This window comes from Pseudomonas sp. Y5-11 (assembly GCF_022368695.1).
Taxonomy (GTDB): Bacteria; Pseudomonadota; Gammaproteobacteria; order Pseudomonadales; family Pseudomonadaceae; genus Aquipseudomonas; species Aquipseudomonas parakoreensis.
In genome coordinates, this window is sequence record NZ_CP058974.1 from 1817402 (window position 1) to 1875072 (window position 57671).

At 59.0% G+C, this 57671-nt stretch carries 44 protein-coding genes (1 of these 44 cut by a window edge); 20 read left to right on the forward strand and 24 right to left on the reverse strand.

Annotated features, from left to right (window positions below; genetic code table 11):
- On the forward strand, positions 1-1985 hold a 1985-nt coding region (locus HXW87_RS07955), incomplete at its 5' end, for a methyl-accepting chemotaxis protein (RefSeq protein ID WP_239778717.1).
- Positions 1986-2277: 292 nt separating this feature from the next.
- Positions 2278-2673 carry a hypothetical protein gene (locus HXW87_RS07960; protein WP_047291192.1) on the forward strand — a complete coding sequence of 132 codons (396 nt, stop codon included), beginning with the start codon at positions 2278-2280 and terminating at the stop codon, positions 2671-2673.
- 96 nt (positions 2674-2769) lie between these two features.
- On the opposite strand, the gene HXW87_RS07965 is transcribed toward HXW87_RS07960, so the two are convergent.
- Positions 2770-3546, reverse strand: coding sequence for a TatD family hydrolase (locus HXW87_RS07965; RefSeq protein ID WP_239778718.1), 777 nt, complete (start codon positions 3544-3546; stop codon positions 2770-2772).
- A gap of 3 nt (positions 3547-3549) precedes the next feature.
- Positions 3550-4545 carry a catabolite repressor/activator gene (gene cra, locus HXW87_RS07970; RefSeq protein WP_239778719.1) on the reverse strand — a complete coding sequence of 332 codons (996 nt, stop codon included), beginning with the start codon at positions 4543-4545 and terminating at the stop codon, positions 3550-3552.
- 306 nt (positions 4546-4851) lie between these two features.
- Between cra and ptsP the strand changes: the two genes are divergently transcribed.
- The 4 genes from ptsP (at position 4852) to HXW87_RS07990 (ending at position 12118) form a co-directional block, all read left to right on the forward strand.
- Positions 4852-7713 carry a phosphoenolpyruvate--protein phosphotransferase gene (ptsP, locus tag HXW87_RS07975; protein WP_239778720.1) on the forward strand — a complete coding sequence of 954 codons (2862 nt, stop codon included), beginning with the start codon at positions 4852-4854 and terminating at the stop codon, positions 7711-7713.
- Complete coding sequence (gene pfkB / locus HXW87_RS07980) at positions 7713-8654, forward strand: 1-phosphofructokinase (protein ID WP_239778721.1); 942 nt, start codon at positions 7713-7715, stop codon at positions 8652-8654. Before ptsP ends, pfkB begins: the two co-directional genes overlap by 1 nt.
- An 11-nt stretch (positions 8655-8665) precedes the next feature.
- Positions 8666-10399: a PTS fructose-like transporter subunit IIB gene (locus HXW87_RS07985; RefSeq protein WP_239778722.1), complete on the forward strand. Its 1734-nt coding sequence runs from the start codon at positions 8666-8668 to the stop codon at positions 10397-10399.
- Positions 10400-10576: 177 nt separating this feature from the next.
- Positions 10577-12118, forward strand: a complete 1542-nt coding sequence (locus HXW87_RS07990) for an alkaline phosphatase D family protein (RefSeq protein WP_182403836.1) — start codon at positions 10577-10579, stop codon at positions 12116-12118.
- A gap of 16 nt (positions 12119-12134) precedes the next feature.
- On the opposite strand, the gene HXW87_RS07995 is transcribed toward HXW87_RS07990, so the two are convergent.
- The 3 genes from HXW87_RS07995 to HXW87_RS08005 all read right to left on the reverse strand — a co-directional run bounded on the left by HXW87_RS07995 (position 12135) and on the right by HXW87_RS08005 (position 17857).
- On the reverse strand, positions 12135-12536 hold the full coding sequence (locus HXW87_RS07995) for an endonuclease domain-containing protein (RefSeq protein WP_003221578.1): 402 nt from the start codon (positions 12534-12536) through the stop codon (positions 12135-12137).
- Positions 12537-12771: 235 nt separating this feature from the next.
- Positions 12772-15300, reverse strand: a complete 2529-nt coding sequence (locus tag HXW87_RS08000; protein WP_239778723.1) for a sulfite reductase flavoprotein subunit alpha — start codon at positions 15298-15300, stop codon at positions 12772-12774.
- 235 nt (positions 15301-15535) lie between these two features.
- Entirely contained in the window at positions 15536-17857 is a 2322-nt protein-coding gene (locus HXW87_RS08005) for a TonB-dependent siderophore receptor (RefSeq protein ID WP_239778724.1), read from the reverse strand.
- A gap of 207 nt (positions 17858-18064) precedes the next feature.
- Between HXW87_RS08005 and HXW87_RS08010 the strand changes: the two genes are divergently transcribed.
- Together HXW87_RS08010 and HXW87_RS08015 are read left to right on the forward strand one after the other, a co-directional pair.
- On the forward strand, positions 18065-18745 hold the full coding sequence (locus HXW87_RS08010) for a Fe2+-dependent dioxygenase (RefSeq protein ID WP_047291212.1): 681 nt from the start codon (positions 18065-18067) through the stop codon (positions 18743-18745).
- Positions 18742-19515: a tetratricopeptide repeat protein gene (locus tag HXW87_RS08015; RefSeq protein WP_131671437.1), complete on the forward strand. Its 774-nt coding sequence runs from the start codon at positions 18742-18744 to the stop codon at positions 19513-19515. Before HXW87_RS08010 ends, HXW87_RS08015 begins: the two co-directional genes overlap by 4 nt.
- A gap of 20 nt (positions 19516-19535) precedes the next feature.
- On the opposite strand, the gene HXW87_RS08020 is transcribed toward HXW87_RS08015, so the two are convergent.
- From HXW87_RS08020 to HXW87_RS08050, 7 genes are all read right to left on the reverse strand, one after another.
- The gene (locus tag HXW87_RS08020) at positions 19536-20537 is read right to left on the reverse strand and encodes an alpha-xenorhabdolysin family binary toxin subunit B (protein WP_095667507.1); all 1002 of its coding nucleotides are present in this window, start codon (positions 20535-20537) and stop codon (positions 19536-19538) included.
- Between the two features lie 30 nt (positions 20538-20567).
- Positions 20568-21641, reverse strand: coding sequence for an alpha-xenorhabdolysin family binary toxin subunit A (locus tag HXW87_RS08025; RefSeq protein ID WP_239778725.1), 1074 nt, complete (start codon positions 21639-21641; stop codon positions 20568-20570).
- Between the two features lie 428 nt (positions 21642-22069).
- Positions 22070-23233: a type III PLP-dependent enzyme gene (locus HXW87_RS08030; protein WP_047291221.1), complete on the reverse strand. Its 1164-nt coding sequence runs from the start codon at positions 23231-23233 to the stop codon at positions 22070-22072.
- A 650-nt stretch (positions 23234-23883) separates the two neighbouring features.
- Positions 23884-25041: an ABC transporter ATP-binding protein gene (locus tag HXW87_RS08035; protein WP_047291222.1), complete on the reverse strand. Its 1158-nt coding sequence runs from the start codon at positions 25039-25041 to the stop codon at positions 23884-23886.
- The gene (locus HXW87_RS08040; RefSeq protein WP_239778726.1) at positions 25038-25691 is read right to left on the reverse strand and encodes an ABC transporter permease; all 654 of its coding nucleotides are present in this window, start codon (positions 25689-25691) and stop codon (positions 25038-25040) included. Before HXW87_RS08040 ends, HXW87_RS08035 begins: the two co-directional genes overlap by 4 nt.
- A 12-nt stretch (positions 25692-25703) precedes the next feature.
- A complete protein-coding gene (locus tag HXW87_RS08045; RefSeq protein WP_239778727.1) occupies positions 25704-26597 on the reverse strand; it encodes a glycine betaine ABC transporter substrate-binding protein in 894 nt (297 codons plus the stop codon).
- A gap of 21 nt (positions 26598-26618) precedes the next feature.
- A complete protein-coding gene (locus HXW87_RS08050) occupies positions 26619-27308 on the reverse strand; it encodes an ABC transporter permease (protein WP_177327907.1) in 690 nt (229 codons plus the stop codon).
- Positions 27309-27756: 448 nt separating this feature from the next.
- Between HXW87_RS08050 and HXW87_RS08055 the strand changes: the two genes are divergently transcribed.
- The 6 genes from HXW87_RS08055 to HXW87_RS08080 all read left to right on the forward strand — a co-directional run bounded on the left by HXW87_RS08055 (position 27757) and on the right by HXW87_RS08080 (position 35249).
- Complete coding sequence (locus tag HXW87_RS08055) at positions 27757-29340, forward strand: peptide chain release factor 3 (RefSeq protein ID WP_007965665.1); 1584 nt, start codon at positions 27757-27759, stop codon at positions 29338-29340.
- A gap of 487 nt (positions 29341-29827) precedes the next feature.
- Complete coding sequence (locus tag HXW87_RS08060) at positions 29828-30964, forward strand: hypothetical protein (protein ID WP_239778728.1); 1137 nt, start codon at positions 29828-29830, stop codon at positions 30962-30964.
- Between the two features lie 178 nt (positions 30965-31142).
- Positions 31143-32219 (forward strand): hypothetical protein, encoded by a 1077-nt coding sequence (locus tag HXW87_RS08065; protein WP_239778729.1) that lies wholly within the window; start codon positions 31143-31145, stop codon positions 32217-32219.
- Between the two features lie 22 nt (positions 32220-32241).
- Positions 32242-33294: an alpha-xenorhabdolysin family binary toxin subunit B gene (locus HXW87_RS08070; protein ID WP_239778730.1), complete on the forward strand. Its 1053-nt coding sequence runs from the start codon at positions 32242-32244 to the stop codon at positions 33292-33294.
- A 313-nt stretch (positions 33295-33607) separates the two neighbouring features.
- Entirely contained in the window at positions 33608-34837 is a 1230-nt protein-coding gene (locus HXW87_RS08075; RefSeq protein ID WP_239778731.1) for an MFS transporter, read from the forward strand.
- 157 nt (positions 34838-34994) lie between these two features.
- Positions 34995-35249 carry a hypothetical protein gene (locus HXW87_RS08080; protein ID WP_041072765.1) on the forward strand — a complete coding sequence of 85 codons (255 nt, stop codon included), beginning with the start codon at positions 34995-34997 and terminating at the stop codon, positions 35247-35249.
- 210 nt (positions 35250-35459) lie between these two features.
- Here the strand turns inward: HXW87_RS08080 and HXW87_RS08085 are convergent, their stop codons facing one another.
- From HXW87_RS08085 to HXW87_RS08125, 9 genes are all read right to left on the reverse strand, one after another.
- The gene (locus HXW87_RS08085) at positions 35460-36440 is read right to left on the reverse strand and encodes a peptide ABC transporter ATP-binding protein (RefSeq protein ID WP_103485765.1); all 981 of its coding nucleotides are present in this window, start codon (positions 36438-36440) and stop codon (positions 35460-35462) included.
- Positions 36440-37408 (reverse strand): ABC transporter ATP-binding protein, encoded by a 969-nt coding sequence (locus HXW87_RS08090; RefSeq protein WP_041072769.1) that lies wholly within the window; start codon positions 37406-37408, stop codon positions 36440-36442. The genes HXW87_RS08085 and HXW87_RS08090 overlap by 1 nt, the downstream gene beginning before the upstream one ends.
- A gap of 10 nt (positions 37409-37418) precedes the next feature.
- Entirely contained in the window at positions 37419-38345 is a 927-nt protein-coding gene (locus HXW87_RS08095) for an ABC transporter permease subunit (protein ID WP_041072771.1), read from the reverse strand.
- A 10-nt stretch (positions 38346-38355) separates the two neighbouring features.
- On the reverse strand, positions 38356-39366 hold the full coding sequence (locus HXW87_RS08100; RefSeq protein ID WP_047291242.1) for an ABC transporter permease subunit: 1011 nt from the start codon (positions 39364-39366) through the stop codon (positions 38356-38358).
- 73 nt (positions 39367-39439) lie between these two features.
- Positions 39440-41035, reverse strand: a complete 1596-nt coding sequence (locus tag HXW87_RS08105) for an ABC transporter substrate-binding protein (RefSeq protein ID WP_047291244.1) — start codon at positions 41033-41035, stop codon at positions 39440-39442.
- A gap of 78 nt (positions 41036-41113) precedes the next feature.
- A complete protein-coding gene (locus tag HXW87_RS08110) occupies positions 41114-42526 on the reverse strand; it encodes an OprD family porin (protein ID WP_121183690.1) in 1413 nt (470 codons plus the stop codon).
- A gap of 177 nt (positions 42527-42703) precedes the next feature.
- Positions 42704-44302, reverse strand: coding sequence for an ABC transporter substrate-binding protein (locus HXW87_RS08115; RefSeq protein ID WP_047291247.1), 1599 nt, complete (start codon positions 44300-44302; stop codon positions 42704-42706).
- A gap of 300 nt (positions 44303-44602) precedes the next feature.
- Entirely contained in the window at positions 44603-46228 is a 1626-nt protein-coding gene (locus HXW87_RS08120) for an ABC transporter substrate-binding protein (RefSeq protein WP_041072781.1), read from the reverse strand.
- A 260-nt stretch (positions 46229-46488) separates the two neighbouring features.
- A complete protein-coding gene (locus HXW87_RS08125; protein WP_239778732.1) occupies positions 46489-48090 on the reverse strand; it encodes an ABC transporter substrate-binding protein in 1602 nt (533 codons plus the stop codon).
- Between the two features lie 952 nt (positions 48091-49042).
- On the opposite strand from HXW87_RS08125, the gene HXW87_RS08130 reads away from it, so the two are divergent.
- Positions 49043-49405 (forward strand): DUF6124 family protein, encoded by a 363-nt coding sequence (locus HXW87_RS08130; protein WP_047291251.1) that lies wholly within the window; start codon positions 49043-49045, stop codon positions 49403-49405.
- Between the two features lie 169 nt (positions 49406-49574).
- Here the strand turns inward: HXW87_RS08130 and HXW87_RS08135 are convergent, their stop codons facing one another.
- The gene (locus HXW87_RS08135; protein WP_047291253.1) at positions 49575-50294 is read right to left on the reverse strand and encodes an SIMPL domain-containing protein; all 720 of its coding nucleotides are present in this window, start codon (positions 50292-50294) and stop codon (positions 49575-49577) included.
- 413 nt (positions 50295-50707) lie between these two features.
- Between HXW87_RS08135 and HXW87_RS08140 the strand changes: the two genes are divergently transcribed.
- The 4 genes from HXW87_RS08140 (at position 50708) to HXW87_RS08155 (ending at position 55276) form a co-directional block, all read left to right on the forward strand.
- Positions 50708-51970, forward strand: coding sequence for an ATP-binding protein (locus HXW87_RS08140; protein WP_027610820.1), 1263 nt, complete (start codon positions 50708-50710; stop codon positions 51968-51970).
- Entirely contained in the window at positions 51963-52523 is a 561-nt protein-coding gene (locus tag HXW87_RS08145; protein WP_003221630.1) for a response regulator transcription factor, read from the forward strand. The genes HXW87_RS08140 and HXW87_RS08145 overlap by 8 nt, the downstream gene beginning before the upstream one ends.
- A gap of 96 nt (positions 52524-52619) precedes the next feature.
- Positions 52620-54347 carry an ABC transporter ATP-binding protein/permease gene (locus HXW87_RS08150; RefSeq protein ID WP_131671444.1) on the forward strand — a complete coding sequence of 576 codons (1728 nt, stop codon included), beginning with the start codon at positions 52620-52622 and terminating at the stop codon, positions 54345-54347.
- A 179-nt stretch (positions 54348-54526) separates the two neighbouring features.
- Positions 54527-55276 (forward strand): FadR/GntR family transcriptional regulator, encoded by a 750-nt coding sequence (locus tag HXW87_RS08155; RefSeq protein ID WP_236170351.1) that lies wholly within the window; start codon positions 54527-54529, stop codon positions 55274-55276.
- Positions 55277-55414: 138 nt separating this feature from the next.
- On the opposite strand, the gene HXW87_RS08160 is transcribed toward HXW87_RS08155, so the two are convergent.
- Together HXW87_RS08160 and HXW87_RS08165 are read right to left on the reverse strand one after the other, a co-directional pair.
- Positions 55415-55603 (reverse strand): hypothetical protein, encoded by a 189-nt coding sequence (locus HXW87_RS08160; protein ID WP_239778733.1) that lies wholly within the window; start codon positions 55601-55603, stop codon positions 55415-55417.
- Positions 55604-55606: 3 nt separating this feature from the next.
- The gene (locus tag HXW87_RS08165; protein WP_239778734.1) at positions 55607-56920 is read right to left on the reverse strand and encodes a phospholipase; all 1314 of its coding nucleotides are present in this window, start codon (positions 56918-56920) and stop codon (positions 55607-55609) included.
- Positions 56921-57157: 237 nt separating this feature from the next.
- On the opposite strand from HXW87_RS08165, the gene kdgD reads away from it, so the two are divergent.
- Positions 57158-57671: the 5' portion of a 5-dehydro-4-deoxyglucarate dehydratase gene (kdgD, locus tag HXW87_RS08170; RefSeq protein ID WP_047291262.1), read on the forward strand. 398 nt of this gene lie beyond the right edge of the window; only the first 514 of its 912 coding nucleotides appear in the window; it begins with the start codon at positions 57158-57160; its stop codon lies beyond the right edge, outside the window.

The window sequence follows — 57671 nt, forward strand, 5'->3', positions numbered from 1 at the left end:
GCTTCGGCATGAAGTTCAGCCTGATCAGCGTGCTGTTTCTGGTGCCGATGCTGGTGACCAATTTCTATCTGGTGCGCGATTCCTACCGCGAATTCCAGGGCACCCGGGTCGAATTGCAGAGCCTCGATCTGCTGGGCAGCAGCCTGAGCCTGCGCCGGGATCTGGAAACCCTGAACAATCTGGTACAGATCAACGTCGTCCTCGGGCAGTCCGGCAAGGCCGACAACCTCGAGGCGCAGATCAGCAGCCTGGAGCAAGCTGTGCTGGCGCGCTTGCAAGGTCTGCAGGCGATGACCGACGATCCCGAGCAGGTCAAACTGTTCGACGGCAAACGCGACGAAATGATCAGCGCGTTCAAGGCGCAACAGGCGGAAAGCTCCCTGCAAAGCAAAAGCGCGATGATCGGCAAATTGCTTGGTAATGCGCAGATATTCAGCCAGATCATCGCCAGTCAGGCCGGGCTGAGCCGCGACAATCAGAGCGACATCCGCCAGCTCAGCGAGTTGCTCACCAACATTACCCCGGGCGTCACCCAAACCCTCGGCGAAGGCCGGGCCATCGGCTCGTATTCGTTGGGGCAGGGCTTTCTCAACAGCTCGTCGAGTACCCGTTTCGACGAGTTGCTGGCGCAGATCGAAAAGCTTCAGGCCGAATACGCACTGAAATTGCAGGATGCCCTCGATTCCAGCAAAGCCGCGCGCGCCAGCCTCAGCGCGCCGTCCGACAGCAGCAAGACCTCGCTCAAACAGGCCAGTGAACTGTTTGAAGCGAAAGTCGTGGTGGCCGAGACCCTCGATACTCCGTGGCAGGCGTTTTACGACCAAGTCACCGGGCTGATGGCGCAGACCTACCAGCTCAATGACGCGACCTTGAAATTTCTCGATACCCAACTGCAACAGCGCCTGGCGCAAAACCGCACGCACATGGTGTTGCAGGCGGTGGCGTTGTCGGTGGTGTTCGTGCTGATTTTCTATCTCTACGCGGGTTTCTACGCCTCGACCCGCACTACGCTCAAGCGTTTGGGCGCGATGATGGACAAGGTCGCGGCCGGTGACATGACGGTCAATTTCAAGGCCAGCAGCCGCGATGAACTCGGCGAGCTGGGCGAGGTGTTCAACGGCACCGTAAGGAAGATCCACGACCTGATCGAACGGGTCGGCCAAACCGTGGCCGAGGTCGAGCGCCAGGCCGGGCAGGTGGAAAACGTCTCCGCGCAAAGCAATCAGGCGGTGGCCGGGCAGCGCACGCAGATCGAGCAAGTGGCGACCGCGATGAATCAGATGTCGGCGACCTCGCTGGAAGTTGCACGCAGCGCAGCGGCAGCGGTGAGCAGTGCGCACAGCGTCAACGATGAAACCGTCAGCGGCCGCACACTGGTGGAGTCGCAGCAGGGCAGCATTGCCGCGCTGGCCAGCGAGATCGACCAATCGGTGCTGGTGATCAATCAGTTGGCCAGCGACAGCCAGTCGATCAGCCGCGTGCTGGAAGTGATCAAGAGCATTGCCGAGCAGACCAATCTGCTGGCGCTTAACGCGGCCATCGAAGCCGCCCGCGCCGGCGAGCAGGGCCGAGGATTTGCGGTGGTGGCGGATGAAGTGCGTACGTTGGCCAAGCGCACTCAGCAATCGACCGAAGAAATCGAACAGATGATCGCCAAGCTGCATGGCGGCGTCGGCGCGGCGGTGAAAGCCATGGGCGTCAGCCATCAGATGGCCAACGGCACGGTCGGGCAGTCGGAAAAGGTCCAGCAGGCATTGGAAAACATCCTGGGGGCGGTAGGCATGATCGTCGATCAGAATCAGCAGATCGCCGCTGCCGTGGAGCAGCAGACCGCCGTCGCGCATGACATCGACCAGAACATCGTCGAGATCAACCGCGCCGGTGAACGCACGGCCCAAGGTGCGCATCAGACCGAGGACGCCAGCCGGGCACTGTCGGCGCAGGTGGTGGAACTCAAGCAGCTGATCAGCGCGTTCCGCGTCTGAATCCTGCCGCGCCCCTTGGCAGAAAACCTGTAGGGAGGGGATTCATCCCCGATGGGACGCGCAGCGTCCCCCCATGCCTGCAAGTGATCAGGGACTGCTGCGCAGTCCATCGGGGATGAATTCCCTCACTACATGCTCATTCCAACAGGGGGAGCAGGGCAGATGTCAGAACATTTTGTAATGCATTGATACTTACGTGTGTAAGCCAATTCCTGTTTTCTTCCGACGGCTGGCTTTTCGTCATTAATGAGCCAGTATCCGTGTTCCGCTGATTGCGTCGAGGAGGCCGCTCATGTCCGTTGCAACCCTGGGAGTCCAGGGCCGTTGTGCTCATTGCCAGACCACGCAGTTACTCAAGCCATGGCAGCTTAACGCCATCGCAATCAACGAACCGTTCACTTGCGCGCACTGCCAGAAAACGCTGGAGTTGCGTTGCCCGAAACAGATCAAACGCTTCAAGTCCCTCGATTCGCTGGGATTGCTGCGCTTCAGCGCCTCGGTAACCGTGTGTACCGCGCTGCTGGTGGCGCTGGTCATGGAATGGATCGGGCTGCTCAGCGTGACTGAACAGTTGAATGCGTCACTGATCGTGCTTTTCGCGTACTTCGCGCTTCTGCGTTTTTTTCACCACCGTCAGCACATGACCCTGATCCTCGACGCAGCCAGAGCGCATGCAAACCGACTGTAGGAGCTGCCGAGTGAAACGAGGCTGCGATCTTTTGATCTTGTTTTGAGGGCGAGGAGCAAAAGATCGCAGCGTGCCGCAGCTCCTGCAGAAGGCGTGTTACCAACCGAATACTTCGCAGCTGTTGGCGGTGCTGGCGACAGCCAGTTGTTCCGGGCTGATGTTCATCAACTCGGCGAGCGCCGCACAGATCGCCGGCAAGTGAGCGGGGCTGTTGCGCTGGCCGGGGAACATCGCCGGCGCCATATCCGGTGAGTCGGTTTCCAGCACGATCGACGCCAGCGGCAGATCCGCCAGCACCCGATGCATGCGCAACGCCTGCGGCCAGGTTGGCGCGCCGCCCAGACCCAGTTTGAACCCGAGTTTGATGTATTCGCGTGCCTCTTCGCGGCTGCCGGCGAAGGCGTGGATGATCCCGGCGCGTTTGAGCTTGAAGCGCTTGAGCGTGGCGATTACGGCTGCGTGGCTGCGGCGGACGTGGATCAGCGCCGGCAAATCGAAGTCTGCCGCCAGTTGCAGTTGCGCGTCGAACAGCGCTTGCTGGCGTTCGCGGTCGAGGGTTTCGATGAAATAATCCAGACCGATCTCGCCCACCGCACACAGTTGCCGGTGGCCGCGCAGCCGCGTCAGCCAGTCGCCGAGTGCGCGCAGGTCTGCGGGTCGATGCTGATCGAGGTACACCGGATGCAGACCAAACGCTGCATACAAGTCGGCATCGCTCTGCACCAGATCCCACAGCCGTTGCCAATTGCCCTGATGAACCCCCAGCACCACCATCCGCCGCACGCCGAGAGCGCGGCTTTCGGCGAGCAACGCCGCGCGATCGGCGTCGAAGTCGGGGAAGTCGAGGTGGGTGTGGCTGTCGATCAGCTCCACGGCTCAGTCCCGGTGGATACGCTGCTTGAAGGTCCGCGCGATGGCCTGCACGCCAGGCTTGTATTCGGCTTGCTCAACCGCAGCCAACGCCAGCTCCAGCGCCTTGTCGGCGATCAACTGGTGCTGCTGGGCCATGGCGTTGACCGGCAATGGCAGGAAGTCCAGCAACTGCGTGTCACCGAACGTGCCCAAGCGCAGCGGACGGGATTTGAGCGGGAAGTCATGCAGCGCATCGAACACGCCCTGCAGCAGCACGTAGGAGGTGGTCACCAGTGCATCCGGCAAATGCCCCAGCCGTTGCAGGAGTTCTTCCATCAGTTGCTTGCCGCATTCGCGGCTGAAGGACTCGGCGTGCTCGATCAGCACTTCGCCTTTGAAGTCGAGCAGTGCCTGCTTGAAGCCGGCCGCACGTTCCTGACTGATGCTCAGCTCCGGACGCGCGCCGAGCAGCACGATCTGTTTCGGCTGCGGGGCGAGCAGGCTCTGGGTCAGATGCAGGCTGGCTTCGCGGTCGTCACTGATCACCGAGCAGAAGTGCTCGGGTTCCATGACCCGGTCGATGGCGATGATCGGCAGACCCTTGGCCTGCAACTGGCGATAGCTGTCGTCACCGGCCGGCAGGCAACTGGCGACAATCAGCGCATCGCAGCGGCGCGCCTTGAACAGTTGCAGCAACTGGCGCTCGCTGTCCGGCGCGTCGTCGGAGCTGGCGATCAGCAACTGATAACCCCGAGCCCGTGCGCCTTGCTCCAGCAGCTTGGCGATCCGCGCATAACTGGGGTTTTCCAGATCCGGCAGAATAAAGCCCAACGTGCGCGTGTGCCGACTGCGCAACCCGGCCGCTTGTGGATTGGGGGTGAAGCCGTGCTGTTCGACGACCGTACGCACCCGCTCGACCGTGGCGTTGCTGATGCGTTGCTGTTCGGCCTTGCCGTTGATGACGTAGCTGGCGGTGGTCACGGACACTCCGGCCAACCGCGCGATATCACTGAGTTTCAACCCGGTATTTCCTTGTTTTTTCGAGCTTGCCGCGACATTTTCGCCAATCCTACCCGATTCAGGCAGACGACTATTGTCGCAGCGCATCCGACAAGTTGGACTTCAAGGATGAGACATTATCGAGTAACGTGCCGATCAATCTAGATTAAACGTTTCAGCAAGCGTATTTTCTACGTTTTAGACGCCTTTGGCCGGTTCTGCCGTGAAACCGCCAAAACGGCCGCTGAAAAGCAGGCTGACCAGCGCCTAAGCTGTGACCATTCAAAACAATATCCTGGCGCATCCATGTGCCAAAAAGGAGATCGCATGCTCGAGCTCACTATAGAGCAGATATCCATGGGCCAATCGGCTGTGGATAAACCCGCCGCCCTGCAACTACTCGCCAATCATCTGGTGGCCGATGGCCTGGTCGCCGATGGCTACCTCGCCGGCTTGCAGGCCCGGGAAGCCCAGGGCTCGACCTTTCTCGGCCAGGGTATCGCCATCCCCCACGGTACGCCCGAGACCCGCGATCAGGTGTTCGCCACTGGCGTGCGGCTGATGCAGTTTCCCGAGGGCGTGGATTGGGGCGACGGCCAGATCGTTTATCTGGCGATCGGCATCGCGGCCAAATCCGACGAACACCTGCGTCTGCTGCAACTGCTGACCCGCGCCCTCGGCGAGACCGATCTGGGCCAGGCCCTGCGTCGCGCCAGCTCGCCGGAAGCGCTGCTGAAACTGCTGCAAGGTGCGCCGCAGGAATTGGCGCTGGATGCGCAGATGATCGGCCTCGGCGTGTCGGCTGACGATTTCGAAGAATTGGTCTGGCGTGGCGCGCGTCTGCTGCGGCAGGCCGATTGTGTGAGCAACGGGTTTGCCGGTGTGTTGCAGCAAGTCGAAGCGCTGCCGCTGGGCGATGGCCTGTGGTGGCTGCACAGCGAGCAAACCGTGAAGCGCCCGGGCCTGGCCTTCGTCACCCCGGACAAACCGATGCGTTACCTCGGCCAGCCGCTCAGTGGTCTGTTCTGTCTGGCCAGTCTGGGTGAGGCGCATCAGGCGCTGCTCGAACGTCTGTGTGCGTTGTTGATTGAAGGTCGCGGCCATGAGCTGGGCCGCGCCACCAGCAGCCGCAAAGTCCTCGAAGTGCTCGGCGGCGAACTGCCCGCCGATTGGCCGAGCGCGCGTATTGCCCTGGCCAATGCCCACGGTCTGCATGCACGTCCGGCGAAGATCCTTGCGCAACTGGCGAAGAGTTTTGACGGTGAAATCCGTGTGCGCATCGTCGACAGCGCGGACAGCGCCGTGTCGGTGAAAAGCCTGAGCAAACTGCTGAGCCTTGGCGCGCGGCGTGGTCAGGTGCTGGAGTTGATCGCCGAGCCGAGCATCGCCGCCGATGCCTTGCCTGCGTTGCTGGCCGCTATCGAAGAAGGCCTCGGTGAAGAAGTCGAACCGCTGCCGGCCGTGAGCCAGCAACGCGAAGTCATCACCGATATTGCCGAGGTGCTGATCGCCCCGGCGTCCGGCGCGCAATTGCAGGCGATCCCGGCGGCACCGGGCATCGCCATTGGACCTGCGCACATTCAGGTGCAGCAAGCCATTGATTACCCGTTGCGCGGCGAGTCCGCCGCGATCGAGCGCGAACGCCTCAAGCAAGCTCTGAGCGACGTGCGCCGTGACATTCAGGGCCTGATCGAACGCAGCAAGGCCAAGGCCATCCGCGAGATTTTCATCACTCACCAGGAAATGCTCGACGACCCGGAACTGACCGACGAAGTCGACACTCGCCTCAAGCAAGGCGAAAGCGCCGAAGCGGCGTGGATGGCGGTGATCGAAGCGGCAGCCAGGCAACAGGAATCGCTGCAGGACGCGTTGCTCGCCGAGCGGGCGGCGGACCTGCGGGACATCGGTCGCCGGGTGCTGGCGCAACTTTGCGGTGTACAAACGCCGAACGAGCCGGAGCAGCCGTACATTCTGGTGATGGATGAGGTCGGCCCGTCGGACGTGGCGCGACTCGATCCGGCCCGCGTGGCTGGGATTCTCACCGCGCGTGGTGGCGCCACGGCGCACAGTGCAATCGTCGCCCGTGCATTGGGGATTCCGGCGCTGGTCGGTGCGGGCGCAGCAGTGTTATTGCTGGAACCCGGCACGCCGCTGCTGCTCGACGGCCAGCGCGGTCGCCTGCACGTCGATGCCGATGCCGCGACCCTGCAACGTGCCGCCGAGGAACGCGACACCCGCGAGCAGCGTCTCAAGGCTGCCGCCGAACAACGGCATCAGCCGGCGCACACCACTGACGGTCACGCCGTGGAAGTGTTCGCCAACATCGGTGAAAGCGCCGGAGTTACCGCTGCGGTCGAGCAGGGCGCCGAAGGCATCGGCCTGCTGCGCACCGAACTGATTTTCATGGCCCACCCGCAGGCACCGGACGAAGCCACTCAAGAAGCCGAATACCGCCGCGTTCTCGATGGCCTCGCCGGTCGGCCGCTGGTGGTGCGCACCCTTGATGTCGGTGGCGACAAACCGCTGCCGTATTGGCCGATCGCCAAGGAAGAAAACCCCTTCCTCGGCGTGCGTGGCATTCGCCTGACGTTGCAGCGTCCGCAGGTCATGGAAGCGCAGTTGCGCGCCTTGCTGCGTTCGGCGGACAACCGGCCGTTGCGGATCATGTTCCCGATGGTCGGCAGCGTTGAAGAGTGGCGTCAGGCCCGCGACATGACCGAACGCCTGCGCCTGGAAATCCCGGTCGCGGACTTGCAACTGGGGATCATGATCGAGGTGCCGTCCGCTGCGTTGCTGGCGCCGGTGCTGGCCAAGGAAGTCGACTTTTTCAGCGTCGGCACCAACGACCTCACGCAATACACCCTGGCCATCGACCGTGGTCATCCGACGCTTTCGGCCCAGGCTGACGGCCTGCACCCGGCGGTGCTGCAACTGATCGACATCACCGTGCGCGCCGCGCATGCCCATGGCAAATGGGTCGGTGTCTGCGGCGAGCTGGCGGCGGATCCGCTGGCGGTGCCGGTGCTGGTCGGCCTCGGCGTCGATGAGCTGAGCGTGTCCGGGCGCAGCATCGCCGAGGTCAAGGCGCGCATCCGCGAACTCAGCCTGACCCAGGCGCAAACCCTTGCTCAACAAGCCCTCATCGTGGGCAGCGCGAACGAAGTGCGTGCATTAGTGGAGGCCCTGTAATGGCCAAGATTCTCACTCTGACCCTCAATCCGGCGCTGGACCTCACGGTCGAGCTGTCACGCCTGGAGGCCGGTCAGGTCAACCGCAGCGACGAGATGCACACCCACGCCGCCGGCAAAGGCGTGAACGTCGCGCAAGTGCTGGCGGATCTCGGGCATCAACTGACGGTCAGCGGCTTTCTCGGCGAAGACAATCTGCAGGCCTTCGAAACCCTGTTTGCCAAGCGCGGTTTTGTCGACGCCTTCATCCGCGTGCCGGGGGAGACGCGCAGCAACATCAAGGTCGCCGAGCACGACGGGCGCATCACCGACATCAACGGTCCGGGACCGGTGGTCGACGCCGCGGCGCAGCAAGCGTTGCTTGAGCGTCTGCTGCAGATTGCTCCGGGGCATGACGCGGTGGTGGTCGCCGGCAGTCTGCCGCGTGGCGTCAGCGCGCAGTGGTTGCGCGAGCTGATCGAACGCCTGAACGGCCTCGGCCTGAAAGTCGCCCTCGACAGCAGCGGCGAAGCCTTGCGCGCGGCCATTGAAGCGCGCCCGTGGCTGATCAAGCCGAACACCGAAGAACTCGCCGATGCGCTCGATTGCGATGTGGTTTCGCACGCGGCCGAAGCCCAGGCAGCGGCGTGCCTGCATGCCAAAGGCATCGAGCACGTGGTGATCTCCCACGGTGCCGACGGCGTGAACTGGTTCAGTGTCGGCTCGGCGCTGCATGCCACGCCGCCGAAGGTTACGGTCGCCAGCACGGTAGGGGCCGGCGATTCGCTGCTGGCCGGCATGCTCCACGGTCTGCTCAGTGCCGACACGCCCGAGCAGACCCTGCGTACGGCCACGGCGATTGCCGCGATGGCGGTGACGCAAATCGGCTTCGGCATCAACGACGCGGCGCAACTGGCGCGGCTCGAACAGGGCGTGCGCGTGCGTCCCCTGACAGAACAATAAGAGGGTTTGTCATGAAATTAGCCATTGTCACGGCCTGCCCGAACGGCATGGTCACCAGTGTGCTGTGCGCCCGTCTGCTCGACGCGGCGGCCCAGCGTCAGGGCTGGAGCACCAGCGTTGAAGTGGTCGATGCGGCGCATCCGGAACGTGAGTTGTCGGCCGCCACCATTGAGGCGGCGGAGTGGGTGTTGCTGGTCGCCACCGGTGACATCGACATGACGCGTTTTGTCGGCAAGCGCATGTTCCGCATTGCCCCGGCGCAGGCGCTGCAAGATGTCGAAGCGGTGCTGCGTCGCGGTGCGCAAGAGGCTGAAGTTTATGTCGCCAGCGAAGCCGCCCCGGTTGCCGCTGCGCCACGTGCGCCACGCATCGTCGCCATTACTGCGTGCCCGACCGGTGTTGCCCACACCTTCATGGCGGCCGAGGCGTTGCAGCAGACGGCCAAGCGTCTGGGCTATGAACTGCACGTCGAAACCCAGGGTTCGGTCGGCGCGAAAACCCCGCTCAGCGCGACGGCGATTGCCGAGGCTGATGTGGTGTTGCTGGCGGCGGACATCGAAGTCGCCACCGAGCGTTTTGCCGGCAAGAAAATCTACCGCTGCGGCACCGGCATTGCCTTGAAGCAATCCGAAGCCACACTGAAAAAAGCCCTCGCCGACGCTCAGGTGGAGAGCGCTGCGAGCGGCGGCAAGGCGCCAACCAAACAAGAGAAAACCGGCGTTTACAAACACCTGCTGACCGGTGTCTCGTTCATGCTGCCGATGGTGGTGGCCGGTGGTCTGATGATCGCGCTGTCGTTCGTCTTCGGCATCACCGCGTTCAAGGAAGAAGGCACGCTGGCGGCAGCGCTGATGCAGATCGGCGGCGAGACCGCGTTCAAGCTGATGGTGCCGCTGCTCGCCGGTTACATTGCCTACTCGATCGCCGACCGTCCGGGCCTGGCACCGGGGATGATTGGTGGCTTGCTCGCCAGCACGTTGGGCGCCGGGTTTATTGGCGGGATCGTCGCCGGTTTCATCGCCGGTTATGCGGCCAAGCTGATCAGTCGTTATGTGGCGTTGCCGCAGAGTCTGGAAGCGCTGAAACCGATTCTGATCATCCCGTTGTTCGCCAGCCTGTTCACCGGTCTGGTGATGATCTACGTGGTGGGTAAACCGGTCGCCGGGATGCTCGCGGCGCTGACGCATTTTCTCGACAGCATGGGCACCACCAACGCGATCCTGCTCGGGGTGTTGCTCGGCGGCATGATGTGCGTCGACCTCGGCGGACCGATCAACAAAGCCGCGTATGCGTTCTCGGTGGGGCTGCTGGCTTCGCAGAGTTATGCGCCGATGGCCGCGACCATGGCTGCCGGTATGGTGCCGCCCATCGGGCTGGGCATTGCCACGTTCATCGCTCGCCGCAAGTTCGCCCAGACCGAGCGCGAGGCCGGTAAAGCGGCGCTGGTGCTGGGGCTGTGCTTTATCTCTGAAGGGGCAATTCCGTTTGCTGCCAAAGACCCGCTGCGGGTGATCCCGGCGAGCATCGCCGGCGGTGCATTGACCGGCGCGTTGTCGATGTACTTCGGCTGCAAACTGATGGCGCCGCATGGTGGCTTGTTTGTGCTGGCGATCCCCAATGCGATCAATCATGCGTTGTTGTATCTGCTGGCGATTGTTGCGGGGAGTTTGTTGACGGCTGTTGTCTATGCGACGGTCAAGCGTCCGGAAGCCGTTGAGTTGGCGCTGGAACCGGCGAAGGCCTGACGGGCAACGCAAATCCCCCTGTGGGAGCGAGCCTGCTCGCGAATGCAATCTGCCAGCGACATGTATGTTGACTGGCACACCGCTTTCGCGAGCAGGCTCGCTCCCACAATGGTTAGTGGTGTCATGGCGAGTTCATATAGGCGTGCTTAAGTTTTCCTTTTTTCAGGGAGAACACGCATGAGCGATTTCAACGTTGGTCGCCGACGGGTCATGCAGGTTGTCGGTGCCGGGCTGCTGATGCCGGGGCTGGCGCCGGCAGTGATCGCGTCGGTCAAGGATCGGCCGCAACTCACCGACGGCGTGCAGTCCGGCGACCTGCAAGGCGACCGCGCGATGATCTGGAGCCGCAGCGACCGTCCGGCGCGGATGGTGGTCGAGTGGGACACGCGCAGCCAGTTTCGCCACCCGCGCCGTGTCGTCTCGCCACTGGCCGATGCGCGCACCGACTTCACCGCCCGGGTTGAGCTGACCGGGCTGCCCGCCGATCAGGCGATTTTCTATCGGGTGTATTTCAAGGACGCGCAATCCGGCGTCGCCAGCGAACCGTGGCTCGGCCATTTGCGCAGCGCACCGAAGGCGCGACGCAACATCCGTTTCGTCTGGAGCGGTGACACGGTCGGCCAGGGCTTTGGCATCAACCCGGACATCGGTGGCATGCGCATCTACGAATCCATGCGCCTGCGCCTGCCGGACTTCTTTATCCACAGCGGCGACACCATCTACGCCGACGGCCCGGTGCCGGCGCAAGTGACCACCGAAGGCGGGCGGATCTGGCGCAACCTCACCACCGAAGCCAAGAGCAAAGTGGCGCAGACCCTCGACGACTATCGCGGCAATTACCGCTACAACCTGATGGATGAAAACATCCGCCGCTTCAATGCCGAAGTACCGCAGATCTGGCAGTGGGACGACCACGAAGTGGTCAACAACTGGTCGCCGGGCAAGCAGCTCGACGAGCGTTATCAAGAGAAAGATATCCACACCCTGGTCGGCCGTGCGCGCAAGGCCTGGCTGGAATATTCGCCGATGCGTTTGCAGGCGGCCGATGGCGGCGGGCGGATTTATCGCAAGCTCAGCTACGGGCCGATGCTCGACGTGTTCGTGCTCGACATGCGCAGCTATCGCGGGGCCAACGACGACAACCTTGGCGCGGCCAAACCGTTTTTGGGACGTGAACAACTGGACTGGCTCAAGCGCGGCTTGAAGCACTCCAAGGCACAGTGGAAGGTGATCGCCGCCGACATGCCGATCGGCCTCGGCGTGCCCGACGGCGAAGTCAGCCCCGGCGTCGCACGCTGGGAGGCGGTGGCCAACGGTGATCCCGGCCCGGCGCAAGGGCGTGAACTGGAAGTCGCCGAACTGCTCGGTTTTCTGCGGGCGCAGCACGTGCGCAATTTCGTGTTTCTGACCGCGGACGTGCATTACTGCGCGGCGCATCATTACCACCCGGATCGCGCGGCGTTTCAGGATTTCGAACCGTTCTGGGAGTTTGTCGCCGGGCCGCTGAATGCCGGCAGTTTCGGGCCCAATCCGCTGGACAAGACCTTCGGCCCGGAGGTGGTGTTCCAGAAAGCACCACCGACGCAGAACGCTTCACCGTTTGCCGGGTTTCAGTTTTTTGGCGAGGTGAATATCGAAGGGCAGAGCGGGAAGATGAGTGTGGTGTTGCGGGATTTGAATGGGGTGGCGGTTTTCGAGCAGAAGTTGCAGCCAGTTTGAAGATCAAAAACAACCCTCACCCCGGCCCTCCCGAAATGTCGGACCGCTTGGAGGGTGAGGGTGTTTTTCGATTCGCGGCAATTCTTGTGATTTGCTCCAGTACATCATCCATCTGCTGCATTACTTCGAGATTACTGAATCGCACAACTTCAATGCCCTGACGTTCCAGGAAAAGCGTCCGACGTTGATCGTGGATCAAGCCCGCTATTTCATAGTGTTGACCCCCATCCAGCTCAATCGCCAGTTTCAGCTCTACGCAGTAAAAATCCAGGACATAGGGCGGACATGGAAACTGCCTGCGGAATTTCAGATTGGCGACTTGGCGTGAACGAAGTTTTTGCCAGAGTAATTGTTCGCAATCGGTTTGGCTGCTGCGTAACTGGCGGGCGAACTGAGCGAGAGTGAGGCGATTTTGCATGCTTCACAATCCTTGTGAAGTGGCTGGAAATCTCACTGTAGACGAGGACCCTCACCCCAGCCCTCTCCCGGAGGGAGAGGGAGCCTACGGAGTTGTATCGAGTTGTACATCGACCTGAAAGACCGAGTCGATTACGGATTCGGTACATCACCTTCAGGTCGGCGCATTTATCCGGCATCCCCCAATCAGTCCCCTCTCCCTCCGGGAGAGGGTTAGGGTGAGGGGCTCTTCTGAGTCAGTACACGTCGCGGCGGTAGCGGCCCTGTTCAATCAGGCGTTCGACTTCGGCGCTGCCGAGGATGTCGTTGAGTGCCTGATCGACGCCGGCGGCCATGCCCTGAAGGCTGCCGCAGATGTAGATCACCGCACCGTCGGCCAGCCACTTCTTCAGCTCATCAGCGGATTCGCGCAGGCGATCCTGCACGTAAATCTTCTGCGCCTGATCCCGTGAAAACGCCAGATCGAGTCGCGCCAGATCGCCATTGATCAACCACTCTTCCAGCTCCGCGCGGCAGAGGAAATCATGCTCGCGATTGCGCTCGCCGAACAGCAGCCAGTGACGCTGCTGACCGTCGGCGATGCGTGCCTTGAGCAGGCTGCGCAGCCCGGCGAGGCCGGTGCCGTTGCCCAGCAGAATCATCGGCACCGGTTCGTTTGGCAGGTGGAAGCCACTGTTGCGACGTACACGCAGGCTGATGCTGCCGCCGACCGGAGCATGCTCGGTCAGCCAACCGGAACCGATGCCCAGGCTGCCATCGCTGTGCTGCTCCTGGCGCACGATCAACTCCAGCACACCGTCAGCGGCAATCGAGGCAATCGAGTACTCGCGCATCGCCAGCGGCACCATTGCGTCCACCAGCGCTTGCGCATGCAGGCCGACCAGATGCGCGCGATGCTCGGGCAATTGGCGCGAGGCGAGGGCGACTTCCAGCGGCTCTTCCAGGCCGTTGATCGTCACGCGGGTTTCGCCGCGAATGCCGAGGCCGTCGAGGAAATGTTCGACCGCCCACGCGCAATTGCGTGGCAGCACCTCTACCAGATCCCCGGCCAGCCAGCTGCTGGCACTCGGTGCCTTCAGGCCCAACAGGTAAACCGGCGCGCCGCTGCTGTCGGGGTTCATCAGTTCGCGGCTGACCAGCGTCCAGTTGTCGTAGCTCGGCGCTTGCCAGGTGTCGACCGGCGCTTGCCCGGTGATCAGGCCGAGCTGCGTCTGCCAGTGACGCAGGGCGTACGGGTCGCCGCTGTCGACTTCCACCGGAGCGAACAGGGTCTTGCCGCCGTGATCGTCAAGCCACTGATGCAGGCGTCGGGCGAAGCCGCAGAATTGTGGGTACTGGCGATCGCCGAGGCCCAGCACCGCATAGTTCAGGCCGTCGAAGCTGGCAGCGGTGCGCAGCACTTTGCGTTCGAAACCGCGCGCGCTGTCCGGTGCTTCGCCGTCGCCGAACGTGCTGACTACGAACAACGCATTGCTCGATTCGCGCAGATCCTCGGCGCTGACGTCCGCCAGCGGCTGCACCTTCACCGGCAGCCCGGCGGCCTGTAATTGCCCGGCGGTCTGCCACGCCAGTTGTTCGGCAAAACCGCTTTGGCTGGCGAAACCCACCAGCCATGCCGGTGCATCGCCGGCCGGAGTCTGAAGACCTTTGCGTGCGTCCTGAATCTGTTTTTTCTTGCGCCGGCGGTCCAGATACAGCAGCCATCCGGTGATGAAAAACAGCGGCATGCACACCGCCGCGAGGGTGACGATGATCCGTCCGGCCAGACCGAAATAGCTGCCGACGTGCAGCGCGTAAATGCTGGTCAACAGCTGCGCCTTGAAGCTCTTGTCGGCGTAGCGGTCGACACGTTTGACGATGCCGGTGGCCGGGTCGAGGGTGATCTGGTTCAGCGCGCGATCATGCGGCGAGCTGTCGAGCAGGTAGAACACGGTCGCCGGTTGCCCGGCCACTGGCGGCATGCGGATGTTATACGCCGACAAGCCCGGGCCGGCAGCGCTGTAGATGCTGCTCCACATCGCCGCGTAGTCAGCCGTCGGTGCCGGGCCTTCCGGCGCCGGGCCACGACCGCCGCGCATGCGTTCGTTTTGCGGCGCGTCGGAAAGCAGTCTGGTCAGGCCTTTGTTGTACCACTCGTACGACCAGGACAGCCCGGTCAACGCCAGCAGCAGGTACACCAGCAGGCACCAGGTGCCGGTCACCGAGTGCAGATCCCAGTTGAAGCTGCGGCCCTTTTTCTGCCAGTCGAGGGTCAGCCACACGCGCCAGCTGTTCCACTGGCGCGGCCAGCGCAGGTACAGCCCGGAGAGGCAGAAGAACACCAGGATCAGGGTGCAGGCGCCGGTGATGTTGCGCCCGGTATCGCCCATGGCGAGGAAGCGGTGCAGTTGCAGCATCAGGCCGAAGAAGTCCTGGCCCACCGCGTCGCCCATGAACTCGCCGGTGTACGGATCGAAGTAGCGCATCTCGCCGCGACGTTCGCCTTTGGGCGGGGTGAAGTAGACACGTGCGGCGTTGCCGCTGTCGGTTTCGACCCAGAGCATCGCGACTTTCTTGCCGGCGCTTGCTTCGATGTGTTCCACCAGCTCGACGGGGGGGAGGACGCCAGCGACCTGTTTTTCCACCTGCAACACCGACGGGTTCAGTGCCCGCAGGATTTCGTCCTGGAACGAGTAGGCGGCACCGGTAATGCCCATCAGGGCCAGCACCAGCCCGGCAGTGATGCCGAAAAACCAGTGCAACTGGAACAGGGTTTTCTTCAACACGTCGCTCGCCTTGTACGTTCGAAAATTGTCATCACGGCGCGCATTATGCCGTGGGTTGTCGAGAGCTTCTTTGATTACGCACAAAGGCCCCGTTCAGTCGATGAACGGGGCCAAGCCTTGCGGCGCATACCTTGTGGGAGCGAGCCTGCTCGCGAAGGCGTCGTGTCAGTCAGCTTCTACTTGACTGACCCACCGCTTTCGCGAGCAGGCTCGCTCCCACAGGTTTCCACATCGGTCAGAAGTGGAAGTTGGTGCTCAACAATGCAGTACGGCCCGCCGCCTGGTTGGCGAAGTGGGTCGAGAAGGCTTTGTCGTAGTAGACCTCGTTGGTCAGGTTCTGCACGTTGAGTTGCAGGTCGACGTTCTTGCTCAGCTTGTAGGCGGCCATCGCGTCGTAACGGACATAGGAATCGACCATCGTGGTGTTGGCCACGCTGCCGTAGACGTCGTCGACGTAGAACGCGCCGCCACCGAGGGTCAGCTTCGGCGTGACCTGGTAAGTGGTCCACAGGCTGGCGCTGTTTTTCGGCGTGTTCGGCAACTGGTTACCGTTGTTGGCCTTGTTGGCCGGCAGGTCGCCACCGTCCACCTGTTCGCTGTCCATGTAGGCGTAGCCAGCGAACACTTGCCACTTGTCGGTGATCTTGCCGCTGGCCGACAGCTCGATACCTTGCACGCGGGTCTTGCCGGCGTTTTCGTACGAGGTGGTGTCGACTTGTACGCGAGCGTTTTCTTTCTCGGTGCGGAAGAGGTCAGCGGTCAGCGACAGGCGATCGTTCAGCAGATCCCACTTGGTACCGATTTCGTAGTTCTTGGTGGTTTCCGGCTCCATGTCGCTCTTGAGCAGGTTGCCATTGCGGTCCGGAGTGCCGCCCAGCGGGTTGCCTTCCTGCCCTTCGCCGAGGGTGTTGCCCGGAGGCGTCGCGGAGGTCGCGTAGGACGCGTAGATGCTGCCGTTTGGTGCCGGTTTGTAGACCACGCCGAACTGACCGGTGACGAATTCGCTGGTGTCATCACCTTTGGAGGTGGTGGTGCCGGCGTTGTTGTAGGTCTTGTAGTCGGTGTCGAAGTGGTCGTAACGCAGGCCCATGTTCACCAGCCACTGCTCGGACAACTCCAGGGTATCGAACGCATACAGCGCGTAGGTGTTGGCCTTGGTGTCGGTACCGGCATAGTTGCGCGAGATCGCGCCGTTCCACGGATCGTTGGGGTTCGGATTCGACAGCGAGGTGCAGTTGTAGCCGCTCGATGCGCCAATCATCGACGGGGTGCAATTGGTGGTCGCGGCGCTGGTGCGCGGCGTGGTGTCAGTGTTGACGTTGTACGAGGATTTCTGGCCTTCCTCGCGGGTGTATTCGACACCGGTCGAGAAGCTGTTCTTGAAACCGGCGACATAGAAATTGCCGAACAGATCAGTCTGATTGGTGGTGGTCTCGGTGTTGCTGACCCGCGTGTTGGCGCGGCGCCAGACGCTGCCGTTATTAACGTTGCCCTTGCTGTCGTCCGGCTGAGTCAGGATGTAATCCTGCATGCTGGTGCCGTGGCGCAGGGTGTTCTTGATGGTCAGCGAGTCGCTCAGGTCATGCTCGATGGCGAAAGTCGCGGTGTCGGTGCGGCCCTTGCGGAAGTCCCGATCCAGACCGTAGAAGTTGCTGTGATCGCCACCGGCGTACGGCTTGTCCGGGTTGGACTTGGTACGTGCCGCCGAACCACCGGCCGGAATGGTGTAAGGAATGCCTGAGTCCGGGGTGTCGTTGCTTTCCAGATGGTAGTAGTCGAGGTTGACCCGGGTGTCGGTGCCCAGACCAAACGCCAGGGACGGCGCGATACCCCAACGGTCGTAGTCGACCTTGTCGCGACCGGCGACATTGCTCTCGTGGCTCATCAGGTTCAGGCGGCCGGCAGCGGTGTCGCTGAACTGGTAGTTGCCATCCAGGGTGTAACGCTGGGTCTGGTCGGAACCCCAGGTGAAACCACCATCAAATGAGTTGCCCAGATGCGCTTTCTTGCTCACCAGGTTGATGCTGCCGCCGGCTGCGCCACGACCGCCGATGGCCGAGTTCGGGCCTTTGCTGACTTCAATGTTTTCCACAGCGAAGATTTCGCGGCTCTGCGAACCGGTGTCGCGCACGCCGTCGAGGTAGGTGTCGCCCTGAGCGTCGAAGCCACGAATGAACGGACGGTCACCCTGCGGGTTGCCGCCTTCACCGGCACCGAAGGTGATGCCCGGCACGGTGCGCAGCGCGTCCTGCATGTTCAGGGCGCCGGTGTCTTTGAGCACTTGTTGCGGGATGACGGTGACCGAGCGCGGGGTATCGACCAGCGGCGCGGTGTACTTGGGCGAGGAGGCTTTTTCGACCTGGTAGGACGTCGAGTCCTGCGCTTCGCCGGTGATGGCGGTAGCGTCCAGGGCGATGGCATTGCCGGAGGCTTTGCTGTCGGTCTTTTCTGCGGCGAAGACCATGTGGCCAGCGGAACCGGCGGTGATGGCGACACCAATGGCCGAAGCGAGCAGGCGTGGTGAACTGACCGGCAATTGTGCGTGTTGACGTGACATTTTTATTCCCCTCCCCAAGGATTTGAGGTCGCGGAATATAGGGTAAACAGGTATTCGTATCAATTGCGAAACATTGTTATTCGCGACGAATTTACATTCTTTACAATTTGACCTTACGGTTTTTACCGGTTCATCCGTCACGCGGGTTTTACACAGCCAATAAGAATCAATACCATTGGCACCCCTTTACCATCAGGTACGATCGCCATGCTGTTGCATATCCCCGGCCTGTTCGGCAAAGAAGAGGTGCAGCGCATCCGCGAGGCGCTGGAGCAGGCGGATTGGGCCGATGGCAAAATCACCGCCGGCTATCAGTCGGCCAAGGCCAAGCACAATCTGCAACTGCCGGAAGGCCATCCGCTGGCCAAGGAAATCGGTGCCGCGATGCTCGAGCGGCTGTGGAAAAATCCGCAGTTCATGTCCGCTGCGCTGCCGCACAAAGTATTCCCGCCGTTACTCAACTGCTACACGGCGGGCGGCAGTTTCGACTTTCACATCGACAACGCCGTGCGTCAGCCCAAAGGCAGCATCGAGCGGGTGCGCACCGATCTGTCGGCCACGCTGTTTTTCAGTGAGCCCGAGGATTACGACGGCGGCGAACTGGAGATTCAGGACACCTTTGGCACGCAACGGGTGAAACTGCCCGCCGGCGACATGGTGCTGTACCCCGGCACCAGCCTGCACAAGGTCAACGCCGTCAGCCGTGGCGCGCGTTATGCGTCGTTCTTCTGGACGCAGAGTCTGGTGCGCGAAGACAGCCAGCGCGCCTTGCTGTTCGAGATGGACGGGGCGATCCAGCAGCTCACTCAGGACATGCCTGATCACCCGTCGCTGATTCGCCTGACCGGCACCTATCACAACCTGCTGCGGCGCTGGGTTGACGTATGAGTTTTCAACTGCGGCGCGAGGAAGTGCTCGACGTTGCGCAGCTCAGCGCCATGCTCGAAGAAAGTCCGGCGCGTGCGGCGCAGGCGATTCTGCTCGCCGCCGGCCAGGGCATTGTTGAAGCGCAGGCGTTGCTCGGGCAGATCCTGCTCGATGGCCGTGGCATTGCTCAGGATCAAACGTTGGCACTGCGCTGGTTCGCCATCGCCGCCAGGCAAGGGCACTTGATGGCGCGCAACATGCTGGGCCGTTGTCATGAGCATGGCTGGGGATGCGTCGCGAATGCCGCGATTGCCGCGCAGCATTATCGAATCGCCGCTGACGCGGGGCTGGATTGGGCGATGTACAACCTCGCCAATCTGCTGGCGACCGGGCGCGGTGTCATGGTCGATCAGCGTCAGGCATTGGCGTTGTATCGGCGCGCCGCTGAAGCGGGTCATGCGAAGTCAATGAACCTGCTGGGACGGTATCTGGAGGAAGGGCGGGCAGGCCCGATGGATCTGCCAGCAGCACACGACTGGTATCGACGCTCCGCCGAGGGTGGGGATTTTCGCGGGCAGTTCAGTCACGCCGCGATCCTGGCGCAAGCGGGGCGAATCGAAGAGGCGCTGCAATGGCTGCGCAAGGCTTTATGGCTCGGCAATGTGAAGTTCCTGCGCGTCAGCGGCGAATCGCTGCTGGCATCCGCGCATCCGCAGATACGCGCCATGGGCGCCGAGTACCGTCAGCGTCTGGCGGCCCTTGACGCCGAGGCGCCTGCTCTCCATCAGTAATCGAGGGCAGGCGCCTTCGATCACCCGCGTAACCAGCGTCCCTGCAGCGGTATCAGGTAATTGCGCAGGGACTGGCTGTGTTCCAGCAATCGTTCGCCACGCCGCAGAACGTCTTCATTCGGCACAGCCGTGACCGCACCGAGAAACGCGGAAAACGCAGCCGTCAGTTTGCCGGCCTCACTGACATAGGTTTGCTGGTGTGGCACAACCTTCTGGGTATCTTTCAACTGGCGGGTCTTGTCGTCGTTGTCGCGCAGTTGCCTGGCCAGCGACGCCACGCGCTCCTCGCGTTGTGCAAGGCGCGTCTGGATGATCTGACGCGCCTTGATCAGATCCTTGTATTTGATCAGCTCGTTGGCTTCGTCGAGAAACTTGTTGGCGATAATCAGTCCGGCCTCCAGCGCCGCCGCCTCAGGGGTTGTCGGTTTGTTGCCGATGATCGCCTTCAGTTGTTCAAGCAATGGCTTGATTCGATCAATGAATGTCAGCTTTTCGAACTCGGCAATGGCCAGATTCAGAACGGTTTCATCGTCTTTCAATTCGGCCAGCGGGATTTTCTCGGCGTCGTACTCTTGGGTCAGACTGATTTTGGCCGCAGCCAATTCTTCAAGTCGGAAACGATTGTTGCTGATGGCGATGCTCTGCACGCCGAACACACCGTTGTGCAGTGAAGCGTGCAACCTGGTCATGTGTTCAGCGCATAGCTTGATCAGTTGCGTGACGATGTGCGAATACTGCTGGCGTGCTTTTTCAACCTGAGCACTCGGTTCACTGGCGTTGAGGCTGGCCAGTGCCTGCAGGTTTTCGTTCAGGTCGTCGGTCTCCAGCGCTGTAATTGCCGAAGTGAAGATATTCGCGGCCGTAAGATCAAGGTCGCTGACGGCGGCATTCAAAGCGATCAACTCATCGCTCAAGGCTTTGATGTACAGGTTGGCAGAGCCAACGAGCGCTTGATAACGAATTGCCTCGCGGCTTTCTTGAATACGGCCGAGGTCAGGCTGGGCGTAAATAAGGTTGGTCATGATGAATATTTCCTGAATGATTGGATGGTGTCAGTCGAATGCGTGGATGAGTTGATTCGCGTTGGCTTGAACGGTTTTCCAGTTTTTAATAACAATCTTGAAACTGGAGACAAAACTTCTGAGGGTCAGAAATTCGTGCATACCCATGACTTTATTTTGCGAAGCATTGATGTAGTCAGTAATGGAGATCCATAGCGTCTCCAGTTGCGAGGTACTCTGGATGGCTCCTTCGACATACAGCGACATGCTGTCCAGACCCGACTGGAATTCCAGAAGCGTGCCGGCCAGGATGTTGGTTTGTTTGATCTGCTCCGCGAGTTGATCTCGCTGGGCGATCAATGGGCGTAAATGGGTACTCTGCTGAAGTTCGAGCGTTTTGTAATAAACGCTCGAGCCGAGGGGGCCGCCTTGGTAAGCGGTGAAAAAACCAAGAATGTGATCAAAAAAATCCGGCGCCGTCTCGCGGGTTTTTTCCTGTATGAGTTTGTTCGCCCGATCAATCGAAACGTTCAATTCGGTCAGTTGTCGGTTGAGTTGCGCATCGCCGGCCAAACGTAGTTTTTCGCCAATATTCACGGCAACGTTGTCGTTAAGATCGGTCCTGAAATACTTCAAACGTTCGCTGACATCCAGACTGCTGAGCTGCTTCTCGCCGATCGATCTTGCAATGAACGCGAGAGATTCCTGAATGGAGCCAAATCGATTCTTTTCTGCCGTGCCGATCTCCAGTGGCGGGAGCCTGGTTATTTCTTCTTCGCTCAGCGAGTCGATGGTGCCCAGGTAATTTATGTAGCCCGGCATCGTCACGATGGCGTCGATAATTTCCTGACCAAAACTTTCCAGGTCCTCCGAAAAGGTCGAGAGACTTCCGGCCACACGCTTCATCGAATACTCGATATCGATCCACGAATTGGCATTGTTGATGATCGTATGATTAAGCTGAACAATGTCAGTAAGTTCCAGGCCGGTAATGCCGGTGTGTTTGGTTTTTAATTGGCGTTCTACATCTTCGATATTGCGTGGCAATGCTTTGGCGGCAGAGATGTAGTTCTTTATTTTTCGAATGTCGTCCTTGGTGATGAGCGGATTTGGACTGGGTTGCACTTTTTAATTCCTTGAGTGGTTGTAAGAGTCTCAAGGTTAATATTGCTTTTGCTTGTGAGTATAGGCATTGAGTGTGACTTCTTGTTGTTTATTATTTGTCGTTTTTTGAAATCTCTTGCATAAGTGGTGGATGAGTTTTGGTTGTTCGGGATGTGTGTATTTTTTAATATTTAACGGCTTGTGGGTATTTGTTTTCGTGAACTAAGTTGAATGGCAGATTATCAATAGGAGCGCTCACAGAGAAATTTGCGATTGCTAAAGGAGGAGGTTGACGACCCTGCAGACGCTGACGACGTTCGTGAAGACAGGGAGGCTGAATTGTCGGCTATTGGCAAAAAGATCCATGCGCAGTTGACCCGTATCGAGTCATGGCTGCGCCAATAAAAAAAGGCCCATGAAAACATGGGCCTTTTTTCAATCGACGTGGGTTACACGTAGAACGATTTCAGCGGCGGGAAGCCATTGAATTCGACGGCGCTGTAACTGGTGGTGTAGGCACCGGTCGACAGCCAGTACAGACGATCACCGATCGCCAGGTTCAGTGGCAGGCCGTATTTGTAGTTCTCGTACATGATGTCGGCGCTGTCGCACGTTGGACCGGCGATCACCACTTCTTCCATCTCGCCTTTCTTCTCGGTCCAGATCGGGAACTTGATTGCTTCGTCCATGGTTTCGATCAGCCCGGAGAACTTGCCCACATCGGTATAGACCCAACGCTCGACGGCGGTGCGCGATTTACGTGCGACCAGTACCACTTCGCTGACCAGAATGCCGGCGTTGGCGATCAGCGAACGGCCCGGCTCCAGAATGATTTCCGGCAGGTCATCACCGAAGTCTTCTTTCAGGAAACGGATGATTTCTTCGGCGTAGGTTTCCAGGCTGTTGGTACGGGTGATGTAGTTGGCCGGGAAGCCACCGCCCATGTTGATCAGCTTCAGGTGGATACCGTCTTCTTCCTTCAGGCGCTCGAAGATCACTTTGACCTTGGCGATCGCCGCGTCCCAGACGCTGATGTCGCGCTGCTGCGAACCGACGTGGAACGAGATGCCGTAAGGCACCAGACCGAGGTCGCGGGCGAGGATCAGCAGGTCCATGGCCATGTCGGTCTGGCAGCCGAACTTGCGCGACAGCGGCCAGTCAGCGGTGGTCGAGCCTTCGGTGAGGATGCGCACATAGACTTTCGAACCCGGCGCGGCTTTGGCGATGTTGCGCAGGTCGGCTTCGGAGTCGGTGGCGTACAGGCGCACGCCCTTCTCGAAGAAGTAGCGGATGTCCTTGGACTTCTTGATAGTGTTGCCGTAGCTGATCTGATCCGGGCTGACGCCACGGCTCAGGACTTTGTCCAGCTCATAGATGGAGGCGATATCAAAGCTCGAGCCTTTCTCTTTGAGCAGGTCGATGATCTCGACAGCCGGGTTGGCCTTGACCGCGTAGTAGACCTTGGCGAATTCGAAACCGGCGCGCAGGTCATCGTAGGCCTGGGCGATCATCGCGGTGTCGATCACCACGAACGGGGTTTCCTGTTTGTCGGCGAACGCCTTCATTTTCTGAAAGGTTTCGCGCGCGAAATAGTCTTCGACCTGGATCGACATGCTGGAGTGCTCCTATGGGCAAACGGGTAAAAACATGGGTGTAAATGAACGTCCTCCGTATCCCCACTTTGGTTCGCCTACTTCCCAAGGCATGTCGCCGAAAGCAAAAAGGCCACGGGCGTAACTGCCCTTGGCCTTGCTGTCTCGTCGTCAGTACTTGAGCCGGATGGATCGTTTCCAGCATGGACGTTCGGCGCGAACTTTAGGGCGTGAGGGGCCTGAGATCAACTAAAAATGTCGCGTTTTTGCACGCTTCTGACGTACGTCGCGGATATCACTCTTTGTAGCCGACCGAGATGACGGACAGATGTTCCCCACCAATTTTCATGTGTTAAAAATACCTGCACGTTCGCCGCTTTTGTCAGCTAACTCAAGGGCAAGTACGTTAGGCGCAACATCGGCGACGTTGGCGGCGAGAGGTGGGTGTGAGGGGGATTTTGATAAATATGGCGGGTGCTTTAGGAGTGCCAGAGCTCACCTCGGTGTTGATATTCTTTTCCAGTCTTTGAATACACAAAAAAACTGTGGCGAGGGAGCTTGCTCCCGCGGGACTGCGAAGCAGTCCCCGCTTTTTTAAAAGCAGGGCCGCTTCGCGACCCAGCGGGAGCAAGCTCCCTCGCCACAGGGTAGATATTCGACCTTTTAATTGATCAGGCGACCACGGCCTCAGCCGGCGAAACGATATTGGTCTTCATGCCCCGCGAACGTCCCGAGCTCAGGTAAGCCGCAATCGACTCCTGCGTCACCTCGCCAAGGAACACCCGCTCGGCATCCATCACCGGCAGCCACGAACGATTGAACTCGTACATGCGCGACAACAGGATGCGCAGGTGCTCGTCGTACGCTGCAGTGGCGTTGAACTCACGGAGGAATTGCGCGCAGGTGCCGGTCTGGCGATGCAGGTCGCGGCGTCGCACATAACCCAGCGCCTTGTTCTCGGCACAGGTGACCACCACGTAGCGGCGGTCGTGTTCGTCCATCAACTCCAGCGCATCGGCCACCGGGGTTTCCGGACTGACCGACGGGGCGTTGTCCGCCGCGTCTTCCGCCTTCACCAGCAGCAGACGCTTGAGGGTGCTGTCCTGGCCGACGAAGTTGCTGACGAAGTCGTCTGCCGGGTGCGCGAGCAGGGTGTCCGGGTGATCGATCTGCAGCAGCTTGCCGGCGCGGAAGATCGCGATCTTGTCACCGAGTTTGATCGCTTCGTCGATGTCGTGGCTGACCATGATCACGGTCTTGTTCAGCGCGCGTTGCATCTCGAAAAACTCGTTCTGGATCATCTCGCGGTTGATCGGGTCGACCGCGCCGAACGGCTCGTCCATCAGCAACAGTGGCGCATCGGCCGCCAGCGCACGGATCACACCGATGCGCTGTTGCTGACCACCGGACAGTTCACGCGGGTAGCGATGCAGATACTGCTTGGGTTCCAGCTTGATCATGCTCATCAATTCGCGGGCGCGGTCGTGGCATTTCTGTTTGTCCCAGCCGAGCAGTTTCGGCACCACGACGATGTTCTCTTCGATGGTCATGTTCGGGAACAGACCGATCTGCTGGATCACGTAGCCGATGTTGCGGCGCAAGGTCACTTCGTCGAGGTCGGTGGTGTCTTCGCCGTTGATCAGGATCTTGCCCGAAGTCGGTTTGATCAGACGGTTGATCATTTTCAGCGTGGTGCTTTTGCCGCAACCCGATGGCCCGAGGAACACACAGATCTCGCCTTCATTGACGGTCAGGCTCACCGAGTCCACGGCTTTGACATCTTTGCCGTTGCTCTGGAAGGTCTTGCTGAGGTTTTGAAGTTCGATCATTTGAGGAGTCCTTTTGGAGTCAGCGTACGTTGCAGCCACTGCAGGAGAAGGTCGGCGAAGATCGCCAGAAGACTGACCAGCAGCGCGCCGACGATCAGCATCGACATGTCGCTGCGGCTGATGGAGGCGAGGATCAGCACACCGAGGCCTCCGGCGCCGATGGTCGCGGCGATGGTCATCACGCCGATGTTCATTACCACCGCAGTGCGCACGCCGGCGAGAATCACCGGCACCGCAATCGGCAGCTCGACCATGCGCAGGCGCTGGCCGAAGGTCATGCCGATGCCGCGCGCGGCTTCACGAATGCCCGGTTCGACGCCGGTCAGGGCGAGGTAGGTGTTGCGCATGATCGGCAGCAGCGAATAGAGGAACACCGCAGTGATCGCCGGCATCGGCCCCAGGCCCTGGCCGAATTTGGAATAGAACGGCAGCAGCAGGCCGAACAGCGCAATCGACGGCACGGTCAGCAACACTGTGGCGCTGGCTTGCAAGGGAGCTGCGAGTGTCGGGAAGCGCGTCATCAGAATGCCCAGCGGCACGCCGATGAGAATCGCCAATGTCACCGCGATGCCGACCAGGGTGATGTGCTGCCAGGTCAGGTGCATCACCTGCTGCCAGTCGAGGTGGGAAAAGGCGTTCAGAAATTCCATGACTTTTCCTCCTTAGTTGAGTGGATGCTGGCGCAGGAAATCGGCGGCCACTTTCGATGGGCTTTCGTGATCGACGTCGACCCGCGCGTTGAGCTGGCGCATGGTTTCGTCGTCGAACAGTTGCGCCAGCGGCTTGAGTTGCTCGGCCAGTTGCGGGTGCGCGTCGAGGTAGGCCTGGCGCACCACCGGCGCGGCGGTGTAGTCGGGGAAGTAGTGCTTGTCGTCTTCCAGCAGTTTCAGGCCGAACGCATTCAGGCGGCCGTCGGTGGTGTAGACCAGACCGGCAAACACCTGGCCATTGCGCAGCGCGGTGTAGACCAGCCCCGCGTCCATCTGCCGGATGTTCTTGCGGGTCAGGTTCATGTCGTAGAGCTTGACCATACCGTCCAGACCGTCGGAGCGGTTGGCGAACTCGGTGTCCAGCGCCACCAGGTGATTGGTCCGGACTTCATCGCGCAGCACCTTGTTCAGGTCGCTGATGGTGTTGATCTGCGGATACTCCTCGGCGACTTTTTTCGGCAGGGCGAGGGCGTAGGTGTTGCTGAATTTCGACGGGGTCAGCCAGACCAGGCCTTTTTTCGCATCGAGTTCTTTGACCCGGGCGTAGGACTGTTCGCTGTCGAGTTTCTCGGTGACATGGTTGTAGGCCACCAGCGACACGCCGGTGTATTCCCAGAGCATGTCCAGCTGACCGCTTTCATGGGCGCTGCGGGCGAGGTTGCTGCCCAGACCGCCGGTGATCTGCGCGTCGTAGCCTTTGCTGCGCAGGTATTGCGCGGTGATTTCCGCGAGCAGGGTCTGCTCGGTGAACACCCGGGCGCCGAGGCGAATAACCGGTTTGTCGGCGGCTTGGGCCAGTCCTGCAAACAGCAGGAAGCAGCTCAAGATCAAGCTAAATCGTTTCATAACTATTCCTTCGCAAAAGCCTTAAGACGGGCGCAGACCGCGTTCCAGCCAGAGACGGCTGGCGAGGGTGACGACGCCATCGAGCAGCAGGGCCAGCAGCGCGGTACACGCAGCGCCGAGCAGCAGTTGCGGCTGATTGTTCAGGGCAATGCCAGGGAAGATCAGGCTGCCGAGGCTGTTGGCGCCGATCAGGAAGGCCAGCGGCGCGGTGCCGACGTTGATCGCCAGCGCCACGCGCACGCCACCGATGATGATCGGCACGGCGTTAGGCAATTCGACTTTCCACAGCACCTGGCGCGGGGTCATGCCGATGCCGACGGCGGCTTCTTTGAGCGACCCCTGAACGTTTTTCAGGCCTTCGTAGGTGTTGCGCACAATTGGCAACAGAGAAGCGAGGAACAAAGCGAAGATCGCCGGACCACTGCCGATGCCGAGAATCCCCAGGGCAATCGCCAGTACGGCCAGCGGAGGCACGGTGTTGCCGATATTGAAGATTTGCATGAAGCGTTCAGCGCGGCCGACCATGCTCGGGCGGCTGAGAAAGATACCGGCGGGGATGCCCACGACAAGGGCGGCCAGCATTGAAGCGAGGACGAGAATCAGATGAGCTTGCAGGTAAAACAACAAATCGTCGCGGTAGTGTTCGATCGTGTTGATGCCGATCCAGTGAACCAGCAGGGCCAGGAGCGCGATCACCACCGCACCTCCCATCAGCCCTTTGCCATAGCGGATAGCCACAGGCGGACTCCTTTTTTTGTAGTCGGCGAGCGCAGCTCCGTGTGGCAAGGCCATTCCTGGCTGCCGAAGTCAGCGTTCGCGAAAAGTAGCCGTTTTTCAGGACCGGCAAAGCGATCTGAAAGCGAGCCATGAGCGCAGCCTCGTCAGGCTAACTTGCTGATTTTTCAGCCCCTGACGAAATGTCGTAACAGGGGATGGACGTCTCCGTGCTTTAAAAGGTTCCCACGTTAGACACTGTTTGGCCACCTGTAGGAGCTGCCGAAGGCTGCGATCTTTTGATTTTGTTCTTGAGAGCAAGATCAAAAGATCGCAGCCTTCGGCAGCTCCTGCAGGGTTTTGCGCGACCGAGGGGCGGTGGTTCGGCGGTTACTTTTTAAGCTATACTCGCCGCCCTTTTTGAATCACCGCCAGGCGATTTCCCATGACCAACCAGGCCGCCGAAGTCGCGAAACGCCGCACTTTCGCCATTATTTCCCACCCCGATGCCGGTAAAACCACGATCACCGAAAAGCTCCTGTTGATGGGCAAGGCGATTGCAGTGGCCGGCACGGTGAAATCCCGTAAATCCGACCGCCATGCGACATCCGACTGGATGGAGATGGAGAAGCAGCGGGGTATTTCCATTACCACGTCGGTCATGCAGTTCCCGTATCGCGAACACATGATCAACCTGCTCGACACCCCGGGCCACGAAGACTTCTCCGAAGACACCTACCGCACCCTGACCGCAGTCGACTCGGCGCTGATGGTGCTCGACGGCGGTAAAGGTGTCGAGCCACGGACCATCGCCCTGATGGACGTCTGCCGTCTGCGTGACACGCCGATCGTCAGCTTCATCAACAAACTCGACCGTGACATACGCGACCCGATCGAACTGCTCGACGAAATCGAAGCCGTCCTCAAGATCAAGGCAGCGCCGATCACCTGGCCGATCGGCTGCTACCGCGACTTCAAGGGCGTGTACCACCTGGCCGACGACTACATCATTGTCTATACCGCCGGTCACGGTCACGAACGCACTGAAACCAAGATCATCGAGAAACTCGACTCCGACGAGGCGCGTGCGCATCTGGGCGACGAGTACGAGCGCTTCCTCGAACAGCTGGAACTGGTGCAGGGCGCCTGCCACGAGTTCAACCAGCAGGAGTTCCTCGACGGTCAACTGACTCCGGTGTTCTTCGGTACCGCACTGGGCAACTTCGGGGTCGACCACGTACTTGACGCCGTTGTGGACTGGGCGCCGCGTCCGCTGGCCCGTGTCGCCAACGAGCGCACCGTCGAGCCGGTGGAAGAGAAGTTCTCGGGCTTCATCTTCAAGATCCAGGCGAACATGGACCCGAAACACCGCGACCGTATCGCTTTCATGCGTATCTGCTCCGGCAAGTACGAGAAAGGCATGAAGATGCGCCATGTGCGTACCGGCAAGGACGTGCGCATCGGCGACGCCCTGACGTTCTTCTCTTCCGAGCGTGAACAGCTGGAAGAGGCGTACGCCGGCGACATCATCGGTCTGCACAACCACGGCACGATCCAGATCGGCGACACCTTCAGCGAAGGCGAAGTCCTCGGTTTCACCGGCATCCCGCACTTTGCCCCGGAGCTGTTCCGTCGTGTGCGTCTGCGTGATCCGCTGAAGTCCAAGCAATTGCGTCAGGGTCTGCAGCAGTTGGCTGAAGAGGGCGCGACTCAGGTGTTCTTCCCGGAGCGCAGTAACGACATCATTCTTGGCGCCGTCGGTGTGCTGCAGTTTGATGTGGTCGCCAGTCGTTTGAAGGAGGAATACAAGGTCGAGTGCTCGTATGAGCCGATCACTGTTTACTCCGCGCGCTGGATTGAATGCAGCGACAAGAAGAAGCTTGAGGAGTTTTCCAACAAGGCGGTGGAGAACCTCGCGCTGGATGGCGGTGGGCACCTGACCTACCTGGCGCCGACGCGGGTTAACCTGGCGTTGATGGAAGAGCGTTGGCCGGATGTGAAATTCCGTGCGACGCGTGAGCATCACTAGTACACATGGCTCCTTTGTACTGACGCACTCCAATAGATCAAACCCGTAAGGCAAGTGCCTTGCGGGTTAATGAAATGGTCACCTCCAACACCCTGCGAAGGTTACGCTTTCGCAGGGTGTTTTGTTTTCAAATGCCCTCATCATGAGCGAGTCTGCATTACCCGGTATTGATGCCGGCAAACACAGTTCCCACCTCCATGGTCAAGATGCGTCAGGCCATGAGGCATTCCGAAACACGTTTTCATGAGCACGGCTGATGCAGCTTTTCGGCATTTTGCCGAGCTGTGTTGTGGTGTGGAGTCGCGTGCCGGGGTCGCATGTTGTTGCTCGTCAGTTAATTGCAATAAGCCATATGACGAAGCTGATTTCTCTACAGTTCGTTAAGCCCACGTCAAGGGCTGCAGAAATGATTTACTCCGTGCTGATACAAATTACCGTCCATCGGAAAATCATGTCTACCTGTCATAAATGACAGTGGCAGCTGCAGGTGTTTGAGTATATATATTTTTCTGTAGAGTTTATTTCTTATATTGACGATATGGGCGCGACCATGAATTTGATCAGAGTTCCATCATTTGAAAAGAAAGAGGTTTTTGAAAATAGCGAAGCTGCTATCAAGAGGTTAAGAAGCATTCCAAAAAATACTTCTGAGTTATTGGAGGTCTATGGCGCGAATGCGTTGGATGGAATCTCACCTGAAACCAGAGGTGATATTTTACGATTGTTCGATGGAGTTAGAGGGGTGGCGGCTCTGTGGCTATCTTTGAATCGCCATACATTGGATGTTACCCGGCGTATCCCTGAGTTCGCCGATGCTTTGGAAATATGGGGGAACTCCGTTATTGCTGTCATCAAGGGGCTTAAAGGTTCTGATGGCTATCATCGCATTGATGATCTTACAGAAGAGCAGATTTCACTTTTTGATACTGGTCTGCTAAGTGATGAGAATCGTGATCAGTTTAGATCAATGGCGGGAACAGTCGAGTATCTGAAGGAAAGTATTGTTGCTTCGAAGTATATGGTCGATAACATCAATTTAGAGATTCGAATGCTCAGGGATGACATGGACAGAAACGTTCAGCCTGTACTTGATCGCTTGCTGGGTGGTCGAGATAAACAATCGCTGGAGCGATTTGCTGAGTTGGAAAAAGCCAAGAGTAAATACTCGAGTGAAACTGACAAGATTCTGGAGGAGGAGTCTAAAAGCTTGTGGGAAAGTGCTGCGCGCCATCGAGATGAGTTGTCTCATACTTATTTTGAAGTTCTCGAGAAAATTAATTCTGCGCTCGAGATAATTAAGAACAGTAGACTTGCTGGGTACGAGGCTTATATTAAAGAGCAAAATCTGGTCAGCGGTGGGCTTGAGGTGGTTTGGAGGAATTGCTTTGGATTATATGCGGATTTGAATTATTTGAGTGGGCATGTTTCTGGGTTCGGCAGTCAAATAAAAGCGGTTGAAGCTTTGTGGCTGGATTCGCTTGCGTTTATTGAGTCTTCAGAAACAAAAATGTCCTCCATTACAGATAATCGAAGTCTCAGAGTTTTTGTTGTTGATGTTAAGGGCGTGATGAGTGATTGGCGAACTGTCAAGGCGGATGCCCAGGCCGTTTTGGGTTACTTCTAGCATGTCGCCTAGATGGTTTTTATGTTTTGGCGTAAGGTTTATTCTATCGATTTTATAGTTGATGGATGAAAGTCTCGCGTGCTGACAGGTGTTTTTAAATTTAATAATGAGGCTGCCTACAGCGTTGATAGTCTGGTATTTAGGAGCTTTAAATTATTTTTTGATAAAGGAGTATTTTATGTCAGACGTTATCGGCTACGGCCCGCTTCACTCAAAAATCACCACTGACGATATTCAAAAAATTAAAGCTTACGTCAGAGAAGGACTTGCGCTACCACAAAGCTCAGCGCAAATAAACCAGAAATTCAACTGTGATTACTTTACCGAGGAGAAGGAAGGGATTACCACCGAGCTAATTGAAATCATGTTTAAACTGATTTTCACCAACGTTTCAAAATGGAGCGACATTGAGAGAAACATGCTGGAGGTTGCAAGCCGCCTGAGTGCATTCTCTGATGATCTTAATTTGTATGCAGGCGCTGCAATTGAGTCTATTAAAGAAATGGCCGGGTATAGCGACTACCTTCTTAAGATCAAGGACCTGACTCCGCAACAGCGAGATAATTTCAGCATGCCAGTGGCGGATGAAGACAGTATCGAGCGCTATGGTGATGTTGGTGATTTTATCGCGTCCATTATCAAGTCTATTGAGGAAAAGAGAAGGAAAGCTTCGGCTGTGAAAATGGCGCTCACGTCCTATGGTGATGAACTGCAGGGTATTGAACAGTCACTGGGTGGGCGAATTAATGGAATAATGAAAGTCAACTCGACTGCGAGGCTCAGAGAAATATCAGCAAAACTCATTGAAGTGAATGACAGGATTCATGATCTGAGAGAAAGATCCACTATGTCATGGTGGGGGTGGATAGTTTTCGGGGGGCCATTAGGGGCAGCATTAATTAAAGCGAATAGAGATGAACTTGTTACCAAGGCCATTGATGTCAATAGACGGATTGAGAAGGAATTGTTGGCTGAGCAAATAACGATTAACAGGGTGATGGGTGATCTCAAGTCTCTTCACTCGGATCTGTATAGCTTGCTAATCTATACAAGAGGTGCGATTGAAGGAGTGACGCAAATTGAAACGCTTTGGGTGGCGACCTTGATGGAAATTAATGAATCAAAAAACACCTTGGCGCAGCCCAGGGAGTGGAAATTTCTTCATTCGTTCGTAGTGAAAATGGAGAGTGTGTTGGCGAGGTGGGCAAGCATAAAGAAAAATGTTGATGACCTTAAAAAGGCTTTTTCAGCTTGAAAAGTTTTTAGGGAGTACGGAAATGACTGTTGAATGGGTTGACTTGTACTTTCCTGCACTTTTGAAGTTTCGGGTGCTTTCCGGGAATTATGCAAATGTTGTGTTTTCTGATTTTTATATTCCGGCTCTAAAGGAAGAGTTGGTCAGGTTGAATCGGGAGTGTCTTATTACCGATAAGTTGTTTAATGTCTCGTTGGCCAATATTCAAGCGCTGCTAGGTGCCTCGGAAGTTAATGGGTATCTGGTAGGACTAAAGAAGGTTCTTTCTGAGTCAAATGATCAAGAATCTGTAGCTGATTTAACCAAGGAACTCAGAGGAAGTGTCGGTCATATTAAATCTGAGTTTGCCAAAGTGCTGGATGGCCTTTCATTTCAGATAAATGGTCTGGCGACGTTGAAGATTAGTGAGAATGACCTGGAGTATATGTCTCTTGAAAAAAGACGACGCGATTTGATTGAAAAGCTTCCTGAGGATAAGGAGGCGCTGACCCGGCTGAAAGACAAACGGGATGAGCTTGTTAGGGCGATATTGGAGTTTGAGTCTAAAACATTCCTCGATAAAATGTCCCCCATAGCGCAAATTCTCAAGGATAATCTGGAAACCGTCTTGGATGATGGAGGTGGCTTGATAAGCAAGTCAGGTGGCAAAGCGGTTATGACGCCGATGGCATCAAAAGCAGCCATTAAAACGGGAATGGAGGTCGCTGGCGCGGTTCTCAATATTGTCAACGAGCAAATCAAGTATGAGCAGTTGTTGATTGCACGGGATCGGCTGGGAGCCGAGATCAATATTCGTCAAACCCAGATGTCGGTTCAGGAAAAAGAAATCGATGAGATTGATGAAAAACGCGCCCAACTATCGGCATTGAGAGAAATTGTTGAGCCGCGCAGAAACTATGTCACAGAGGCGAGAAAAGTGCTGGCAATGCTTGTCGCTTATTTTGATGAGGTGCTTAGTCAAGATGTTGGCGAGTTGAATGATCTTATTGGGTGTGTGGAGAAATTTGTTGAAAGCAGCCCTAAGCTATTAAGGCACATAAATAAGCTGCAGTTTTATTGGTTGCGTGCAGAATAGGCGTCACTATAACTAAAAGTAGGCTGCTTTCATCTTGGGTTTCAAATTCGTAGGGTGGGAGTTGGATTGGTGCAAAGTATCCAAATGCCCCATTGCGAAGCATGGGGCTTTTTATTTTTGTTCATTGAATGGCCCCGAGCCGATTACCGGGTAAGGTTTTTCTGTAGGCCTTTTCTCATGTTTCCGTAGCTTGACTCTAATTTTCCGATATCGGCGTTTTTACTCGCGACAACGAATTCGTTGAGGTCTAGGGTACAGGGGGCATTTCGCAAACCGCGACTTTCCACGAGCAGGAGCACAGGGAACACATGGCATGACTGGTCGGCTCATTCATCTGTTTCGGCTAGATGGCTACTTCTGTCCAATGGCTTGGATGCTTGCCGCGTTGCTTTTCATCAATCGATTAAGCGCCATGGTCAAGTTGTTCATGGCGCTGTATCTGCGCCAGGAGCTGGGGCTGGCGATCGAGACGGTGGGCTGGCTGTTGTCGGCTTACGGAGCCGGGTTGTTGATTGGTTCGATGCTCGGTGGGTTGCTCAGTGATCATGTGCGGACGGCGCGGCTGACCGCCGCGTTGTTCTTTGTTTCCATGTGGGTGTTGATCCTGTTGGGGCTGGTGACGCAGGTGGCGTTGCTGGCCGTGTTGCTGTTGCTCAGTGGTGCCGTCGACGGGGCGATTAGAACGCTGCATCAGCGGCTGATCATGGAGTATTGCGAGCCTGCGCAGCGCTCCCGTGCTCAAGCCTTGAGCCGGGTGGCGCGAAACCTTGGTATGGCGGCTGCCGGGGTGGCCGGCGGGGTGTTGGCGCAGACGGATTTCCGTTGGGTGTTTTTTGTCAGTGCGGCGATGACGCTGCTCGCGTTGCTGTGGTTTGTGCGCACCACCTGGCGCCGCGTGGTACTCAAGCCCGATGAGGTGACCGAAGCTGGCACTGGTACACCGTTGCGCGACGCGGCATTCCTCTGGCTGCTCGGCGCGGCCGTGTTGCTGGGGATGGCCTTCGACACGGTTTACAGCACGCTGGGCAACTATCTGCGCGATTACTACCACTTGAGCACCGAGGCCATCGGCTGGCAGTTCGGGCTTAACGCGATGCTGGTGGTGGCGCTGCAGATCCCGCTTACGCACTGGGGCGAGCGCTGGGGCTTGCGTCGGCAATTGCTCGCGGGTTGTGTGTTGTTGGCGGTCGGGTTGGGGATGTTGCCGTTTGGCTCCGGGTTGCTTTACGTGTGTCTGTCGACGGTGATCTGGACCTTGGGTGAAGCTTTTTTCATGCCGCCGCTGAATGTGCTGGTCATGCGGCACGCGCAAGGCGGCAAAAGCGGCCAGTATTTTGGTCTGTTTTTCATGAGCTGGAGCGCCAGTGCATTGTTGTCGCCGGTGTTGAGTGGTCAGCTGTATGGGCACTTCGGCGGCCACAGTGTATGGCTTGCGAGCGCGACACTGGCGTTGTTGACCTTGCCGCTGATCTGCCTGGCGACGCGCTCGTCGACCCAGGCCAAAGCGCTGGCCACCAGCGAACGCACGGCCTCGCTTAGCTGATTCGGTTATAGCGGTTATTCACAAGTGATCTCTCGTACCGGGGCATTTCCCGGGGTTGGTCAGCGTCCTATCTGGTGAACCGGACTGATCGGAACTAGATTTCATTCAGCGCCGGATCGGCACCCCAGGCTTCAACCACGAAAGGATGGAAATGGCTATGAGCATTTTTCAACGCATTGTGCTGTTGCTTAAGGTTTTGGTGATGTTGACGCTTGGCACTACGGCGGCGTGGGCAAGTTCTGCCACACCATCACAGGGGTTTAACGCAGCCCACGGGCAAGCCGGTGTGATCATGCTGGCCAAGTCGGAATCCGAACCGGGCGATCAGGATCAGGGCGGCAGCAAGGATGATGACGACTCGACCACTGACGAGCCGGACACTGACGATGACGAAGGCGACAGCCAGTCGTAAAGCGCCGGTAAAAGGAAACCCCTTCTTCCCCGACTGATGCGCAATCGGGGGAGAAGAGGTTTGGGTTAACACACTATTTCCGGATAAACACGATTCCTGCAGGAGCTGTCGCACGCTGCGATCTTTTGATCCTGATGCTGAAAATCAACAGATCGCAGCCTCGTTTCACTCGACAGCTCCTACAGGTTGAGTGGCGGTCTCCGGTTTTGCTTACGCCGCGCCATCGAGGAACTGTTCGGCGTAATGGCAAGCCACCTGCCGGTTGTCGAGCTGGCGCAGGGCCGGCTCTTCGCTGCTGCAACGCTCGGTCGCGTACGGGCAACGTTTGTGGAACGCACAGCCCGGTGGCGGGTTCAGCGGGTTAGGCAGTTCGCCGACAATCTTGATTTTCGGCTTGTCCGGATCCGGATGGATCGTGGGTGTCGCCGACAACAAGGCCTGGGTGTAAGGGTGCAGAGGTCGGGTGTAGATGTCCTCTTTCGGGCCCATTTCCACCGGACGGCCGAGGTACATCACCAGCACCGAGTCGGCGACATGCCGCACCACCGCCAGGTTGTGCGAGATGAACACGTAGGCGGTGTTGAACTCCTGCTGCAGGTCCATGAACAGGTTCAGCACCTGCGCCTGAATCGATACGTCGAGCGCCGAGGTCGGTTCGTCCGCCACCAGCACTTTCGGTTGCAGCATCATCGCCCGCGCCAGGGCAATACGCTGACGCTGACCGCCGGAGAACATGTGCGGATAGCGCTGGTAGTGCTCGGGACGCAAGCCGACCTGCTTCATCATCGCCTGGACTTTCTCGCGACGCTCGGTAGCACTCAGGTTGGTGTTGATCAGCAGTGGCTCGGCCAATTGGTCACCGATTTTCTGCCGCGGGTTCAACGACGCGTACGGGCTCTGAAACACCATCTGCACGTCTTTGCGCAGTTGCTTGCGCTGGGCCTTGTCGGCGCCGGCGACTTCTTGCCCGGCAATTTTCAGCGAACCGGAAGACGGCTCTTCAATCAGGGTCAGGGCGCGGGCGAGGGTGGATTTGCCGCAACCCGATTCGCCTACGACAGCGAGGGTCTTGCCGGCTTCCAGTTCGAACGACACGCCGTTGAGGGCGCGCACGGTCGCGTGGCCCTTGAACAGGCCACGGGAGACTTCGTAGTGACGGGTCAGGTCGCGGGCGGTAAGTACGACGGCCATTACGCCACCTCCTGGTTCAGCGGGTAGAAGCAACGGGCGAGGCTGTTGGCTTTCGGATCAAGGGCTGGACGCTGCACGCGGCAGCTGTCCTGCACGTACGGGCAGCGCGGCGACAGCAGGCAACCCTGCGGACGGTCGTAGCGGCCTGGAACGATGCCCGGCAGGGTCGACAGGCGCTCGGCGCCCAGACTGTGCTCGGGAATCGCCTTGAGCAGCGCTTCGCTGTAAGGGTGTGCCGGGATGTCGAACAGTTGCGGCACCTGACCGACTTCTACCGCTTGGCCTGCGTACATCACACAGACGCGCTGGGCGGTTTCGGCCACGACCGCGAGGTCGTGAGTGATCAGCACCAGGCCCATGTTCTGTTCTTTCTGCAACGCCAGCAGCAGATCCATGATCTGCGCCTGAATCGTCACGTCCAGCGCCGTGGTCGGTTCGTCGGCGATCAGCAGTTTCGGCTCGCCGGCAATCGCCATGGCAATTGCCACACGCTGGCTCATGCCGCCGGACAGTTGGTGCGGGTAGGCGTCCATGCGGCTGGCGGCGCCCGGAATTTCCACTTTCTCCAGCAGTTCGATGGCGCGTTTGCGCGCTTGCTTGCCGGACATTTTCAGGTGCAGGCGCAGCACTTCTTCGATCTGGAAACCGACGGTGTAGCTCGGGTTGAGCGCGGTCATCGGATCCTGGAACACCATCGACAGGTCTTTGCCGACGATTTGCCGACGCTGACGATTGCTCAGCTTGAGCATGTCTTTGCCGTCGAAGCTGAGCGAGTCGGCAGTGACGATGCCGGGATGCTCGATCAGCCCCATCAGCGCCATCATGGTCACGGATTTACCCGATCCCGACTCGCCAACGATGGCCAGGACTTCGCCCTTGTCGACTTTCAGGTCGAGGCCATCGACCACGGGCGTCGCGTTCTTGTCGCCGAAGCGGACGTTGAGATTCTTGATTTCTAGCAGTGACATGGGAATCTCCTCAGGCGGCGTTCTTGAGTTTCGGGTCCAGCGCGTCGCGCAGGCCGTCGCCCATCAGGTTGATCGCCAGCACGCTGAGCAAAATGGTCAAACCAGGCAGACTCACCACCCACCAGGCACGTTCGATGTAGTCGCGGGCCGAGGCCAGCATGGTGCCCCATTCAGGGGTTGGCGGTTGTACGCCAAGACCGAGGAAGCCCAGCGCCGCCGCGTCGAGAATCGCCGAAGAGAAACTCAGGGTGGCCTGTACGATCAGCGGTGCCATGCAGTTGGGCAGCACGGTGATGAACATCAGGCGCGGCAGACCGGCACCGGCCAGACGCGCGGCGGTGACGTAGTCGCGGTTCAGTTCGCCCATCACGGCGGCACGGGTCAGACGCACGTAGGACGGCAGCGAAACCACGGCGATGGCGATCACGGTGTTGATCAGGCCAGGGCCGAGGATGGCGACAATCGCCACCGCCAGCAGCAGGGACGGCAGGGCCAGCATGATGTCCATCAGACGCATGATGGTCGGGCCGATCATCTTCGGGAAGAAACCGGCGAACAGACCCAGCAGGATCCCCGGGATCAACGACATCACCACCGACGACAGACCGATCAGCAGCGACAGGCGCGAACCCTGGATCAGCCGCGACAGCAAGTCGCGGCCCAGTTCATCGGTGCCGAGCAGGAACTGCATTTGCCCGCCTTCGAGCCACGCCGGTGGCGTCAGCAGGAAGTCCCGGTATTGCTCGCTCGGGTTATGCGGGGCGACCCACGGCGCGAAGATCGCGCAGAAAATCACCAGCAGCATGAACAGCAGGCCGGCAACCGCGCCCTTGTTCTTCGCGAAGGCTTGCCAGAATTCTTTGTACGGTGACGGATACAGCAGGCTTTGATCCGCGCTTGGGGCGGAAGTGGCTACTGAGGATGTTGGAGTGCTCATGGTATGGACCTCAGCGCTGATGACGGATGCGTGGGTTGGCAAAGCCGTAGAGGATGTCCACTACGAAGTTGACCAGAATCACCAGGCAGGCGATTAACAGGATGCCGTTTTGCACAACCGGGTAGTCCCGGGCGCCGATGGCTTCGATCAGCCATTTACCGATGCCGGGCCAGGAGAAGATGGTTTCGGTCAGGACCGCGCCGGCCAGCAGGGTACCGACTTGCAGGCCGACCACGGTCAGGACGGGGATCAGCGCGTTACGCAGGCCGTGCACGAACACCACGCGCGACGGCGACAGGCCTTTGGCCTTGGCGGTGCGGATGTAGTCTTCACGCAGCACTTCGAGCATCGACGAACGGGTCATCCGCGCGATCACCGCCAGTGGAATGGTGCCGAGCACGATGGCCGGCAGGATCAGGTGATGCAGGGCATCGAAGAACGCGCCCGTGTCATCGGCCAGCAGCGTGTCGATCAGCATGAAACCGGTGCGCGGCTCGATGTCGTAGAGTAGGTCGATCCGCCCGGATACCGGGGTCCAGCCCAGGCTCACCGAGAAGAACATGATCAGGATCAGGCCCCACCAGAAGATCGGCATCGAATACCCCGCCAGGGAGATGCCCATCACCCCATGGTCGAACAGGGAGCCTCGCTTGAGGGCCGCGATCACCCCGGCCAGAAGACCGAGAATACCGGCGAACAGCAGGGCGGCCATGGACAGTTCCAGGGTCGCCGGGAAGAGGGAGGTGAACTCGGTCCATACGCTCTCACGCGTACGCAGGGATTCGCCGAGATCGCCGTGGGCCAGTTTGCCGATGTAGTCCAGGTACTGGGCATACAGCGGTTTGTTCAGACCAAGGCGTTCCATTGCCTGAGCGTGCATTTCGGGGTCGACCCGACGTTCGCCCATCATCACTTCCACGGGGTCGCCGGGAATCATGCGAATCAACGCGAAAGTCAGCAGGGTGATGCCGAAAAACGTGGGGATCAACAACCCCAGTCGGCGGGCAATAAAACTAAACATCTTGTGTGGTACCTCATCAGCCGGTTAGGCGTGCCCGGCGACCCTGGGGTCAGGGAGGCCGGGAGTTTCTTATCTACTTCACCTGGGTGGTGGCGAAGTTATTCGTGGTCAGAGGGCTGATGTGGTAACCCTCTACGTTATTGCGCATCGCGGTAAACATACGGGTGTGGGCCATGCTGATCCACGGTTGGTCCTGATTAAACAGCACCTGGGCCTGTTCGTAGAGCTTTGCGCGTTCGGCCGGATCTACTTTAGCCCGTGCTTCGTCGAGCAGTGCCTGGAATTTCTCGTTGCACCAGCGCGCGTAGTTTTCGCCGTTCTTGGCCGCTTCGCAACTGAGCATAGGCGTCAGGAAGTTATCCGGGTCGCCGTTGTCGCCCGCCCATCCGGCCGACACCATATCGTGTTCGCCGGCCTTGGCGCGCTTGAGCATCTCGCCCCATTCCATCACACGGATGTCGACCTTGATCCCGACTTTCGCCAGGTCGGCCTGCATCATCTGTGCGCCGAGCATCGGATTGGGGTTGGTCGGGCCGCCGCCGTTACGGGTAAACAGAGTAAACACGGTGCCTTCCGGGACCCCGGCTTCCTTGAGCAAGGCGCGGGCCTTGTCGAGGTCACGTGGCGGGTTCTTCAGGTCGTGGTTGTAGCCCAGCAGGGTCGGCGGGTAGGGGTTGACCGCTACGGTCGCGTTGCCTTTGCCGAACAGGGCGTTGACGTAGGCTTCCTTGTCGAAAGCGATGTCGATCGCTTTGCGGACACGCACGTCGCTCATGTATTTGTGCTGAGTGTTCATGGCGATGTACGAGACGGTCATCGCGTCCAGCTCGTCGACCTTCAGGTTGCTGTCTTTCTTGATGCTCGGAATATCATCCGGCTTCGGATACAGCGCGATCTGGCACTCGTTGGCCTTGAGCTTCTGCAGGCGCACGTTGTTGTCGGTGGCGATTGCCAGGATCAACGCATCAGCCGGTGGCTTGCCACGGAAGTAGTCCGGGTTGGCCTTGAAACGCACCTGCGCATCCTTGGCGTAACGCTGGAAGATGAACGGGCCAGTGCCGACTGGCTTGTTGTTGAGGTCGGCGGTCTTGCCGGACTTGAGCAACTGGTCGGCGTATTCGGCCGGGTAGATCGAGGAGAACGCCATGGCGATGTCGGCCAGGAACGGCGCTTCGCGGCGGGTCAGGGTGAACTTGACCGTGTTGTCGTCGACTTTTTCGACGCTTTTGAGCAGTTCCTTGAAGCCCATGCTTTCAAAGTACGGGAAGCCCACGCTCGACAGTTTGTGCCACGGGTGATTCGGGTCCAGCTGACGCTGGAAGCTCCAGACCACGTCGTCGGCGTTCATGTCACGGGTCGGCTTGAAGTATTCGGTGGTGTGAAACTTGACGCCTTTGCGCAGGTGGAACGTGTAAGTCAGGCCGTCTTCACTGATGTCCCAGGATTCGGCCAGTGCCGGAATCACTTCGGTGGTGCCGGGCTTGAAGTCCGCCAGACGGTTGAAGATCGTTTCGGCCACCGCATCGGCAGTGACTGCAGTTGTGTACTGGACCATATCGAAGCCTTCCGGGCTGGCTTCGGTGCAGACCACCAAGGGTTTGGCCGAGACGCCGATGGCGGCGCTCAACAACACAGCCGTGACGGCCGCACGTAGGGGAAGCATTTTCATCGATAACCCTCTGCAATCGGTTGAAGACAAAAAACCGAACGGCCGACTCGTCATGAGTCAGCCGTCGGTCGGCGGTTTTTACAGGATATTGAATGGAATCGTGGTCACGAGACGGAACTCGTTGATGCTGCCGTCAGCCTGGTTTTCGCTGGCGCGGTGAGCGGTGTAGGTGCCACGGATGGTGGTCGCCTTGAGCGGGCCGCTCTGTACGGCGTAGGTTGCACCGATGCCGTATTCGTAGTGGTGCTCGCCGTCCATGTTGCGTACGTCATAGGCAGTGCCGGTGTAGTGAGTGCCGTCGATACCCCAGCCGCGAGCCTGGTAGATGTTGAACTTCAGGCCTGGCACGCCATATTCGGCCATGTTCAGACCGTAGGCGACCTGGAAGGATTTCTCGTTCGGGCCGTTGAAGTCGGACAGCAGGGAGTTGGCCAGGTAGATGCCGTTGGTTTCGTGCAGGTAGTCGAAGTACTCGTTACCGTTAATTTCCTGGTACGAGAAGGTCAGGCTATGAGCCTGGTGAGTCAGGCCGAACGACAGCGAGTAGGTGTCGTTGTCGATTTCGCCCATCTCTTTTTTGCCGGTATCGACGGTCTTGTAGTAGTTCAGACCCGTGGTCAGGCTGACGACATTGCTGTCACCCAGTTCGTGGGTGGCGCCGAAGTAGTACTGGTTCCAGAAGTCTTCAACCTTGGAGGCGTACAGGCTGGTCTTCAGGCTTTTCAGCGGCTGATAGTTCAGGCCGACGATGCTGACGCGATCGGTTTCGGCGTTGTTGTTAGTGTACTCGGAGCGGAATTTCGACAGGCTTTCTTCGGTACGTGGCGATACGCGGTCGAAGCTGCCGGCGTCAAACGACAGGTTGTTCAGTTCTTCGCTGTGCAGGCTCACGCCTTCGAAGCTCGAAGGCAGCGCACGGTTGCCGATGGTGTCCACGATCGGGGTGCTGAAGTTCTGGCGACCGGCGGTCAGGGTGGTGTTCGACACGCGGAACTTGACGTTGGCCAGTCCCAGTTTGCTCCACTGGCCTTCGGCGTCGCCGCCTTCTTTGGTCAGCGTACGGTTGTTGCCTGCGCCTGGACGCGACCCCGGTGCGCCACCGTTGTTGGAGGCCAGGTTCTTGCGATCGCGCTCCAGCGCTACAGCGTTGTAAGCCGCGACTTCAGTGCTGACACCCACGGTGCCCTGAGTGAAGCCGGAAGTGAAGTTGACGATGGTGCCTTGCACCCAGTTGATACGACGATCCGTCGGGGTGGCAACGCCGTCCTTGCGATAAGTGAACTTGCCGCCGCGCTTGAGTTGCTCGTTGGCGTACCAGTTACGGGTCGTACCGCTGATGGTGGAACCTTCGAGGAAGCCGGTGGCATCAGCCTGGGCGCTTTTCTCGTTGACGGTCACCGGGGTGAACGCCTGGCTCTGTTCCTCGGCATAGGCCGTGGCGGTGATGCTGCTGATGGCCAGGGCCAGTATCGCGGTGCTGCTCAGTTTCATGGGTGAAGCTCCTTTACTTTCTTTTTATGCCGGCTTTTTTGGGTGGGGCCGGTTATTGGTTTAGAACTCATTTCACACATCGCAAACGTTTGCAAAAGGCCGGATCGGCGAATTTCGGCAAAGCGCTTGCGTGAGGGGGATAGACAGCCCCCTCAGCATTGCGGCTAATCGGTTGGGTTAATCGATACTGACGCCCGAGAACACATTGCGACCGAAGGGGCTGACCTTGAAGCCTTCAACCCGGGCGCTTAACGGCTGGTTGACCGTCGAGTGGGCGACAGGCGTGATCGGCACTTGCTGCTTGAGCAACTGCTGCGCCTGTTTGTAGAGCGTGGTGCGCTGGTCGCGGTCGGTGACGACCTTGGCCTCTTTGATCAGCTTGTCGTAAGCCGGATCGCACCACATGGAGTAGTTGTTGCCGCCGATGGCATCGCAGCTGTACAGGGTGCCCAGCCAGTTGTCCGGATCCCCGTTGTCGCCGGTCCAGCCAATCAGGCTGATGTCGTGCTCGCCATTCTTGGTGCGCTTGATGTACTCGCCCCATTCGTAGCTGACGATCTTCACCTTCAGACCGATTTTCGCCCAGTCAGCCTGGAGCATTTCGGCCATCAGTTTGGCGTTCGGGTTGTACGGACGCTGGACCGGCATCGCCCACAGCGTGATCTCGGTGCCTTCCTTGACGCCGGCGGCCTTGAGCAGCTCTTTGGCTTTTTCCGGGTTGTAGGCGGCATCCTTGATGCTGTCGTCGTAGGACCACTGGGTCGGCGGCATGCCGTTGACCGCCAGTTGTCCGGCGCCTTGATAAACAGCGTTGAGAATCCCTTGTTTATTCACTGCCATGTCCAGCGCCTGACGCACTTCGAGCTGGTCGAAGGGCTTGTGACGGACGTTGTAGGCAATGTAACCGAGGTTGAAGCCGGGCTTGGAAATCAGCTGCAGTTTCGGGTCAGCCTTCAGCGCTTCAACGTCGGCAGGGCGCGGGTGCAGGGTGATCTGGCATTCGCCGGCCTTGAGCTTCTGCACGCGCACCGAAGCGTCGGTGTTGATCGCGAAGATCAGATTCTTCAGCTTGACCCGGCTCGGGTCCCAGTAATGTTCGTTGCCGGTGTAACGGATGTTCGAGTCCTTCTGATAGCTCTTGAACACGAACGGCCCGGTCCCGATCGGTTTCTGGTTGATGTCGCTCGGCTTGCCTTCGGCCAGCAACTTGTCGGCGTACTCGGCAGACAGGATCGCGGCGAAGCTCATGGCAATGTTCTGGATGAACGCGGCGTCGACGCTGTTGAGCGTGAACTCCACGGTCAGCGGCCCGGTCTTTTCGACCTTGGCGATGTTTTTGTTCAGGCTCATCCCGTTGAAATACGGGAATTCGGTTGGATAAGCCTTACGGAATGGCTGCGCGGGATCGAGCATGCGGTTAAACGTGAACAGCACGTCGTCGGCGTTGAAATCGCGCGTCGGTTTGAAGTACGGCGTTGTATGAAATTTCACACCTTCACGCAGGTGAAAGGTGTACTTGAGACCATCCTCGGAAATATCCCACTGGGTTGCCAGTCCCGGTACGACGTTGGTCGCGCCTTTTTCGAACTCGACCAGACGGTTGTACAGCGGCTCGGCGGCATCGTTATCGGTCGCCGTCGTGTATTGCGCGGTATCAAAACCCGCCGGGCTGCCTTCGGAGCAGAACACCAGGCTCTTGCTGGCGGCAAAACTGGCGGACGTGGCGGCCAACAGGCCGGCGCCCAGCAATGCGGAAAAAACCAAGGTATGGCGCATGACGCTCCCTCTTTTTGTCGTGTTGTTCAATGCACCGCGATCCCGTCCAGGGAAGTTGAGGTGGCACTGAGCTCAATCCAGTACGTACAGCAAGCCGATGGCCCACGCAGAAACTGGTCAGAACCCGACGGTAGGGGCCGTGGGTCTGGCAGTAAATGCGTAATTGCCTGAATGCTCGTAGGAAAAGTCGACACATCCCCTGCCGTTGCAGTCATCCGCAACGGAATTGGCTGTAGGCAAATTCCTGACTTCCGGCAGCTAAAGCAGCGGCGACGTCATGAACGTCGCCGCTGCGATGGCTTAATTGCTGACGCTGACGCCGTAGAAGGAATTCAAGCCGAATGGGCTGATCTTGAAGTCCTGCACGTTGGCGCGCATGGGTTGGAACACCGTCGAGTGAGCGATAGGTGTGTAGGGAACAGCATCTTTGAGGACGTGTTGCGCCTGTTTGTACAGTTCGGTGCGCTTGGCCTGATCGGTGGTGCGCTTGGCATCTTTGACGAGACCGTCGTACTTCTTGTCGCACCACTTGGAGAAGTTGTTGCCGTTGAGCGAGTCGCAGCCGAACAGCACGTTCAGCCAGTTGTCGGGATCACCATTGTCACCGCTCCAGCCAATCAGCATGGCCTGGTTCTCGCCACCTTTGGAGCGCTTGATGTACTCGCCCCATTCGTAGCTGGTGATCTTCACGTTCAGGCCGATCTTCTTCCAGTCGGACTGGAGCATTTCAGCCATCAGCTTGGCGTTCGGGTTGTACGGACGCTGTACCGGCATCGCCCACAGAACGATTTCGGTCCCTTCCTTGACGCCGGCTTCCTTGAGCAGCTGTTTGGCTTTCTCAGGATCGTATTTGGCGTCCTTGATGGTGGTGTCGTAGGACCACTGGGTCGGCGGCATGGCGTTGACGGCCAGCTGACCGGCGCCCTGGTAAACCGAATCAATGATCTGCGGCTTGTTCACCGCCATGTCCAGCGCCTGGCGCACGCGCAGGTCGGCCAGCGGGTTAGGCTCGTTGCTGCCCTTGACCTTGTCCATCACGTTGTAAGCGATGTAGCCCAGGTTGAAACCGGCCTGGTCTGGCATCTTCAGGGTCTTGTCGGCCTTGAGCGCCGCGAGATCCGCCGGACGCGGGAACAGGGTGACCTGGCATTCGTTCTTTTTCAGCTTCTGGATGCGCACCGACGGGTCGGTGGTGATAGCGAAGATCAGGTTGTCGATCTTCACGTCCTCGGGTTTCCAGTAGTCCTTGTTGCCGGTGTAACGGATGTTCGAGTCTTTCTGGTAGCTCTTGAACACGAACGGGCCAGTGCCGATCGGCTTCTGGTTGATGTCGGCAGCCTTGCCTTCCTTGAGCAGTTGGGCAGCGTACTCGGCGGACTGGATCGAGGCGAAGCTCATGGCCATGTTCTGGATGAACGCGGCGTCGACTTCTTTCAGCGTGAACTTGACGGTGTGGTCGTCGACTTTATCGATCTTGGTGATGTTGGTGTCCATCCCCATGTCGGTGAAGTACGGGAATTCGGTCGGGTAGGCCTTACGGAACGGGTCATCCTTGTTAATCATGCGATTGAAGGTGAACAGCACGTCGTCGGCGTTGAACTCACGAGTCGGCTTGAAATACGGGGTGGTGTGGAACTTGACGCCTTCACGCAGGTGGAAGGTGTAATTCAGGCCGTCCGGGGAAATGTCCCAGCTGGTGGCCAGGCCCGGGATAACGGCGGTGCCGCCACGCTCGAACTGGCTCAGACGGTTGAACATGGTTTCGGCTGAGGCGTCGAAGTCGGTTCCGGTGGTGTACTGGCCTGGATCAAAACCAGCCGGGCTCCCTTCGGAGCAGAACACCAGGTTAGTCGCAGCGGATGCGAAAGGTGCGGAGGCTAACAAGCCTGCGCCGACTAAAAACGGAATGACCGCGTGTTTAAGCATGTTGGCCTCATGATTTGTTGTCATTTTTTAATATTGAGGTACGACCTCGTGAGTCGTGCCTGCGGATACTTATGCAGGGGCCATACCCAATGCAAGATCCAGAGCGACTGCCGGCCTCAAAGCGTGGCACGAACGTACCTTAATGTCGCATTTGTATAAGAGTTGACGCATTTGACCGTTTGCGGCCGTTTTTTACGGTGCAAACGAAGCCCCAAAACGGTGCGCCGGTCACGTTGTGCGCGCCGCCTTGGGGCCTGGTGTTACTTATTTATACCCACGCCGTAGAAGGGTGTAAGGCCAAACGGACTGATCTTGAAGTCGCTCACTTCCTTGCGCAGCGGCTGGAACACCGTGGAGTTGGCAATGGGCGTGATCGGCACCTGCTGTTTAAGGATCAGTTGCGCCTGTTGATACAGTTTTACCCGTTGCGCTTTATCCGTGGACACCTTGGCCTGCTGAATCAATTTGTCGTAGGCCGGGTCGCACCACTTGGCGTAGTTGCTGCCCTTGACTGCCGCGCAGCTGTAGAGCACGCCGAGCCAGTTGTCCGGGTCGCCGTTGTCTCCTGTCCAACCGTAGATCATCGCGTCGTGTTCGCCATTTTTCGCGCGCTTGATGTACTCGCCCCATTCGTAGCTGACGATGTTGGCCTTGATCCCGATCTTGTCCCAATCCTGCTGGATCATCTGCGCTGACATCCGCGCATTCGGGTTGGAAGCGCGCTGCACGGTCATCGCCCAGAGATTGATGGTGGTACCCGGTGCAACCCCGGCTTCCTTGAGTAGCGCCTTGGCTTTCACCGGGTCGTACGGCGCGTCCTTGATGTTCGGGTCATACGACCATTGCGCCGGTGGCAAGGCGTTCTGCGCCAGTTGTCCGGCACTCTGGTAGACGGCTTTGATGATCGCCGGTTTGTCGATGGCCATGTCCAGCGCCTGACGGACCTTGAGCTGATCGAGTGGCAGGTGAGTGGTGTTGTAGGCGAGGAAGCCGAGGTTGAAACCGGCCTGCTTCAATACGCGCAGGTTCGGGTCTTGTTCCATCACTTCGATGTCGGCCGGGCGCGGGTAGCCGCTGACCTGGCATTCGCCGGTCTTGAGCTTCTGCAGACGGACAGCGGCATCCGGGGTAATCGAGAACACCAGGTTGTCGATTTTCACGTCCTCGGGTTTCCAGTAGTCCTTGTTCGCGGCGTAGCGGATCTGCGCGTCTTTCTGGTAACGCTTGAACACGAACGGGCCGGTGCCCACCGGTTTCTGATTGAGGTCGGCAGCTTTGCCCTCCTTTAACAGTTGGGCGGCGTATTCGGCCGATTGCACCGAGGCGAAGCTCATGGCGAGGTTTTGCACGAACGCGGCGTCGACGTTGTTCAGGTTGAAGCGCACGGTGTTGTCGTCGAGTTTTTCCACTGATTTGATCGTGGTGTTCAGGCCCATGTCGGTGAAGTACGGGGACTCGGCGGGGTAGGCCTTGCGAAAGGCGTTGTCCGGGTCGAGCAGGCGCTGGAAGGTGAACAGCACGTCGTCGGCGTTGAAGTCGCGCGTCGGGGTGAAATATTCCGTGGTGTGGAATTTCACGCCTTGGCGCAGGTGGAAGGTGTATTGCAGGCCGTCGTTGGAGACGTCCCATTTTGTCGCCAGGCCGGGTTCGATGTCGGTGCCGCCGCGCTGGAATTGGGTGAGGCGGTTGAAGACGGTTTCGGCGGAGGCATCGAAGTCGGTGCCGCTGGTGTATTGGCTGGGGTCGAAGCCGGCGGGGCTGGCTTCGGAGCAGTAGACCAGGGTGGTGGTGGCGTTGGCGAACGGGGCTATGGCGGTTAGTGCGAGGGTGATCAGTAGTGGCTTGAGGGTGAATCTTTCCATGGAGTCCCCGGGTCGATTGGAGGTGGTTGTTTTTTTAGGGTAGCGGGGATTTGGGGGGCTTCGGAAATATCGTTTTTCTTGTTGAGATGTCTGTCTCGGTATATGTGGCGGCTTTTGTCGGGTACATATCCGTTGCTGCGGTAACGGCCACTTAGGGTTCCGCCCTGACGGCGGGTCACTTTGGCAAACGCCCCAAAGTAACCAAAGGGCTTTACCCTGACGTTCGGCCCTCGCTCAGGCTCGGGTTCCTTCGCTCCGGGATTCATCCGGGGGGGCAGCGCCTACGGTTTGCTTCGCTGCACCTCCTCTCGCTGTGTTTGGCTGCGCCAAACGGTCGCTGCGCTCCCACCCCCGGATCAATCCCTCCACTCAGCCTGCCGACGGGCCCTCAGATCAAAAGCGGTACTCGAGCTAACGCTCATCGTGTTGAGTGGTGAAAAGCGGTTGCGGCGACTTGCCAGCGATGGCGGCCTGACAGCCGACCTGAATTTAATTGAATACTCTGAGTTCCCCCTGTAGGAGCTGTCGAAGGCTGCGATCTTTTGATCTTGCTTTTAATTGTGAGAGTCAAAGTCAAAAGATCGTCCGAACGCGGCCCGAGCCTTCGGCAGCTCCTACAGGGAGTGGGGTCGTGTTTAAAGGTGTGTGGGATAACCAGAACCTTCCCACAAGGTTTTCAGGTTGTCCCTCGGACGTCAGCTCTCTAGCCTTGAGCTGTCGCTGAAAACTCAGCGATCGGGTGTGAGAACCCGCAGGAACTGTTAATCCACAATCAGTACCACCATAATTGCCGCCGGCATTTCTGCCGCTGCAATGTTCTATGGCGGCTGTGTGCGGGCGGGCTTCGGTCCGGCCGGGCTTGTTCCTACCGGTTTCTCACCCCGCACATTGCTGCCACCACTCCGCCGCGTGAGAACGGCGAGTGAATGGCTATTGATCAGGAACGCTATCAATGTCCAAACCCGTCCCAGATCCACCACTCGAACCCACAACCCCACTCACCGAAGCCCTCCAAGCCGAAGACCTCGCAAAAAACCGCGAAGCGATCAAACGCGCCCTCGATTTCTACTTAAGCCCCGAGGCCACAAAACCGCGTCCACCCAGCTCGATGTTCCTCGTCCATCCGGGCATCGACACGGAAAGTCTGTTGGCGCACGCCTGTGAGTCCCTGGCCTCGGCCAACACCATGGCCAGTGATTTCGCCGATCAGCTCAGTCGCCCGCAGCGCAATACGGCGCTGGCGATTCAGCAGATCATCATGCTCGCTGAGCTGGCGGTGAATCGGGCGCTGGATCGGGTTGATCCGCCGGCTTGAGACCGCGTTATCGTTCTTCGCGAGCAGGCTCGCTCCCACAGGAGTGCGCATTTCAAATGTGGGAGCGAGCTTGCTCGCGAAGGCGTCAGATCAAACAACACAACTCCCGGGCACAAAAAAACCGGCGATCATTCTCTGATCGCCGGTTTTTCATTCAGCCCACATCAATTCACTGCATCAGCACTTCAATCGAGCCATCGGCAGTCAGGCTGACCTGGCTGGTGCCGGCTTCGACTTCCGGTGTGACCGGTGCCGAATCCGCCATGCCGGCGGCTTTCATCATCATCGGGGCGCGCATGTACGGTTGTGGGTAGCCGTTGCTGTTGAGGTTCAGGTTGACGATTTTGTAGCCTTTGCCGCCCAGTGCATCGGTGGCCAGTTGCGCGCGGGCCTTGAAGGCGTTGACGGCTTCCTTGAGCAGTTGGTCTTCGCTGGCCTTGCGGGTCGGCTCGGCGATGGCGAAGTCCATGCCGCCCATTTTCAGGTCGGTCAGCAGTTCGCCAGTGAGTTTGGACAGGGCGGCGAAGTCGGCGCTTTCCAGGCGCAGTTCGGCGCGTTCGCGCCAGCCGGTGATTTTCTGGCCCTTGGTGTCGTAGATCGGGTAGCTGTTGCGGCTGCCCTGGCGCAGGGTGATGTCTTTGACTTGCTTGGCCTGGGCCAGCGCCTTGTTCATGGTGGTGCTGACGTCGGCGGCGAGTTTGGCCGGGTCGGTGTTTTGCGCTTCAGTGTAGAGCGTCACGATCATCAGGTCGCGGGCGACTTCCTGGCTGACTTCGGCGCGCAGGGAGATCTGGTTGTAGTGCAGCTCATCGGCGGCCAGCGCCGGAAGGCTGGCGATGCTGCCGACGGTCAGGGCGAGAAGGGCGGCGCTGCGGCGAAATGTGTGCATGAAGGCTCCTTGAATAATGCGCAGGTGTTGGTTCGTCCCTGCGTGAAACCATCAGACTCTAGCTTCTGCGCTGCGGTTCGCCCAGTTACAACTTCTATACAGATGCGCCGGATTGGCCTGGAAGTGTTTTTGTAGCGAGGGGATTTAGCGAAACGTCGCACCGCCCCGATCGGCTGCGAAGCAGTCGCAATTCTGCGGATGCGGTCTGCCCGTGAAAAGCGGATTGCAGGGTTTGGGGCGGCTTCGCCACCCATCGGGGATAAATCCCCTCACCACACTGATCTCGGACAACCATGCGCTGTAGCCCAATTTACCGCCAGCGCCATGTGGTCATTTGCCGCACTTTCGCCTCTCAAAGCCGCGGCTTGGTTATACTCCGTACGATCCGCCTGGAGCGCTCATCAGGAGAGCTCATGCTCGCCCCCGTACAACTGACTTCCGCCACTCGCCAGAACCTCTGGCGGCTGACGTTCATCCGCACCCTGGTGCTCGCCGCGCAGGCCGGTTCCGTCGGCCTGGCCTACTGGCTGCAATTGTTGCCGTTGCCGTGGGTGCAACTGGCGATGACCCTTGGCTGCTCGATACTGCTCTGTGTGTTCACCGCCGTGCGACTGCGTACGTCATGGCCGGTGACCGAACTCGAATATGCGCTGCAACTGGCCTGCGATCTGGTGATCCACAGTGCGCTGCTGTATTTCTCCGGCGGTTCGACCAACCCGTTCGTTTCCTACTATCTGGTGCCACTGACCATCGCGGCGGTGACGCTGCCGTGGCGTTATTCGGTGATTCTGTCCGGCATCGCGCTGGCGCTGTACACCGTGATGCTCACGCGGTTCTACCCGCTGGAAACCCTGCCAGTGGCCCGCGAGAACCTGCAGATCTACGGCATGTGGCTGAGTTTTGCCCTCGCGGCTGCGGTGATCACGTTTTTCGCTGCGCGCATGGCTGAAGAGCTGCGTCGTCAGGAAGAATTACGCGCGATTCGCCGCGAAGAAGGCCTTCGCGATCAGCAATTGCTCGCCGTCGCCACCCAGGCGGCTGGCGCGGCGCATGAACTCGGCACACCGCTGGCGACCATGAGCGTGTTGCTCAAGGAAATGCAGCAGGACCACCCCGACGCGATGTTGCAGGACGACCTGAAGGTGCTGCAGGATCAGGTCAAGCTGTGCAAAGAAACGTTGCAACAACTGGTGCGCGCCGCCGAGGCCAACCGCCGTATGGCCGTGGAGATGCAGGACGTCACCCAATGGCTCGACGAAGCGCTGAACCGTTGGCACCTGATGCGTCCGGAAGCCAGTTATCGCTTTCAGCGTCTCGGTCAGGGCACAGTCCCGCGCATGGCACCGCCGCCGGATCTGACCCAGGCGCTGCTCAATCTGCTGAACAATGCCGCCGACGCCTGCCCGGAAAATCTTCAGGTGACGCTGGACTGGGACGCGGAAACCGTGACCATCAGCATTCGTGACCACGGTGCCGGCGTGCCGCTGGCCATCGCCGAGCAGATCGGCAAACCGTTTTTTACCACCAAGGGCAAAGGTTTCGGCCTGGGCCTGTTTTTGAGCAAGGCCAGCGTGACACGCGCCGGCGGCTCAGTGAAACTCTATAGTCATGAGGAAGGCGGCACGCTCACCGAGCTGCGCCTGCCCCACGGCGCCCGAGGAGACCAACATGAGTGACGAAATCCAAGTCGAAGGCGAAGAACTGCCGCATTTGCTGCTGGTCGACGACGACGCGACCTTCACCCGGGTAATGGCCCGTGCCATGGCCCGCCGTGGCTTTCGCGTCAGCACTGCCGGTTCCGCCGAAGAAGGCTTGACCATCGCCCAGGCCGATCTGCCGGACTACGCCGCGCTGGACCTGAAAATGGACGGCGATTCCGGCCTGGTGCTGCTGCCCAAGCTGCTGGAACTGGACCCGGAAATGCGCGTGGTGATCCTCACCGGTTATTCGAGCATTGCCACGGCGGTCGAAGCGATCAAGCGCGGCGCCTGCAACTACCTGTGCAAACCGGCCGACGCCGACGACGTGCTGGCTGCGCTGCTCTCCGAACACGCCGACCTCGACAGCCTGGTGCCGGAAAACCCGATGTCGGTGGACCGTCTGCAATGGGAGCACATCCAGCGCGTGCTCACCGAGCACGAAGGCAACATCTCCGCCACTGCCCGCGCCCTGGGCATGCACCGCCGCACCCTGCAGCGCAAACTGCAGAAGCGCCCGGTTCGTCGCTGAACCTGCGCTGAACGGCCATCGCCAGCTCTCGCGATAACGCGCACCGATCAACTATGATCGGTGCGTGTCTGTTCTTTTCTTTATCGAGCCTTTTCCATGAATCAGAACGCTGAATATTCCGCGGTCAACGATGCTGTGCGCGGGCAGTTTTTTCGCAAGGTGTGGGGGATCATCACGCCTTACTGGCGCAGTGAAGAGAAGGGCAAGGCCTGGACATTGCTGATTGCGGTGATTGCGCTGTCGCTGCTCAGCGTGGGGATTTCGGTGTGGTTCAACACCTGGTACAAGGATTTCTACAACGCGCTGCAGAAGAAAGATGAAGCGGCGTTCTGGCAGCTGATTCTGTATTTCTGCGCGATTGCAGCGGTGGCGATTGTCGGTGCGGTGTACCGGCTTTATCTGACCCAGATGCTGACGATTCGCTGGCGGGCCTGGCTCACCGAAAAGCATTTCTCCCGTTGGCTCGCTGACAAGAATTACTACCAGCTGGAGCAGGGCGGTTACACCGATAACCCGGACCAGCGGATTTCCGAAGACCTCAATAACTTCACCTCCAATACCCTTGAGCTGGGGATCGGCCTGCTGCGCAATATCGTCAGCCTGGTGTCGTTCTCGATCATTCTGTGGGGCGTGTCGGGCAGCATTGAGGTCTATGGCATCACCATTCCCGGCTACATGTTCTGGTGCGTGCTGGTCTATGCCGTGGTGGGCAGCTGGCTGACGCACTTGATCGGTCGCCGCTTGATCGGCCTGAACAACCAACAACAACGCTTCGAAGCCGACCTGCGTTTTTCCATGGTGCGGATTCGTGAGAATGCCGAGAGCATCGCGTTGTACAACGGCGAGCCGAACGAAAACCGTCGCTTGAGCGGTCGCTTCGGTAATGTCTGGCACAACTTCTGGGACATCATGAAAGTGTCCAAGCGCCTGACGTTCTTCACTGCCGGTTACAGCCAGGCTGCGATCATTTTCCCGTTTATCGTGGCGTCGCCGCGTTACCTCGCCGGCAAGATCGAGCTGGGTGAACTGATGCAGATCAGCTCGGCATTCGGCAACGTCCAGGAGAGTTTCAGCTGGTTCATCAGCGCCTATCAGAGCCTCGCGTCCTGGCGCGCCACCTGTGATCGTCTGCTGAGCTTCCGTCAGGCTATGACCGATAACGAACAGCGCGCTCCGGCCATCGATGTGCAGAATCAGGGCAGTGAATTGCAAGTGCACAATCTTGGCCTGGATCTGGCCGATGGTCGTCACCTGCTGACCAATGCCGACATGACGGTGGAGCCGGGCGAGCGGGTGATGCTCAGCGGCCGATCCGGCAGCGGCAAGTCGACGTTGCTGCGGGCGATGGGGCACTTGTGGCCTGCGGGCCACGGCGCTATTCGTCTGCCGGCGGCGCGTTATCTGTTTTTGCCGCAGAAGCCGTATCTGCCGATCGGTACCCTGCGCGAAGCCTTGAGTTATCCACAACCGGGCGACACCTACGCGCCAGAGCGTTACGCGCAGGTGCTGGAGACTTGCCGTCTGCCGCATCTGGTCGCACGTCTGGACGAAGCCAATCACTGGCAGCGCATGCTGTCGCCGGGTGAGCAGCAACGCCTGGCCTTCGCCCGCGCCATGCTTTACGCACCGCAATGGCTGTACATGGACGAAGCGACGTCGGCGATGGATGAAGAGGATGAGGCAACGTTGTATCAGGCGCTGATCGATCAGTTGCCGGGCCTGAGCATTGTCAGCGTCGGCCACCGCAGCAGCCTCAAGCGCTTCCACCCACGGCATGTGCGGATCGACAGCGGGCACCTGGTGGAACAGGCCGTGACCGCTTGAACACCACACCCCTGTAGGAGCTGCCGCAGGCTGCGATCTTTTGATGTTGTTTTTCAAGATCAAGAGATCGCAGCCTGCGGCAGCTCCTACAGGGGCGGTGTTTCGACTCGACAGTGATCGTACAACCCGCGTGCGCTATGATGCTCACCAAGCCGAATTTTCGAGACCAGACGTTGACCATGGAAAACCCGATCGACACCCCTCGCCTCCCGCGCAAGCGCCGCAGCCTGGCCCAGGAACTGGTGACGGTGCTGAGCGAGCAGATCCGCGATGGCCTGCTCAAGCGCGGTGACAAACTGCCCACCGAGTCGGCGATCATGGAAGCCCATGGCGTCAGCCGCACCGTGGTGCGCGAGGCCATTTCCCGTTTGCAGGCGGCCGGTCAAGTTGAAACCCGCCACGGCATTGGCACTTTTGTGCTCGACACGCCAAGCCCGAGCGGTTTCCGTATCGATCCGGCCACTGTCGTCACCCTGCGTGATGTGCTGGCCATTCTCGAATTGCGCATCAGCCTGGAAGTGGAGTCCGCCGGCCTCGCCGCGCAACGCCGCAGTCCCGAACAACTGGCGACCATGCGCGCCGCCCTCGATGCGCTGAACGACAGCGTCGCTCACGCCAGCGATGCGGTGGCCTCGGACTTCGCCTTCCACCTGGAAATCGCCCTGTCCACCGGCAACCGCTACTTCACCGACATCATGACCCACCTGGGTACCAGCATCATTCCGCGTACGCGGCTGAATTCTGCGCGTCTGGCCCATGACGATCAGCAGCACTACATGAATCGTCTGAGCCGTGAGCACGAAGAGATTTATGACGCAATTGCCCGCCAGGATTCCGATGCGGCGCGAGCGGCAATGCGTCTGCACTTGACCAACAGCCGCGAAAGACTGCGCCAGGCCCATGAAGAGGCGCAGGCGCAGCGCGGATGAGTGTCTGGCAGTTTATGTGCGCCTGACATACCGCTATCGCTGGCAAGCCAGCTCCCACAGGTTCCTATGTTGAAGCGGATCCCGTGTAAGACATCAGTCACTGTGGGAGCTGGCTAGCCAGCGATGAGGCCCGTGAATTCAGCGCCGCAATATCGAGCGATCCACCCTCACTGCCAGTTTCGCGTTACCAGGCTTGGCAGCAAACGCTACCAAACCGTCCTCATCCACAATCCCTCGCGCAATCGGCTTGCCGTCCGCCAGCAGCTCCAGCGGTGCGCCCTGCAGCGACTGCCCCGACGCCAGTTCCAGTTTCAATGTGATCGTCATTGCTCATTCTCCCTGATTGACGTTGCCCGTCGGGTGGTAGTCCTTGAGCAGCAAGTAAGTGCTCCAGCCCCACCAGTCATCGATGGTGGCGGTGTCGTTGAGGTTGTTCACATCTTTGCGCCGCAGTACCTTGCCGCCCTCGACGCGGAACAGCGGCGAGAAGTTGCTGGAAAGATTCAGCACCGCCGTCAGATCCGGCAGGCGTTGCAGCGCGGCAAACGTTGAAGGGGCGGGCACGTTGCCGCTGAGGTAGGCGGCGAAGATTTCATCCGCCGAAGCCTGCACCGCCAGATTGACCTGGGTGCGGTTGTCCGCGTCGCTGGCGTCGAAGTAGCGTTTGTCGCCGTAGGCGCGCCATTGATCGCCATGGGCGTTGCGCACCTTGAGGCCGAATTTGCTGTCCTCGTCGTGCATGAAACGGGTGACCAGCGAGCCGAGATCGCTCGGCGTGACCACCGCCGCCATCTCTTTGCGTGGCACACGCAGGTGGCCGGCAGAAAACAGGTCGGTGAGGAAGTGGTCGGCAAACGCGTTCATCGCGTAGGCCCGTTCCAGTTGCTGCTCATCGTGATTGGTGCGGGCTGCGACTGCGGTTTGCAAGGCGCCCGTGTGCCCGGCGATGTAGGCCAGTCTGGCCCATTCGCCGAAGTGGTCGGTGTTGTTCGCCGCCAGTTTCAGATAACGCCCAAGCGGAAACAGTGCGGAGACGAAACTGCCGCCGCCGGTGAGCTTGTTCCACTCTTCGGACAACGTATCTCCGAGCGCGTCGTAGGCTTCATGTGGCGCTTTGCCGTCCTTGATCGCCTGTTTGACCGCGTCGATCTCCTTTTGCATGACCGCGAGAATCTGTGTGGCCTCGGCGCGTGAGGCCGGCAGCACGGCGAGAGAATCAAATGCAGCATGGAAGCGATTCAGGCGATCAGCCGGGGTCGCGCCTTCGTTGATCGGTCGATCGACCACACCGTAGAAATCTCCAGCCAGCGCCACCACCTGGCCGTAGGTCAGCGCAAGGCCGTTGGGCAAGTGCAAGGGCTTTTTTTGCGCGCGGATCGGTTCGGCATTTTCGCTGAAGCGCAGCAAGGTGTTGTCGCCGATGGCTGTGTGTTCAGCGCCTTCCAAGCGCAGTGGCGGTCGAATGTTCAAGGCGTTGCCGGGGAGGGCGGTGGCCGGTGCGACATCGCTGTGGGCGTCGGCGATGTGCAGCAGCAGATGCGGATTGTCGGCGTTGAAGTGGATGCCTTTTAGAGTGAAAAGATCATCGAGTCGAGCGACGACCGGGTTGGGTCGTTCCTGTGGCTTTGCATGCAGTCCGGACATTTCTGGCTCCTTGATATGTCGTCGGTGAATTTATTTTTAACTGTATGTATATACAGTTGAATCGAGCCTAGACCAGATTTTTCCTACGTCAAGAAGGAATCTTGTCCGACAAAAAGTGCGGGGCAACGATGAAATGCAGTTGACGGTTGTCTTTTAAGTTGTACGATGACCTACAACTTCAGCGTTGGCTGAATCATAAAACTCACAAAAAACGTTGCTACCCAGGGTGTTCGAATAATGAATCCACAAGAACTGAAGTCCATCCTCTCTGCCGGCCTGCTGTCGTTCCCGGTAACCGATTTCAACGCGCAGGGCGATTTCAACCGCGCCGGCTACATCAAGCGTCTGGAATGGCTGGCTCCGTATGGCGCTTCAGCCTTGTTCGCCGCCGGCGGCACCGGTGAGTTCTTCTCCCTGGCCGCCAGCGAATACTCGGAAATCATCAAGACTGCCGTCGATACCTGCGCCAGCAGCGTACCGATTCTGGCCGGTGTCGGCGGTTCGACCCGTCAGGCCATCGAGTACGCCCAGGAAGCCGAGCGCCTGGGCGCCAAAGGCCTGTTGCTGCTGCCGCACTATCTGACCGAAGCCAGTCAGGACGGCGTCGCCGCCCACGTTGAAGCCGTGTGCAAATCGGTGAACATCGGGGTGGTGGTCTACAACCGCAACGTCTGCCGCCTGACTGCGCCATTGCTGGAGCGACTGGCCGAGCGCTGCCCGAACCTGATCGGCTACAAGGACGGTCTGGGCG

Coding starts and splice junctions, on each gene's coding strand:
- HXW87_RS08020 (WP_095667507.1), bottom strand. CDS start 20,537: ATGACCAACCTTATTTACGCCCAGCCTGACCTCGGCCGTATTCAAGAA.
- HXW87_RS08080 (WP_041072765.1), top strand. CDS start 34,995: ATGAGCATTTTTCAACGCATTGTGCTGTTGCTTAAGGTTTTGGTGATG.
- HXW87_RS08035 (WP_047291222.1), bottom strand. CDS start 25,041: ATGATCGAACTTCAAAACCTCAGCAAGACCTTCCAGAGCAACGGCAAA.
- HXW87_RS08135 (WP_047291253.1), bottom strand. CDS start 50,294: ATGCACACATTTCGCCGCAGCGCCGCCCTTCTCGCCCTGACCGTCGGC.
- HXW87_RS08055 (WP_007965665.1), top strand. CDS start 27,757: ATGACCAACCAGGCCGCCGAAGTCGCGAAACGCCGCACTTTCGCCATT.
- HXW87_RS08005 (WP_239778724.1), bottom strand. CDS start 17,857: ATGTCACGTCAACACGCACAATTGCCGGTCAGTTCACCACGCCTGCTC.
- HXW87_RS08050 (WP_177327907.1), bottom strand. CDS start 27,308: ATGGGAGGTGCGGTGGTGATCGCGCTCCTGGCCCTGCTGGTTCACTGG.
- HXW87_RS08085 (WP_103485765.1), bottom strand. CDS start 36,440: ATGGCCGTCGTACTTACCGCCCGCGACCTGACCCGTCACTACGAAGTC.
- HXW87_RS08040 (WP_239778726.1), bottom strand. CDS start 25,691: ATGGAATTTCTGAACGCCTTTTCCCACCTCGACTGGCAGCAGGTGATG.
- HXW87_RS08140 (WP_027610820.1), top strand. CDS start 50,708: ATGCTCGCCCCCGTACAACTGACTTCCGCCACTCGCCAGAACCTCTGG.
- HXW87_RS08115 (WP_047291247.1), bottom strand. CDS start 44,302: ATGCGCCATACCTTGGTTTTTTCCGCATTGCTGGGCGCCGGCCTGTTG.
- HXW87_RS08015 (WP_131671437.1), top strand. CDS start 18,742: ATGAGTTTTCAACTGCGGCGCGAGGAAGTGCTCGACGTTGCGCAGCTC.
- HXW87_RS08100 (WP_047291242.1), bottom strand. CDS start 39,366: ATGTTTAGTTTTATTGCCCGCCGACTGGGGTTGTTGATCCCCACGTTT.
- HXW87_RS08150 (WP_131671444.1), top strand. CDS start 52,620: ATGAATCAGAACGCTGAATATTCCGCGGTCAACGATGCTGTGCGCGGG.
- HXW87_RS08105 (WP_047291244.1), bottom strand. CDS start 41,035: ATGAAAATGCTTCCCCTACGTGCGGCCGTCACGGCTGTGTTGTTGAGC.
- HXW87_RS07960 (WP_047291192.1), top strand. CDS start 2,278: ATGTCCGTTGCAACCCTGGGAGTCCAGGGCCGTTGTGCTCATTGCCAG.
- HXW87_RS08075 (WP_239778731.1), top strand. CDS start 33,608: ATGACTGGTCGGCTCATTCATCTGTTTCGGCTAGATGGCTACTTCTGT.
- HXW87_RS07995 (WP_003221578.1), bottom strand. CDS start 12,536: ATGCAAAATCGCCTCACTCTCGCTCAGTTCGCCCGCCAGTTACGCAGC.
- HXW87_RS08120 (WP_041072781.1), bottom strand. CDS start 46,228: ATGCTTAAACACGCGGTCATTCCGTTTTTAGTCGGCGCAGGCTTGTTA.
- HXW87_RS07990 (WP_182403836.1), top strand. CDS start 10,577: ATGAGCGATTTCAACGTTGGTCGCCGACGGGTCATGCAGGTTGTCGGT.
- HXW87_RS08125 (WP_239778732.1), bottom strand. CDS start 48,090: ATGGAAAGATTCACCCTCAAGCCACTACTGATCACCCTCGCACTAACC.
- pfkB (WP_239778721.1), top strand. CDS start 7,713: ATGGCCAAGATTCTCACTCTGACCCTCAATCCGGCGCTGGACCTCACG.
- HXW87_RS08110 (WP_121183690.1), bottom strand. CDS start 42,526: ATGAAACTGAGCAGCACCGCGATACTGGCCCTGGCCATCAGCAGCATC.
- HXW87_RS08130 (WP_047291251.1), top strand. CDS start 49,043: ATGTCCAAACCCGTCCCAGATCCACCACTCGAACCCACAACCCCACTC.
- HXW87_RS08155 (WP_236170351.1), top strand. CDS start 54,527: ATGGAAAACCCGATCGACACCCCTCGCCTCCCGCGCAAGCGCCGCAGC.
- HXW87_RS08095 (WP_041072771.1), bottom strand. CDS start 38,345: ATGAGCACTCCAACATCCTCAGTAGCCACTTCCGCCCCAAGCGCGGAT.
- HXW87_RS08165 (WP_239778734.1), bottom strand. CDS start 56,920: ATGTCCGGACTGCATGCAAAGCCACAGGAACGACCCAACCCGGTCGTC.
- HXW87_RS08010 (WP_047291212.1), top strand. CDS start 18,065: ATGCTGTTGCATATCCCCGGCCTGTTCGGCAAAGAAGAGGTGCAGCGC.
- ptsP (WP_239778720.1), top strand. CDS start 4,852: ATGCTCGAGCTCACTATAGAGCAGATATCCATGGGCCAATCGGCTGTG.
- HXW87_RS08030 (WP_047291221.1), bottom strand. CDS start 23,233: ATGTCGATCCAGGTCGAAGACTATTTCGCGCGCGAAACCTTTCAGAAA.
- HXW87_RS08065 (WP_239778729.1), top strand. CDS start 31,143: ATGTCAGACGTTATCGGCTACGGCCCGCTTCACTCAAAAATCACCACT.
- HXW87_RS07985 (WP_239778722.1), top strand. CDS start 8,666: ATGAAATTAGCCATTGTCACGGCCTGCCCGAACGGCATGGTCACCAGT.
- HXW87_RS08070 (WP_239778730.1), top strand. CDS start 32,242: ATGACTGTTGAATGGGTTGACTTGTACTTTCCTGCACTTTTGAAGTTT.
- HXW87_RS08045 (WP_239778727.1), bottom strand. CDS start 26,597: ATGAAACGATTTAGCTTGATCTTGAGCTGCTTCCTGCTGTTTGCAGGA.
- HXW87_RS08145 (WP_003221630.1), top strand. CDS start 51,963: ATGAGTGACGAAATCCAAGTCGAAGGCGAAGAACTGCCGCATTTGCTG.
- HXW87_RS08160 (WP_239778733.1), bottom strand. CDS start 55,603: ATGACGATCACATTGAAACTGGAACTGGCGTCGGGGCAGTCGCTGCAG.
- HXW87_RS08090 (WP_041072769.1), bottom strand. CDS start 37,408: ATGTCACTGCTAGAAATCAAGAATCTCAACGTCCGCTTCGGCGACAAG.